This window comes from Stenotrophomonas sp. 2201_Sma (assembly GCF_056486685.1).
Map to the genome: position 1 here is coordinate 4,293,720 of NZ_CM151329.1, position 56,483 is coordinate 4,350,202.

Here is a 56,483-nt window from a genome sequence, read left to right on the forward strand (position 1 = left end):
ACGGCGCCTGTATCCGGAGGCGAAGGTGCTGGCACGTGCGCGCAACCGCCAGCACGCATGGCGACTGATGGACATGTCGGCCGAGCCGTTCCGCGAAGTGTTCGCTACCAGCCTGGAAATGAGCGGTCGTGTGCTGACCGCGCTGGGGGTGGCACCCGATGTTGCCCAACGCCATGTGCAGCGCTTCCGCGAACACGACGAACAGCTGCTGCGCGACCAGTACCTGGTGTACGACGACGAGGCGGCCGTGATCCAGACCTCGCGCGATGCCCGCAATGACCTGATGCATCTGTTCGAGGCCGACGCGGAAAGCGACGGCGACACGCAGCGCTGACGGCGAAAGGGCTGCCGAGCATCGTCGGCATTCCGCATGATCGGGGTCAGAGCCCTTTCCAACGGAAAGGGTTCTGAGACCCCCGATTCTCAGCCGTTGTCGCGCAGGAACCGGGCCATCGAGGACACGCCCGGTACGCGCGGCTCGAACTCGCCGGCAACGTCGATGAAGCCACGCATCACGGCGATCTCGCGCGGACTGCGGTTCAGGCTGTCCCGCACGTCTGGGTCGGCGCCGGCACGCAGCAGGCGCTGTACCAGCAGCGGCAGGCCGTGCAGCGCCGCCAGGTGCAGCGGGCCGAAACCACGCGGATCGCGCACGTCCAGGCTGACATCCTCTTCCAGCAGACGCTCCACCGCGGCCATCACCACCTGCTCGTCGCAGGCCGTACCCGGCTCGGCGCGCGCCCCCAGCAGCAGCAGCAGCGGTGTGACCGAACCGGCGGCGGCCTGGTCCGGTTCGGCACCGGCCAGCAGCAGCGTGTCCAGCAACGCCAGCAACCGCGGGCGGTCACGTGCGCTGAAGCCGTACAGGGCCGCGCAGTGCAGCGGGCCCAGTTGCTGCGCGTCTCCGGCGTGTACATCGGCACCTGCGGTCAGCAGGCGCGCGACGATGTCCGGCAGGCCCAGCGCGGAGGCCAGCATCAGCACGGTCACTCCCCCCGGCAGCCGGTGTTCGAGCTTGGCACCGGCATCGAGCAGGGCCGACACGATCTCGACCTGGCGCATGCTGACCGCGGCCGACAACGGCGTTGCGCCGCTGGCCGCTGCGTGCTGCGGATCGGCGCCCCGTGCCAGCAGCAGGTCGGTCACCGCCAGGTGGCCACCGCCAGCGGCACGCAGCAGCGCCGTGCAGCCCTGCGCATCCACGGCATCAACGGCGAACCCCAGATCGATCAGGCGACGCACCGCATCGACATCGCCGGCCATCGCCGCAGAGGGCAGGTCGGCATCGCGCAGGGTACGGCGTGGCAGTGGCCACACCCGCCAGTCCAGCCAGTCGGCCAGATCACGACGACCACTCGACAGCGCCACACCCAGGGGGGTCTGGCCATCGGCGGCGCGTGCCTCCGGCGAGGCGCCGTGCTGTACCAGCAGCTTCAGCGCACCTTCCCGGGCCAGCGCGGTCGCCAGGTGCAGGGCGGTCATGCCATGGCTGTCGCGCGCCTCACGGTCGACACCAGTCTTGAGCAGGGCCTGCTGCAGGCGCAGCCAGCCCAGGCGCACCGCCAACGACAGCGGCGGATCGCCTGCCGGCGATGCGGCGAACGGATCAGCACCCCGCTCCAGCAGTTCCAGCGCCAGCTGTTCCAGTCCGCGGGCCGCCTGATCGTGCTGCGCGCAGGCGGCCAGGAAACGGGCCAAGCCGCCGCGGCCGGCCGGCGACAGACCATGCTGCAGCATGACCTGCAGCGCCGGCACCGCATCGACGCCGCGCGACAGCAGCGCGAACATCGGCGTGTCGGCACAGGCATCACGCACATAGGGGTCGGCACCATGGGCCAGCAGCCAATCCACGGCACGCGGCTCCAGCGCCAGCTCCGGATCCAGCAGCAGGCTGCCCAGCTCCTGCGGCTGGCACAGCCTGGCCAGGGCGGCCATGCCGTCGGTGTTGCCGAAGCCCAGTGCTTCACGCAGCAGGGTCAGCGGCGGCCGATCAGGCAGCAGGCCACTGGCGCTGGCGGCCTCACCGCGCTCGGCCAGGCCATCGCTGACCGCCGCAGGCAGCGGATAGGACGGATCAAGCAGCGCGACGATGGCCCAGCGACCGGCTTCGGCCGCGTAGTCGACCGCACGCCGACCGACCGGATCGGCCGCATCGGCGGTGATGCCCAGTTCGACCAGGCGCTTGACCAGCAGGGGCGAAACCGTATCGGCCATGGCCGCCAGCTGCACCGCGTTGCGGCCCTCGCCATCGACAGCCACCAGGTCAGGCTTGTGCGGCAGGAGGTGTTCGATGACGGCGGCGCGACCGGCACGCGCGGCCTCCAGCCACGGCGTGCGACCGAGCGCGTCGCGTGCTTCCAGGTTTGCACCGGCAGCGAGCAGCACGCCGATGATTTCAACGTGGCCGGCCAGGGCCGCTTCGTGCAGTGCGCTGCGACGCTGGCGGTCGCGCGCATCCGCACGCGCCTTGTGCTTGAGCAGCAGCTGCACGCCGGCCGGATCATCGTCTTCGGTGGCGGCTGCGGCGAGCAGGACCGGCGTGCCGTCCGCCGGCTCGGTGCGGGCACCGCGTTCGAGCAGGAAGCGGGCCAGGCGCCAGTTGCCTACCTGGCAGGCCACTGCCAGCGGGGACCAGCCCTCGTGGTTGAGTGCATCCACTTCGGCCGCGGCATCGCGGAGCAGCGCGGCAACGCCGGGGTCGGAGCTTCGAGCCGCGTGGTGCAGCGGCGTGTTGCCCTCGCTGTCGGTAGCGCGAGAATCGGCGCCATTGGCCAGCAGGGTCATCACGGCTTCGGGGCGACCATGCCAGCTGTCGCGGGTGGCCGCCAGCAGCGGCGTCATGCCCCGGTGCGGCGCGTTCACATCGACCCCGCGGGCAATCAGTTCACGCAGCAGGCGCAGGTCCGGCAACACCGCCGCCAGTACCGCCAGGCTGCGCTGATCACGCCAGTTCGGGTCCGGCAACGCGTGCGGGTCCGCGCCGGCCTGCAGCAGCTGCAGCGCCCGGTCGATGCGACCGTGGCGCGCCGCTTCATGCAGCGCAGGCGTCAGTTCCTGCGGGGCCATCGCCTCCAGCGGCGTGGTCTCGCTGGCAGCGGGGAACAGCGGCGCGTGTGTCGCACCGGCATCGGCCAGCGGGCCCGGGTTCACGCGCAGCGACACCAGTGGCGCCGGTGCGACCCGCTGCAGCAGCAGATGCAGCAACGGCGACCCCAGCAGCACGGTCAACGTGGCGGGCCAGCGCGCGCTTTCCGGCAGCAGCCCTGGCCATGCCGGCAACACCACCAGTGCGGCCAGCGCGATCACCAGCGCGGCCACGACAAGGCCACGCCAGGCGGTGAGGTCACGGCCGGCCAACGCTTGCCAGTGCTGCGCCAGGCTGCCATCCAGCCGCTCGACATCATTCCACAGCGGCCACGTACGCCAGGCCGCCAGCAAACCGGCACTGACCAGCACGCTCAGCCCGAGCACCGCCGCCAGGCTGCCGCTGTCGCGCAGTGCCGCCAGCGGCCAGGCCAGCAGCAGGGCCAGCAGTACCGGCGCGGCGGTCCACAGCGCCAGCAGGGCCGGCAGGTCCTGCTGCGCGATCAACTTCGGCGGCAGTACCGCACGGCTGCGCCGCCACCACGAAATGCCCAGGGCATACGCCGGCTGCGCCAGCGCAGCAAGCACCGCCCCCGGCAGGCCGCCGACGGCGGCACCCAGCGCCAGCAGGGCACCCAGGACGAAGGCGATCGACAGGGCGCGCGGACGGGAAAGCTCAGTCATTGTGGCGCGGCATCATGCTGGTCACCGACGGCGGCACCTGCAGGTAGAACCCGCGTTCGCTCATTTCGCTGCGCACCTTGGCCGGATCGGCCTGGGCGAGGCGGCGCTGCGGCTCCAGGGCCACGTCCAGGACGAAGGTGAGCGTGCCCAGCGACGCCACCAGCGGCGCAGGCAGCGCGCTGAAGTCATCGCGTCGGGGAACGTAGACGAAGGTGTCCGGCTTGAGTTGGCTTTTATAGACGTAGGCGTGCATGTCCACGGGACGATAACCCGGGAAGAGCCCTGATTGTGTCGGAAAGCCGACACCGGGGAAAGCCGTCGGCCGACGATGCCGGCAGGATCGACGGCGTTTCCCCGGCGGGGTTCAGCAATGTGGCGGCGGCGTTCAGCCTCGGCCGCCGCCACACGGATGCTTACTTGACCTTGGCGTAGGTGCCCTTCAGGGCGACGCCGGCCACGAACGTGCCCGCCCAGCACTCGTAGTTGCTCGCGCTCCTGAACTCGTTCTTCTTGTAGTAGCTGACGATGTCGACCACCGCATTGGCGCCACGCGAGCGGGCGCCGTCCTGCAGTGCGCGCAGCGCCGACAGCGCCACCCAGCGGCAGGCTTCGGCATCGCTCTTGTTGGCGGCGTTGGTCTTCCGGTTGGTGACGTCTTCACCCAGACGCTGCTGCACGCTGACCGGCTGCCCGGCCAGATAGAAGCGCACGCTGCCATCGATGCCGGCATCGCGGGCTGCCTGCGAGCTGACAAGTTCCTGCAGGGACTGCTCGACTCGGGTGTCACGGGCGGAAGCCGTGGCAGTCACAGCCAGCAGAAGGGTGGCACTGGCGATCATCAGGGTGCGGCGCATCGAAACATCTCCTTGTCCGGGGTGCGTTGGGGGTGGTGCGGATGGGGTGCGGGGGTCATTCGCTCCAACGGCGGAATACCAGCGAGGTATTGATGCCGCCGAAGGCGAAGTTGTTGCTCATCACGTACTCGGCCTGCAGATCGCGGCCGTGCCCGGTGATGAAGTCCAGCTGGCCGCAGCGCGGATCGACCTCGGCCAGGTTGAGGGTCGGCGCGAACCAGCCGGCACGCATCATCTCGATGCTCAGCCAGGCTTCGAACGCTCCGCACGCGCCGAGCATGTGCCCGACGTAGCTCTTCAGCGAGCTGATCGGCACGCGGCTGCCGAACACCTGCGCGGTGGCCTGTGTCTCGGCGATGTCGCCGTGATCGGTGGCGGTGCCGTGGGCGTTGACGTAGTCGATCCGCGCCGCGTCGAGCCCGGCGTCCTCCAGGGCCAGGCGCATGGCCTGGGCCATGGTGTCGGCGCTGGGCTGGGTGACGTGCTGGCCGTCGCTGTTGGTTCCGTAGCCGACCACCTCGGCAAGGATGGACGCACCGCGTGCGAGGGCGTGCTCCATGTCCTCCAGGATCAGCGTGCAGGCGCCCTCGCCCAGTACCAGGCCGTCGCGGCCTGCATCGAAGGGCCGCGGCGTCGACTGCGGCGCATCGTTGCGCACGCTGGTGGCGAACAGGGTGTCGAACACCGCTGCAGCGGTGGCGTCGAGCTGCTCGGCACCGCCGGCCACCATCACCGTCTGCTTGCCGCTGCGGATGGCTTCATACGCCGCTCCGACGCCCTGGCTGCCTGACGTGCAGGCGCTGGAGGTGGTGTAGACACGCCCGGACAGGCCGAAGAACACGCCGATGTTGACCGGCGCGGTATGGCTCATCATTTTCAGGTACGTGGTGGCACTGATGCCATCGGTGGTGAACTCGTTGAGCATGCGGCCGAACTCGCCGGTCGCTTCGTGGCTGCCGGAGGACGAACCGTAGGCCACGCCGGTGCGGCCGCTGCGCAGCACCGGATGCTCATGCAGGCCGGCCTCGCGCAGGGCCATCTCGGTGGCGCGCACCGACATGATCGCGACCTTGCCCATCGAGCGGGTGGTCTTGCGGTTGTAGTTCGGCGGCAGCGTGAAGTCCTGCGCAGGCGCGGCCAGCTTGGTGTTCAGGCCCGCGTAGACATCCCATTCCGGCATGGTGCGCACTGCGTTGCGGCAGCTGCGCAGGTGCGCGTGGATGGTGGGCCAGTCGTGGCCAAGCGGACTGATGGCAGCGGCACCGGTCACCACCACGCGACGATCAGCGGCCATCAGAGCATGCCCCCGTTGACCGAGATCACCTGCCGGGTGATGTAGCCGGCCGGCTCGGACAGCAGGAACGCGACCGTTGCGGCCACCTCATCGGGATGCCCCACGCGGCCGGCCGGAATCAGCTTCAGGGCGTGTTCGACCACTTCATCGTTGAGCATTTCGGTCTCGATCAGGCCCGGGGCCACGCAGTTGACGGTGATCTGGCGGCTCGCCAGCTCCAGCGCCAGCGCCTTGGTGGCACCGATGATGCCAGCCTTGGCCGCGCTGTAGTTGACCTGGCCGCGGTTGCCGGCCAGCCCGGACACCGACGACAGGGCGACGATGCGACCGGGCCGGCGCCGCCGCACCATCGGCATGATGAGCGGATGCAGCACGTTGTAGAAGCCGTCCAGGTTGGTGTGGATGACCTGGTCCCAGTCTTCGGACGACAACGCAGGAAATGCGCCGTCGCGGGCGATGCCGGCATTGCACACCACGCCGTAGTACGCACCGTGCGCCTCGACGTCGGCCTCCAATGCGCCGCGTGCGGCATCCCGGTCGGCCACATCGAACGCCAGCACGCGGGCCTGCCGGCCCAGTGCCTGGATTTCGTCCACCACTGCCTTTGCCTCGTCCACGCGGCTGCGGCAGTGCACGGCTACGTCGAACCCATCGCGGGCGACGCGCAGCGCGATGGCCCGGCCGATGCCCCGGCTGGCGCCGGTGACCAGCACGCTCCGATTCCCTGTCATGCCTGTCCACTCTCCAGATAGGCCATCGCGTCGGCAGGTTCGTACACCGACACGTTGGCGGTCGCCCATTCTTCGTCGCCTGCCAGGATCCGGCAGGCGAACATCCCCAGTCCATTGTCGCCCAACAGCTCGCAGCGCGCCTGTACGCGAAGGCGGCTGCCCACCGGAAAACCGCTGCGCTGGCTGCCATAACGGCGACTGCCCAGCAGGAATCCGAGCTGCGGCCGGTTGCCGGCAGCGCGTGCACGGCAGCCGGCCCAGGCCGCGATGGCCTGCGCCATGTATTCGATGCCGATCCAGGCCGGCACCTGCCCATCCTCGACGAACAGCCCGCTCGCCGGCACGACCAGCTCGGCCTCGATGCCGTCCTCGTCCCAGTGCATGATGCGCTCCAGCAGGCACATGTCCTGCCGGTGGGGCACCACGTCTTCAATGGCATACACCGTATTCATCCACACTCCAGTGCCAGCACGGCGTTGCTGCCGCCGAAGGCGAACGAGTTGCTCAGCACGCGCCGGGGCGGCTGCGCCAGGAAGGTGGCCGGCGCCACCAGCGGCAGCGGCGGCAGAGCGGGATCAGCGATGCCATCCCACCAGTGCGGTGGCAGCTGCTGCCGGCAGTTCTCGGCAAGCACGATCCAGCACAGCGCCGCCTCGATCGCCCCCGACGCACCCAGGGTGTGGCCGGTGAGTGGCTTGGTGGAACTGCAGGGAACGTCATTGCCCAGTACCTGCGCCACCGCCAGGCTTTCCATCGCATCGTTGTGGCCGGTGGCAGTGCCGTGCAGGTTCACGTAGTCGACATCGGCGGGCGACCAGCCGGCACGATGCAGCGCCTGCTGCAGGGCGTCGATGGCGCCAAGGGCCTGCGGATCCGGCGCCGACATGTGATGTGCATCGGCGGACTCGCCCCATCCGGCCAGGCATACCGGGCCAGGTTCGCGGGTCAGCAGGAAGAGCGCAGCGCCCTCGCCGATGTTGATGCCGGCACGATGCTGCGAGAAGGGATTGCAGCGCACTGCCGAGACCGATTCGAGCGCATTGAAGCCTGCCACGGTGAAGCGGCACAGCGAGTCGGCACCCCCGGCGATGACCGCATCGACGGTGCCGGCACGCAGCATTCGCGCGGCCGACATCAGTGCCTTGGCACTGGACGAACAGGCCGTGGACAGGGTCCACGCCGGGCCCTGCGCGCCGCTGCGCTGACGCACGAACTGCGCGGTGGTGCCCATTTCCTGCTGTGCGTAATCGAAACCTTCAGGCCAGCAGCCCTGCTCCGCATGAGTCCGCAGTGCCTGCTCCGATTCGCCGATGCCGGAGGTGCTGGTGCCCAGCACCACCGCCACCCGATCAGCGCCATGGCGTGCAATGGCCGCGCCGACCGCAGGCGCGATCTGCGCCAGCGCGACCTCCAGCAATGCATTGTTGCGCCCGCGCAGGGATACCGGCAGGTCTTCCAGCGTCGGCAGTGGCGTGCGCACTTCACCCAGCGCCAGGGTACGCCCCGGCAGCAGGCGGTCGTTGTCGCTCAGGCCGCCCGGAGCATCGGCGAACATCGCCGATGCCACGGCGCCGCGGCCTTCGCCCAGCGCGCAGACCAGGCCGAGGTCGTTCAGGTAGATCGGTGTATTCATCGCGCCTGCCCGGCCATGTCGATCGATTCGATGCGCAGGGCGTAACCCTCGGCACGGTTCTCCAGCTGGACGCTGCCATCGTCCAGGCGCCGCAGCTGCAGCCAGACCGTACCGCTGCGGGACAGGCTGCGCTGGCGGCCGTCATCGCTGACCTCCCAGCCCGCCGGCAATGCCGCAGCGATCGCCGCGGTCGGCCACAACGCGAACTGCAGGTCATCCAGTACGCGTTCGGCACGCACCTGCGGAGGCAGCCACGGCGCACGCTGCTGGGTCAGTTGCCGGCCATCCCACTGCAGGCGCACGCCGGTCTGGCCCATGGCCTGCACCGCCAGCCGCACCTGCTGTGCGTCGGCTTCGAGCAGCGCATCGAGATCGCGCTCATGGCTGCCGAACCGGAAATGCAGCTGCTGCTGCAGTGCCAGCGGCGCTGGCAGGCTGGCCGGCGACAGCCGCAGCGGTGGCAGCTGCACCTGCGGGCGTGGCATGCGCCCGGCACAGGCGACCAGCAGCAGGCACAGCAGCACTGCAGCGGAAAGGGCCATCAGGCGCCGCACAGTTCCTCCAGCACGCGCATGCGACGGCCGCTGGAGTCGGCCACGTAGGGGTTGTTGGTGTCCCAGGCGTATCCGGCCAGGATGGAACTGATCATGTCGCGCACGTCCGGCTGCGGGTCGGGGTGGTAGATGATCTTCTGGAAGCCGCCCTGGTACCAGCTTTCGACGAAACGACGGAAGGTTTTCACACCGGCACGCAGCGGAACGGAGAACTCGGCCTCCCAGTCCACAGCCTGCCCGGCATAACGGCGCGCCAGGCACTCACTGGCCAGCTGCGCCGATTTGAAGGCAATGGTCACGCCCGAGGAGAACACCGGGTCGAGGAACTCGCCAGCGTTGCCAAGCAGCGCATAGCCCGGGCCCCACAGCGAACGGACATTGGCCGAATAGCCCGTGATGCGGCGTACCGGCAGCACCGCCCATTCGGCATTGGCCAGCAGGCGGGTCAGGTTCGGATCCTCGCCGACGATGGCCTGCAGCTTCTGCAGGTCGTCGCCTTCGTAGCGATCAAAGAACGAGGGCTCGGCCACCACGCCCAGCGAGCAGCAGCCGTTGGAGAACGGGATCGTCCAGTACCAGACGTCGATGTGCTCGGGGTGGGTCGTGATGAGGATCTTGTTGCGGTCGAAGTCCGCTTCGGCCGGAATGTTGTCACGCACGTGGCAGAAGATCGCGCCACGCACCGGGAAATTGGAGGGAGACTCCAGATCCAGCAGGCGTGGCAGCAACCGCGCGAAGCCGGAGGCGTCGAGGATGAAATCGGCCTCGATGCGGTACTCACTGCCATCGGGACGGCGCACGTTGACGGCAGGCTGCTCGCCCGGCTCGACCGACAGCACCTCGTCGCCGAAACGCAGCGTGGTACCCATCCGCTCGGCGCCCCGCGCCAGCACGTTGTCGAAGTCGGCGCGCTGCACCTGGTAGGTGGTGCCCCAGCCGGGCGAGAACTTCTTCCTGAAGTCGAATGCGGTACGCGCCTGGCCATGCACGAAGGCCGCGCCATTTTTGTGCTGGAAGCCGGCTTCGACCACATCCTGCAACAGGCCTGCCGCTTCGATGTACTCCATGCTCTGCGGCAGCAGGCTTTCACCGATCGAGAAACGCGGGAACTGCTGGCGTTCGATCATCAACACCTGGCGACCCTGCCGGCGCAGCATCGCAGCAGCAACGGAACCGGCCGGTCCGGCGCCGATGATCAGGATTTCGGTGCGTTCCACAGCATCCACAGCAGTACTCATCGGGGCGTCCTTGTTGCTCGATAGAGGGAGAGAAGAAGAGCCGAAGGCGGACTCAGGCCGCCGGCAGATCATGCGGCGGCGGCCGGAACAGCGGCGAGATCAGCCAGACCAGCCCGATACCGAACAGCAGGGTCAGGCCGAACGCGCGCAGCGCCGGAGTCTGCGACAGGCCCAGCAGGCCGAACGACAGCCAGGTACTGGCCGCACCCACGCAGACCGCCAGCCATGCACTGGCGTCGCCACGATGCTCGATCAGGAAGATGCCATAGTCGATGCCCATGCCCAGCAGCAGCATCAGCGCCAGCACGTTGAACAGCTGCAGCGGCTGGCCGAACAGGCCCAGCAGGCCCAGGGTCAGCGCACCGGCGATCAGGGTCGGGGCGAACACGCGCCAGGCCTGGCGGCGATAGCGCAGCCACAGCGCGCCGAACACCAATGCGATGCCGACCAGCAGCAGCCCGCCCATCAGCTTGCGGTAGTGGCCCAGCAGCGTGGAGAAATCGGAGGTTCGGTCTACCCAGCGCACGCCGGGCAGGCCTTCGGCGGCACGTTCCAGCGTGGCCAGAGCATCGGCACGCGACAGGTCATCGACCATCACCACGCTGATCATCTGCCCACCGACCTTACCCACCCACAGGTGGCGGAACGGCTGCGAGGCCGGCGAGGCCAGGAAGGCGTCGGCGGTGAGCGGCGCTGCGGCAAACTGCGGTCGCTGCAGCGGCTCGCCCACGGCTTCGGACACAGCCGACAGCACGCCGGGCTCCACCTTCGCGGTCAGCGCAGCATCGGCCTGCTGCCGGGCCGGTGATGGCAGCCAGTCACTGATCGCGCGGTAGCCACCAATGCGCTTGTCATCGGCCAGTACGCGCAAGCGTTCGGTCAACGCCTCTTCGCGCTGCAACAGCTGGGCGGCATCGCTGCCCTGCACCAGGTAGAACTGTGCCGGGCTGGGCATGCCCAGCAGCTGGCTCAGGCGGATCTGCTGGGCCATCAGCGCCGGTGGAGACGACTGCAGGCTGCGCAGGTCGTCGTTGCTCTGCAGGCGCGCGATGCCCACCGCGGACAACGCCAGCGCGGCCACCACGAAGATCGCCACCGGGCGCCGGCCGTGCAGGCGCGGGAAACGTTCCAGCGTATTGCCCAGCCAGTGCGAGAAGCGGGTCTGGCGGATCTCGCCACCGTCGAGCCACGGGAACCAGAAGATCACCGTGAGGAACGCTGCTGCCAGGCCCACCACCGAGAACAGCGCCATCTGGCGAAGGCCCGGGAACGGGGCCAGGCCCAACGCGAGGTAGGCCAGCGCACTGGTCAACAGCGCCAGCCACAGGCCGGGCAGCAGATGCCGCAGCTGCTTCCAGCGACGGTCGGCCGGTTCGGCCTGGCGCGACGCAAACCAGTGGATGCCGTAGTCCTCCGCTACACCCACCAGCGATGCACCGAACACCAGGGTCAGCACGTGCACTTTGCCGAACACCAGCACGGTCACCGCCAGCGCCACGCCGCAACCGATCAGCAGCGACGCGGCCACCAGCAGGATCGGCCGCAGCGAACGGAACGCCAGCCACACCAGCAGCAGTACCGCGGCCAGTGAGCCCCAACCGATCGTGTTGATCTCGCGGTTGGCCTGCACCGCAGCGGCTTCGGCGTGCAGCGGCACGCCGGCATGCAGGATTTCCAGCTCGGGCGCTGCGGCCCTGGCCGCCTTCCCGGCCCGCTCCAGCAGGCCATCAAGATGGCGCTCGCCATCGAGCTGGAACGCCGAACCCGGCGTATCGAACTGCAGCGCCGCCCAATGCTTGCCCTCGGCTTCAAGCAGGCCATCATCACCCAGCCGCAAGCCCGAACCCTGCGCCTGCTGTTGCCACCACTGCGGCCACAATGACAGCGGATCCTGCCGCCATTCGGTGAGCCGCGGCGCACCCATCGGCCCGTACAGCGCGGCGAGTGCCTGTTCGGCCAGCGCACCGGTTTCCGTGCTCTGCAGCTGGTCACGCTGGGCCGGGGTCAGCAGGCGGTCGCGATACGGCGCGTAGAACGCACGCGCCTCGTCGAACCAGCCTTCAATGGACCCACTGGGCACCAGCAAAGCGCTCTCGGCATCTCCAGCCATGGCCGCAGCGAACGCGGCCTGCGCCCGCTTGGCGGCGGCGCCATCCTGGCTGCCGAGCAGCACCACCACCTGCCGCGAACTGCCATCGGCGATGCGCCGGGTGACATCGCTCAACAGGCGGTCATGTGCATCCTGCGGCAACAGCGCGAGGATGTCGGTATCGATCCGCGGTTCCTGGCTCCACAGGCGCCACTGCTGCACGCCCAGTACCAGCAGCAACACCAGCCAGGCGATGCCCAGCCAATGCCACCAACGCCGCAACCGGTCCGGTGCGTTCAACGCCACGGCGTCACTCAAAGCGGCGCGCCTCGTCGGGGTTCAGCGTGGCGGGGGCTTCACTCAACGCGCTGAACTGGATCTGCGTGCGGTCCTTGTTCGCCTCGACGATCTCGACCTGGCGCACATAGCGGTCACCCTGCAGCGTCAGCGACTCGAAGGCCTTGGCCAGCATCGCCGACTTCGGTGTCAAACGCAGGCGCCAGCCCTGCCCTTCACGGCTGGCCGCCACGTTGAACTGGCCGGAGAGTGCCTGCACGTCGCCACTCATCAGCGCGAACATGATCGCATTCACCGAGCGCATCGCCGGCTGCTGCCGTGCATCGAGTTCAACGCGGGTGCTGCCATCGCGCTGGCGGCTGAGGATGCGGTCGGCGGTGACCACCACCTCGGAGGGGAACGGCGTGAGCGTGGTCCAGATCACACCGTGCTGGCGCGCGACCACGAACCGGCCGTGCGAGCGCAGCGGATTCCTGAAGCCACTGACCTGCTTTTCCTGGCTGAACTGGCCACGCAGCACCTCCGGACGCGCCACCGCCTGGGTGATCGCGTCGACGGCAGGATCGGCCGCCTGTACACGCGGTGCGGCCACCAGCAGCAGCGCGCACAGCAGCACGCCTGGAAGACGGGCGAGCATGTTCATGGCGCGGGCACTCCCAGACGTTCCCACAGTACCGGCGGGCATTGGTACAGCATCTCCTTGCTGGCGGCATCCACCGCGACCTGGATGGTCATGGCCCGGGTGGCCACCTGGCCGCTCTCCGCATCCAGGATCTCGTAGTCGATCTTCAGCCGGTTCTCCCATTCGACGATGCGTGCACGCACCAGCAGCCGCTGGTTGAACAGCAGCGGCCGCACGTATTTCACGCGCGCATCGACCACCGGCCACAGGTAGCCCGATGCGAGCATCTGCGGGTAGTCGTAGTCGTGGCGCTGCAGCAGCGCACACCGGGCAATCTCCAGATACTTGAAGTAGTTGCCATGCCAGACCACGTTCATCGGATCGCAGTCGTGGAAGGCGGGGCGCAGCTCGATTTCACAGACCAGGTCATTCACCGGAATACAGTTCCCAACGTTGCGCGCGGATCTCCACCAGCAGCTCCCGCAGTTCGCGATCCAGCGCGCGGTCTTCCTCGACCAGCGCGATGCGCTGCCCCAGGTCCACATACATGTCGGCCAGACTGCCATGCAGCTGCGCGTTCAGGCCAACCCGCTCGCGCAGTGCCAGGCCCTGGCGGGCGGCGATCAGCATCGCCGCCACCACCTGTTCAGTCAGTTCGATCACACGCAGGCAGTCGCGCGCGGCGATGGTGCCCATGCTGACCTTGTCCTGGTTGTGGCATTCGGTCGAGCGCGAGAACACACTGGCCGGAAGGGTCTGCTTCAACGCTTCGGCGGTCCACGCCGAGACGCTGATCTGCAGTGCCTTCAGCCCGTGGTTGATTGCTGCCCGCGGGCCGGTAGCCGCCGACAGATTGGCGGGCAGGCCGTGGTTGTAGCGCGCATCCACCACCAGCGCCAGCTGCCGGTCGAGCAGGTCGGCAAGGTTGGCCACGGTGTTCTTCAGCGTGTCCATTGCCAGTGCGATATGGCCGCCGTAGAAGTGGCCGCCGTGCAGGATGCGCTCGCCGTCGGCATCGATCAGCGGGTTGTCGTTGGCGCTGTTCAGCTCGGTTTCAATCAGCTGCCGCAGGAAGGGCAGGCTGTCTTCCAGCACGCCGATCACGTGCGGGGCGCACCGCAGCGAGTAACGATCCTGCAGGCGCTGTTCGTTGCGCGGCGGCCGTTCGCTGTGCAGGTCGCGGCGCAGCCGTGCGGCGATGCGGGCCTGGCCCGGATGCGGCTTGGCCGCGAACAGGGTCTCGTCGAAATGGTGCGCGTTGCCGTCGCTGGCCAGCACGTTGAATGCGGTCAGGCGGGTGGCCAGGCGCGCCAGGTAGTCGGCACGCTGCCAGGCCAGGCAGGCCAGGCCGGTCATCACCGCAGTGCCGTTCATGATCGCAAGGCCTTCCTTCGGCCGCAGCTTCAGCGGGACCATGCCGATGCTCGCCAGTACTCCGGCAGCCGGTTGCACGCGGCCATCGTGCAGGACCTCGCGCTCGCCGCACAGCACCGCCGCCACGTATGACAGCGGCGTCAGGTCACCGCTGGCGCCGACCGATCCCTCCGCCGGGATCATCGGCAGCACGTCATGCCGCAACAGTGTGGCCAGGCCTTCCAGCAGGGCTACGCTGACACCGGACATGCCACGCACCAGCGACGCCAGACGGGCAGCCAGCACTGCGCGGGTCTCGGCCGGGTCCAGGTAACGGCCCAGTCCGCAGCCATGGTAGGTGTACAGGTGGTGCGGCAACTCGGCCACCAGCGCCGGCGGGATGTTCACCGTGCACGAATCGCCGTAGCCGGTCGTCACGCCGTAGATCACCCCGTCCTCGCGCAGCAGGCGGTCGAGAAAATCGGCACCGCGCTGGATATGGGCACGGAAGGCCGGGGCCTCGCTCAGTGCGGCCTCGCACTGGCGATGGGCCAGCGCCACCACGTCTTCGATGGTCAACGGTGCGTCGCCAAAGCGGCACACGGGTACGGCGTCAGTCGTCATGCGGAGCCTGATCCCAGAAGGGGAAGAAATTGAACCAGTCCAGCGGGGACTGGATGACCTGCAGTTCGAGCCACTGCGCGAAACGCTGCGCCTGCCCTGCCAGCGCCGCGTCCCGCGAGCCACGCGGCAGCACGATGCGATCGGCGAACTGCTCGAAGGCGACCCGGTACCCCTGGCCTTCATGCAGGCAGGCCATGGTGTACACCGGGCAGCCCAGTGCCGCCGCCAGCACGTAGGCACCGATGGGGAACGGGGCACGGTGGCCGAGAAAATCCGCGGTGACGCTGCGTCCACCCTGCACTGGCGTGCGGTCGCCGACGATGGCCACGAAGCCACCGGCAGCCACGCGCTCGGACAGCATCATCGCCGTGGCCGGCCCCATCGCGGTGACCTGCACCAGTTCCACCGTTGCCAGCGGGTCCAACCGCTGCAGCAGGCGATTGAAGCGCTGCGCGTGCGCGGTGTGCACCAGCACGGTGATGCGGAACCCCGGCACCTGTTCGGCCAGCACCTGGCACAACTCCAGGCAGCCGATGTGGGCGGTCAGGATCAGTCCGCCTTCGCGGCGTGCGATCCTGTCCAGCACCAGATCGCGCCGCAGCTGGATGCGCTCGGGCGGATAGCGTCCGCCCAGGCCGAGGATCTTGTCCAGCAGGGTGTCGGCGAACGCGAAGAAATGGCGCAGGCTGTCGCGCCGCGTCGGCTCGCGGCCCAGCGCGCCACTGTGTGCCTGCAAGCGCTGTAGATACTGCAGTGATGCCTGCCGGGCCACGCGGTTACCCAGCCAGTGGCAGAGCACCACCGGCCACACGCACAGGCGGAACGGCCAGCGCCCGAACCACCGATGCACCCAGCACAGGAACAACACGCCGGCCACCGATGTGGATTCACCGATGTCGGCCCAGTGCGGCGCACCTTGGGGGGCGGCCATCTCAGCCCTGCCCCTGCAGGCGGCGCCAGAGCAGGCGCGGTGCGCGCCGGAGCATGCCGAAGAACAGGCGCGCATGCATGCGGCTGATGCGTACGTTGTCGCGCCACACATCGAAATGCGAGACACCGTCTGCCGGATAGGTCACTCGCGTCGCCAGATGTTCCACCGGCACCTGCCGCCAGTACAGCCGCACCATCACTTCGGTATCGAAATCCATGCGCCGGCCGATGGTCTCTTCGCCCATCAGGCGCAGCACCGGAGGCAGTGGATAGACACGGAAACCGCACATGGTGTCGCGCAGATGCAGCGACAGCGTGTTGATCCAGACCCAGACATGCGTTGCGTAGCGACCGTACAGGCGGGCCTTGGGCACACTGGCATCGTAGGCGGGAATGCCGCCGATCACCGCGTCCTGCCGCGCACGCGCGGCCGCGATGAAGCGCGGCAGGTCGCCGGTGTCATGCTGGCCGTCGGCATCGATCTGCAGCACGTGGCTGCAGCCCCGCCTTGCGGCCTCGGCGAAGCCCGCCAGCATCGCCCCACCCTTGCCCTGGTTGACCGGCAGACGCAGCAGATCGACCCCTTCACGCTGTGCCAGCGCCTGCAGCACCGAAGCACATGATGCATGCGAGCCATCGTCCACAAGCAGGCAGGGCAGGCCAGCGCGCTGCACGCCATCGACCACCGCGGCGACAGCATGTTCGTGGTCGTAGACGGGAATCACCACCAGTGGCGCGAACGCGGCACCGGCATCGGCCGGATCACTGCGCATCGGCGAAGACCATCCTGCCACTGGCGTGTACGCCATGCACGGAGGCATAGCGGAAGACCAGCACGTTACGTGCGGTATCCCAGTCCAGATGCAGCGTCAGCTCGTCGCCCGGACGCGCCACATGCTGGAACTTCACCGCATCCATGCGCACGAACCCCTCCGGCATCGCAAAGGCCTGCCGGGCAAAGCGCACCGCCCAGTCCACCTGGGCCACGCCGGGCAGGATCGCGGCCTGCGGGAAATGTCCCTGGAACGGGCGCAGCGCCGGGTCCAGGGTCATGCGCAGGGTAGCGCTGGCCGCCTCGCGCCGATCCCATACCGGCACCGGCATCGACGGCTAGAACAGGGCCACCAGCGCGGCCTGGGTCACCTTGCCTTGCGCATTCACCGGCAGCGTGGGTACCAGCCGCCAGCGGCGCGGACGGGTCACGGCGTCATGGCTCTGTGCCAGGCGCGCGCCCAGCCGCTGGCCCAGCGCGCGGCGCGCGGCATCATCGGCATCGAGCAGTGCCGCATCGGCCGGCACCACCACGGCCGCCAGCTGCTCGCGCTGGCCGGGCAGCACCAGCACGCGCACGTCATCGACGTCCGCGTCGTCGCGCAACGCACGTTCCAGCGCATCGAGCGAAACGCGGCGCTCTTCGATCTTGACGATGCGGTCTGCGCGCCCGAGCAGGCGGAAGCACCCCTCGGCCAGCGCTTCCACCCGATCCTGCGTGCACCACCAGTCGCGGCTCTGCAGATGGGGTGAAGCCACCGCCAGGCAGCCTCCCTCGATTCTCCACTGCACCCCCGGAAGCGGCTGCCAGGGCGGAAGATCGGTATCCCAGCGACGCCAGGCGATGCCGCCGGTCTCGCTGCTGCCGTAGACCTCGGTCGGTGCGACTGCCATCCATTGCCGCACCTGCCGCGCTGCCTCTTCCGGCAGCGGGCCGCCAGAGGAGAACACAGCGCGCAGGTGGCCCTGCAGGCTGGCCCAATCCAGCTGCGCAGGCAGGCGCTTGAGGTGCGCCGGGGTCGCCACCAGCACCGTCTGCGTGCCCGCCAGCGCAGCGACCAGATCCTCATGGAAGAACCGCCGCGGATGGATCAGGCGACCGGCGGCCAGCGGCCACAGCACGCGGAACAGCAGGCCGTAGATGTGCTGGTGCGACACCGTGCCATGCACCTGCGCGCCTTCCAGCTGTGCGCCGAACGCGGCCTGCAACGCATCGACCTCGCGCGCCAGCTGGTCCAGGCGCTTGTCGATCGCAGTGGGTTCGCCGGTGCTGCCCGACGTGAACACGCACAGCTCGCAGGCATGCTCGTCCAACGCATCCAGCTCGACCTGCGCACCGGCGGCCGCCATCATCAGTGGCCGGTAATCACGGGAAACGTCACCGGCAAAACCGCTCACCTGCGGCTGCAGGGCCTGCAGCGTGGCGGGCAGGTTGTCGGCGGCCAGGAACACCCGCTTGCCGGCGTGCCAGGCACCGAACAGCGCCTCGGCGAACGACACGGCATCATCGAAGTACAGCGCCCAGTCACGGCCGTCAGTGGCGGCAAACGCCGTACGCCAGGCCACTACGCGCTGACGGAATTGCTGATGGTCGACCACTTCGCCATCGCGGATGCCGACAGCACGCTGCGGCCGCGCATCCCGCAGCAGCCGGTCCAGGGCAATCCACTCAGCCATGGGCGTGCGCCGCCTTCACCCGTCGCCGCACCAGCCATTCGCCTGCGAACAATACGCCCATCATCACGTACGCCAACAATCCGTTGTAGAGCATCCAGACCCGATCCGATGCGTACAGCGCGGTGAGCAGGGCCAGACTGCCGTTGAGAACGAAGAAGCCGCACCACACCTGGGTGACGCGGCGGGTATAGGCCACCGCGAACGGTGGCAGGTCCGGCTCCTGCAGCCGCGCCAGGCGCTCCACCAGCGGCGGCCCGAACCGCAGGCTGATGGCGAACACGCACAGCATCACCACGTTCACCAGCGCCGGGTACAGCTTCAGCGGCAGCGCCTGGTTGAGCACGGTGGCCAGCACCGCCAGCAGTCCGGTACCGGCTGCAGCAGCCCACCACAGCGGCTGGCGCGTGCTCAGGGCACGCAGCAATGCCAGGGTGAACAGCAGCAGTGCCAGCCAGCGCGGCTCGAAGCGGCCCATCGCCAGGTAGACGAGCAGCGGGTAGGCCAGCGAAATCGCCGCCACCACGACCGTACGCGCGCGTGCCAAGGCGGAGCCGCCCGCGCTGCGGTCAGGCTGCTGCCTGGTCCGGCAGCAGCCGGTGCACGACATCCACGATGTCCTGCACGGTGCGCACGGCCTTGAACGCTTCCGGCTGCAGGTTGCGGCCGAGCAGCGGCTTGAGCTGCACGATCAGGTCGACCGCATCGATGCTGTCGATGTCCAGGTCGTCATAGAGACGGGCCTCGGGGGTGATCCGGGCCGGTTCGATCTCGAAGCTGTCGGTCAGGATGTTGACGATGCGTTCGAACAGTTCATTCTTGGTCATGGCAGCTCCTGGCGCCGTTACGACTGGCGGGCGGCGACGAACTCGCCGAGCGCGCGCACGCTGGAGAAATGGCGCCGGGTCTCTTCCGAGTCGGACGACAGGCTCACACCGTACTTCTTCTGCAGCGCCAGGCCCAGTTCCAGAGCGTCGATCGAATCCAGGCCCAGGCCCTCGACGAACAGCGGCGCGGTCGGATCGATGTCCTCCGGCGTGATGTCCTCCAGTGAAAGCGAGGAAATGATCAATTCCTTGATCTCGTGCTCAAGTGCTTGCACGGGTCGAATCTCCAGACAGGTCGAAATAACGAGAAAGGTGCTCGGTGACGCGGCGTGCTGCCAAGGCATCCCCCCTTGGCGCGTCGTCTTCGGCCAGGAATGGCGCGATCGGGATATCTTCGCCGATCTGCAGCCGAACGTGAAAGCGACGTGAGGGCACACGATACCATTTCTGCCCTTTGCTCAGGGTTGGCGGGGTACAGGTGATCCGCACCGGCGTGATGTCCAGCCGGCCGCGGACGGCGATATTGGCGGCCCCACGCTGAAGCCTCGGCGACTGGCCGGGCACGCTGCGGGTCCCTTCCGGGAAGATGACCAGGCTGCCGCCGGCCCGTACCGCGGCCACGCAGTCATCGACCAGGCCGGCCCCGTCGTCATTGGAAATGTAGCCGGCGGCCCGGACCGGGCCCCGCATGAACGGGTTGCGGGCCACCGCCCGTTTGACCACGCAGTCGGCATTGGGCAGCAGCGAGACCAGGCAGACCACGTCGATCAGGGTGGGGTGGTTGGCCAGGACCAGCAGGCCGTCGCGCTGCAGGCGCTCGCGCCCTTCGATCTCATAGGTCATCACCCCGAGCCCGCGCATCAGCCGCAGGTGGCTGGCGAACGCCACCTGCACCACGCGGCGGGCGCGACGGCGGCGGGCCACCGGATCACGCATCAGCAGCAGGACCGGCATCACCACGGCGCCCAGCAGCAGTCCGCCGATGCCGAACGCAGCAAAACTCAGGCCGGTGCCCACCACCCGCCAGGCAAGATCGAGGCGGCGCAGCGCCTCAGCCACGGCGGCTCCAGCGCCAGCGCTGGCCATTGGCAACGTGTTCCAGCGCCGGCGCGCCCGCGAGCAGGAAACGGTGCAGGTCCAACGCGTGCGGCAACAGGCCGGGCGCGGCGGTAACCGGGGCCGGCGCGCCATCCCACTGCAGCGACAGCGTCGGCAGCGCCTGTGTCGGCGCCACCACACGCCAGCACCAAGCGAAGAACGGGTCGGGTTCGTCGGCGAACGTCGCGTAAACTTCGGGCAACGGCGACTCGTAGACCACCACCCGCACTTCGCGGGCGCCATCGGCCAGCAGACCGGCGGCCTCCAGGCAGGCGGCCTCCACCGTCGCCTGGCCGGCAGCCAGCGCCAGATAGTTGCCGCGATGGCCACGAGCGATCGAGTACAGCGCAGCGATCGCGTTATGGACCGACAGGCCGAATCCGGTGGGCGACAGGGGCTGCTCGTTCACCAGCGCCCCGAGCAGGTCCATCGAGCGCGCCACATCACCATGGCGGCTGGCGAACACCAGCGGCACCTGGCTGTCGGCCCCTTGGCCATCCTCGCACCAGCAGGCCGTCTGGATCGCCATCCGCCCCAGGCGCTCGATGCGGCGACGCTGCATCGCCGGCACCTCCGACAGCGCCGGCGTGCCTTCGCCCTGTGGCAGGAAGGGCGCGTCAGCCCAGCTCAGCCACTGGCTGCGCTCACTCAGGCCAGGTGCCCAGGCAGCCCAGTCGACGATGGAGAATTCGATCATCTAGCGATGGTGCTTCATCAGGAGGACGATGGCACGAGCCATTACGGCGACGCGCGGCGGCCCCCCGTCCCTGCAGCCGTGCGTCCGTCCAGGACGTCGCCGGCTGCCCCCTGGCGGCCGGAAAGGAGCGCACGCTAGCACGTCCTGCGCAGGGTGTGCAGGTTTCACATTGCACAACACGGGGCCGTCACCAATGGCCCCGCACGCCATTGCTCAGTGGTAACCGGCTCCGGCCTGCACTTTGCCGCGGAATACCCGGTACGACCACGCCGTATAGCCGAGGATGACCGGCAGCAGAATGACCAGCCCGACCAGGGTGAAGCCGAGCGAGGACGCCGGTGCTGCTGCCTGCCACAACGTCATCGAGGGCGGCAGCAGGTACGGCCACATGCCCAGCACCAGGCCCAGGAAGCCGAGAATGAACAGCGCCAGGCTGAGCAGGAACGGCGGCAGGTCGCGGCGTGGATGCGTGGCGCTGCGCCACAACGCAGCGGCCACCGCCAGGGTCAGCAACGGCACCGGTGACAGCCACCAGAAGTTGCCGTCACTGAACCAGCGCGCCATCAACCGCGAGTCCAGGAACGGCAGCCAGCTGCTGACCAGGCCCATCGCTGCGATCACCGCCACCACCAGCGGCCGTGTCAGCTGCCGCGCCAGCGCCTGCACGCGCCCTTCCGTCTTCAGGATCAGCCAGGTGCTGCCCAGCAATGCGTAACCGGCGACCAGCGCCGCGCCGGTGAGCATCGCAAACGGGCTGAACCAGGCAAACGCACCGCCGTGGTAGACCCCGTCCACCAGGGGCAGCCCCTGCACCAGCGCGCCCAGGATCACGCCCTGGGCGAACGTGGCCAGCAGCGAGCCAAGCGCGAACGCCACGCTCCACAGCCGCCGCGAGCGATGCGCCTTGAAGCGGAATTCGAAGGCCACGCCGCGGAACACCAGTGCCACCACCAGCAGCAGCACCGGCAGATACAGCGCCGACAACAGCACTGCATAGGCCTTGGGGAACGCCGCCAGCAGGCCGGCGCCGCCCAGCACCAGCCACGTCTCGTTGCCGTCCCAGATGGGCGCAGCCGTGTTCATCATCAGGTCGAGCTGCTCCTCGTCCTCGGCGAACGGCGCAAGGATGCCGATGCCCAGCACGAACCCGTCCAGCACCACGTACATCAGTACGCCGAAGCCGATCACCGCGAACCACGCCACCGGCAGCCAGGTCACCAGGTCCATGTCAGCGCTCCTCCAGCGGTTCGTCGGCGGCGGACAGCGGCCGTGCCGGGGTGTGGCTGCCGTGGTCCAGCGAGGGCCCCTGGTCGTGAGGCTGCGGTCCATGGCGCAGGATCTTCACCAGGTACCAGATGCCCCAGCCGAAGACGAAGGCGTAGCCGACGACGTAGACCCCCAGCGACAGCGCGGTCATCCATGCGCTCTGCGGGCCGACCGCATCGGCAGTACGCAGCACGCCGTAGACCACCCACGGCTGCCGCCCCATCTCGGTGACGAACCAGCCGGAGAGCAGCGCGATGAAGCCGCTCGGCAACATCCAGTTCCAGCCGCGCAGCAGCCACGGCGAATCCAGCAGCTTCCTCCGCCACAGCTGGAACGCCGACACCCATGCCAGCAGCAGCATCAGCGTGCCCAGTCCAACCATGATGCGGAAGGCGAAGAACACCGGCGTCACCGGTGGCCGTTCACTGGCCGGTACCGAAGTCAGCGGATCGAAGGTGCCGTCCAGCGAATGGGTCAGGATCACGCTGCCCAGCTTCGGAATGGCGACTTCGAAGTCGTTGCGCTCTTCCTTTTCGTTGGGCAGCGCGAATACCACCAGCGGCACGCCCTCGCCTTCGCCGGAATCATGCCAGTGCGCTTCCACCGCCGCGATCTTCATCGGCTGGTGCTTGAGGGTGTTCAGGCCATGCATGTCGCCGACGAAGATCTGCACCGGCACGGTCAGCGCGGCAAACGCCACGGCCGCGATCAGCATGCGCCGGCCCGCCTCCACGTGCGTTCCCCTGCGCAGGTACCACGCACCCACGCCGCCGATCACGAAGCAGGTGGTGATGAACGAGCCCAACGCCATGTGGGCCAGGCGGTACGGGAACGACGGGTTGAACACCACCTGCCACCAGTCCACCGGATGCACGATGCCATTGACCATCTCGTAGCCGGCCGGGGTGTGCAGCCAGCTGTTGGACGACAGGATCCAGAACGTGGAGAACAGCGTGCCCAGCGCCACCATGCAGGTGGACAGGAAATGCAGGCGCGGCGAAACCCGGCCCCAGCCGAACATCATCACGCCCAGGAAGCTGGCTTCCAGGAAGAACGCGGTCAGTACCTCGTAGGTCAGCAGCGGGCCGATGACGGTACCGGCCACCTCGCTCAGGCGCGGCCAGTGGGTGCCGAACTGGAAGGCCATGACGATGCCGCTGACCACGCCCATGCCGAACGATACGGCGAAGATCTTCTGCCAGAAGAAGTACAGCTCCCGCCAGACCGGGAGACGGGTACGCAGCCAGCGCCATTCGACGAAGGCCAGCCAGCTGGCCGTGCCAATGGTGAAGGCCGGGAACAGCACATGGAAACTGATGACGAATCCGAACTGGATCCGGGACAACAACAACGCGTCCAAGGGACGCCTCCTGCCTGCGACCGGTGGGATACCGGACCACTTTAGGAATATTTCGTTACGCCGGGATGCGACCGGGTGACGCGCTGCTTCACTCTGTCGCAGGGGAAGCCGCCGGGCATGGCCGCGCCCCATGACCTGCCGGCGCCGATCCGCCGGGCATGGCCCGGCGCTACCCATTGATCCGCCGATCCGCCGGGCATGGCCCGGCGCTACCCATTGATCCGCCCATCCGCCGGGCATGGCCCGGCGCTACCCATTGATCCGCCCATCCGCCGGGCATGGCCCGGCGCTAGCCATTGATCCGCCGATCCGCCGGGCATGGCCCGGTGCTACCCATTGATCCGCCGATCCGCCGGGCATGGCCCGGTGCTACCCATTGATCCGCCGATCCGCCGGGCATGGCCCGGCGCTACCCATTGATCCGCCGATCCGCCGGGCATGGCCCGGCGCTACCCATTGATCCGCCGATCCGCCGGGCATGGCCCGGCGCTACCCATTGATCCGCCCATCCGCCGGGCATGGCCCGGCGCTAGCCATTGATCCGCCGATCCGCCGGGCATGGCCCGGTGCTACCCATTGATCCGCCGATCCGCCGGGCATGGCCCGGCGCTACCTATTGATCCCCAGGTAGCGCCGGGCCATGCCCGGCGAGAGCCTCAAGGCCAGAAGTACCAGGCACCGGCCGCCAGCAGCGCGCCCACCAGCAGCACCTGCACCACCACATAGCCCACGCCACTGTCGCGCGACTCACTGGCAATACGCGTCTGCAACGCCTCGCTCACGTCCGGGGTCTGTTCCTGCCGTGCCTGTTCACGCAACGCCTGCGCCAGCGCGCGCTCGTCGGCATCGCGGGGATCGGTCGGTGGGTTCACAGCAGTTCTCCGGCGGTGGCATGCCGCGTCAGTTCCTGCTTCAGGAGCAGACGCGCGCGGTGCAGGTGGCTTTTGATGGTACCGCGCGCAAGACCGGTCACCTGCTCGATCTCTGCCAGGTCGAAATCCTCCAGGTAATGCAGGCCGACGATCAGGCGCTGCGGCGGGCTCAACCGCTCCAGCGCCGCACCCAGCTGGCGGCCGGCCTGCAGCGCCTGGCTGAGTTCGGCCGGGCCCGGTCCCTCGTCACCGATGCCCATATCCTCCGGTACCTCCACCGCCACCATCCACTGCGCTTCCAGGCGCCGGCGACGCAGGTGCTGCAATGCGGTGGTGTAGGCCACCCGTGAGATCCAGGTCCGCAGCGAGGATTCGAAGCGGAACCGGTGCAGTTGCCGGAACACCGCCAGGAAGGTCTCCTGCAGCAGGTCAGCGACCTGATCGCGGTCACCCACCATGCGCCCGATCACATGCGCGCACGTGCGCTGATGGGCCTGCACCAGCTGCGCGAACGCCGGTTGCGAGCCATCGATGATGGCCCGCACCAGCGCCGCATCATCTTCGATGACCGCGGCCGCCGCGGCGTCCTGCCGGCGGCGGCCGCGCAGGGCGGACAGGGCTTCGCCCAGCAGGCTCATGCGCACCGCTCCCCCGGGGCGTGTGGCATGCCGGCGCTCAGCTCTTGCGCACGGCGGGGCGGGTGAAGTGCCAGGCCAGCAGCTGGCCCAGACCAGCACTGCCCACCAGAGCGGCGGCGGCGCCAAAGGTGAGGTCGCGGGCGCCCAGGACTTCCAGCAGGCCCATGGCCAGAGCCAGGCACACCAGGCTGATGCCCCAGCGCAGCGCGCCCTGGCGGCGGCGCTCTTCCTCCAGCACGGCCAGGGAGCGGATCACCTCCTCGGGCACGTGCGGTGCGACCAGCTTGCTGCGCGCGCGCGCATCGGCGATGGCGTGGATGGCGTAGGCGATGCAGATGAAGAGGGTGATCGGGATGAGTTCCTGCATGGTCGTGCTCCTGTGCGGTGAATGATGCGGGTTCAGGAGAATGGATGCGCGATGGGGGGCACCGGTTGCACCGCTTTGCCGATCCCGCTGCCATGACCTGTGGCCCCCTCCTGCGGCGCGAACGGCTGCTACCCTTGCCCGGTTTCCTTTTCTGGTGCCGTCCGCCCATGTCCCGAGTGCTGCCCCTGTCCCTCCTGCTGTCGGCCGTGCTGGCCGCACCGGCCGCCCATGCCGCGCCGACGCCGATCACCATCGAACAGGCCATGGCGGATCCGGACTGGATCGGTCCGCCGGTCGAGAAGGCCTGGTGGTCGTGGAACAGCCAGCAGGTCGAGTACCAGCTCAAGCGCAACGGCAGCCCGGTGCGCGACACCTTCCGCCAGCCCGTGGCCGGTGGTGTTGCGGCCCAGGTGGCAGACGACCAGCGCGGCACCCTGGACGTGGCCGATCCGGTCTACGACCGCACCCGCACCCGCAGCGCCTTCGTCCGCAACGGCGACGTGTTCGTGCGCGACCTGCGCAGCGGCGCGCTCACCCAGCTCACGCGCAGCAACGAGCGCGCCAGCGGGGTGAACTTCGCTGCCGACAACGGCGTGATCTGGCGGGTGGGCCAGAACTGGTTCCACTGGACCGCTGCCGGCGGCGTGCAGCAGGTTGCCAGCCTGAAGGCCGACAAGGACCCCAACAGCGCGCCCAAGGACGACCTGCTGCGCGACCAGCAGCTGCGTACCCTGGAAACCCTGCGTCGCGACCGCGAGCAGCGCGAGGCATTGAAGGACCAGGACCAGCGCTGGCGCCAGGCCGACCCGACCCGCGCGCCGGGCCCGGTATACCTGGGCGCCGACGTGGAGATCGCCGACAGCGTGCTGTCGCCGGACCTGGGCCACCTGATCGTGGTGACCACGCCGAAGGACTTCGACGAGGGCCGCACCAGCAAGATGCCGCTGTACGTGACCGAATCCGGTTACGAGGAAACCGAGGACACCCGCACCCGCGTCGGTCGCAATGGCAACGAGCCGCACACCCTGTGGTACGTGGACGTGCGCAGCGGCAAGGCGCAGAAGCTGTCGCTGTCCGGCCTGCCGGGCATCGCCACCGACCCGCTGGCCGACCTGCGCCGCAAGGCCGGCAAGGAGGCGCTGAAGGGCGAACGCAGCGTGCAGGTGATGAGCGACTTCATGGGCGGCGGCATGCGCTGGAGCGCCGATGGCCAGCAGGCGGCGGTGATGCTGCGCGCCAACGACAACAAGGACCGCTGGATCGTCAGCATCGGCAGCGACGGCCGCGTGCAGAACCGCCACCGGCTGACCGACAACGCGTGGATCAACTGGGGCTTCAACGATTTCGGCTGGATGGCCGATGGCCGCACGCTGTGGCTGCTGTCCGAGGAATCGGGCTTCTCGCACCTGTACACCCAGGCCGGCACTGCCCGGCCGCAGGCGCTGACCAGCGGCAAGTGGGAGACCTCCGCGCCCGTGCTGTCGGCCGACGGCAAGGGCTTCTACTTCCTGTGCAACCCGCAGGCCCCGCACGATTACGAAGTCTGCGCGGTCGACACCGGCAGCCGTCAGGTCCGCGAGTTGACCAGCCTCAACGGCGTGGAAGACTTCTCGCTGTCGCCGGATGGCCAGCAGCTGCTGGTGCGCTACTCCGGTGCCTACCTGCCACCGCAGCTGGCGGTGCTGCCCAGCGCGGGCGGCCAGGCCCGCGTGCTGACCGATACCCGCAGCGCCGACTTCAAGGCGCGCCAGTGGATCCAGCCGAAGCTGGTGGCGGTACCGTCCAGGCATGGCGCCGGCGTGGTCTGGGCCAAGTACTACGAACCCGAGCACAAGGAGCCGGGCAGGAAGTACCCGATCGTGATGTTCGTGCACGGTGCCGGCTACCTGCAGAACGTGCACCAGCGCTACCCGGCCTACTTCCGCGAGCAGATGTTCCACAACCTGCTGGTGCAGAAGGGCTACATCGTGCTGGACATGGACTACCGCGGCAGCGAGGGCTACGGCCGCGACTGGCGCACGGCCGTCTACCGCAACATGGGCCACCCGGAACTGGAAGACTACAAGGACGGCCTGGACTGGCTGGTGGACACCCAGCAGGGCGACCGTGACCACGCCGGCATCTACGGTGGCTCCTACGGCGGCTTCATGACCTTCATGGCGCTGTTCCGCGCACCGGGCACCTTCAAGGCCGGTGCCGCGCTGCGCCCGGTGGTGGACTGGCACAACTACAACCACGCCTATACCAGCAACATCCTCAACACGCCGGACATCGATCCGGAGGCGTACCGGGTGTCCTCGCCGATCGAGTACGCGCAGAACCTGCAGGACAACCTGCTGATCGCGCACGGCATGATGGATGACAACGTGTTCTTCCAGGACTCGGTGAACCTGACCCAGCGCCTGATCGAGCTGCACAAGGACAACTGGTCGATCGCCCCGTACCCGCTGGAGCGCCACGGCTACGTCCGCGCCGACTCCTGGCTGGATCAGTACAAGCGCATCCTCAAGCTGTTCGAGCAGAACCTGAAGTGAGCAGTGCCGCGGCCACGATCCACATCGTGGCCGCGGTCATCGTCGACGACCACGGCCGGGCGCTGGTGGTACGCAAGCACGGCGCCGACCGCTTCATCCAGCCCGGAGGCAAGCCCGAACCGGGCGAAACGCCACTGCAGACGCTGGCCCGCGAACTGGACGAGGAGCTGGGTGTGCGCCTGCTCGCCGGCCCGACCGTGGCGCTGGGCCATTTCCAGGACTGGGCGGTGAACGAGCCTGGTCATCGCGTACAGGCCGAGGCCTGGTGGGTGCAGGTACAGGGCACGCCGCAGGCACGCGCGGAAATCGCCGAGCTGGCGTGGGTGCCGCTGCGCCCGCCCCATGGCCTGCGCTTGGCACCCTTGAGCGAACACCATATCCTGCCGGCCGTTGCCACCCGGGTGGCGACCCGCTGAAGACGCCACTGCAGCCAAGGACATCGGATGTCGCTTCAACCGCCCCGGCACCGCCCTGCCACGCCGCTCAACCCGGAGGATTTCGTGCGGCCGCTCGGCCTGGCGTCGCTGCTGATCTGCGCAGCGTTCGTGGTGGCCATGGCGATTCAGGCGCTGGTGGTCTGGCAGCTGTCCGGCGGCCCGTTCTGGCGGTGGATGCTGCTGTCGGCCACTGAACAGCAGTTCCCGCCAAGCGTGCTGTGGATCCTGCGCAAACCGGTGGACGCTACCCTGTGGCTGATGCTGTCAGCGATCCCCGCCGTGCTTTCCAGCTGGGGATTCGCCCGGCGACGTCGCTGGGGCCTCTGGAGCTACGTGGCATTGCTGTGGCTCTCGGCCCTGGCAAACTTCGCCGTCGCCGGGTGGCTGGACAGCGTCGTCGCCGACGTCATCGGGCGTATCGTCGATCCAGGCACACTGCGCGAAGCGCGAACCCAGCACATCCTCATGTCGCTGACCTTGTTCGGCGGCGCCTTCGCCCTGCTCGTCGCGCAGGGCTGGCTGGCCTGGCGCCTGCTGCGGCCGGATATCCGCTCCTGCTTCCACTGACCTGCCCTCACCCGCGGCGTGCGGCAGGCCCTGCGGTAAAGTACGCGTCATGAACGAATTCGAGCGCGTGCGCGCCTACCTGACCGACCTGCAGGACCGCATCTGTGCGGCGATCGAAGCGGCCGACGGCCAGGCCCGCTTCCAGGAAGACCTGTGGCAGCGCGCTGAAGGCGGGGGGGGCCGTACCCGCGTGCTGCGCGACGGCGCGGTGTTCGAACAGGCCGGAATCGGCTTCTCGGATGTCTCCGGCAGCCGCTTGCCGCCGTCGGCCTCGGCCAACCGCCCGGAGCTGGCCGGCGCCTCCTGGCGCGCCACCGGCGTATCGCTGGTGTTCCACCCGCTCAACCCCTATGTGCCCACCACCCATGCCAACGTGCGCTTCTTCCAGGCGCAGCGCGACGGCGAAGTGGTGGCCAGCTGGTTCGGGGGTGGTTTCGATCTGACCCCCTTCTATCCCTTCGACGAGGACGTGCGCCATTGGCATCAGGTCGCCCACGACCTGTGCGCGCCGTTCGGTGAAGAGCGCTACAGCGCGCACAAGCGCTGGTGCGACGAGTACTTCTTCCTGCGCCACCGCAACGAAACGCGCGGCATCGGCGGCCTGTTCTTCGACGATCTGCACGGCGATTTCGAACGCGACTTCGACTACCTGCGGGCGGTCGGCGACGGCTTCCTCGACGCCTATCTGCCGATCGTGCAGCAGCGCAAGGACATCGCCCATGGCGAGCGCGAGCGCGAATTCCAGCTGTACCGGCGGGGCCGCTATGTGGAATTCAACCTGGTCTACGACCGCGGCACGCTGTTCGGCCTGCAGAGCGGCGGCCGCAGCGAAAGCATCCTGATGAGCCTGCCGCCGCGGGTGCGCTGGGAATACGGCTTCACCCCCGAGGCGGGCAGTCCGGAAGCCCGGCTGGCCGATTACCTGGTCCCGCGCGACTGGCTCTAAGGCATCTCGCGGGGCGGCGTGGCCGTCCCCGCACACATGCCGCCGGCCCTACGCGTCCGTGTGCCGGGCGATGATCGTGATGTGGCCGGTGGTTTCCAGCAGCGCCACCTGCACATCATCGATGCGCAGGCAGCCCTGCTGGCGCATGGCGGCATCGAAATCGGCCCGGCTGATCAGTTCGCGGCGCAGAACATCCCGCAACAGGGTGCCGTCACGGGCGATCACCACCGGTTCCCCCTCGATCAGGCGCTCCAGGCGGCGGTTGCGGGTGGTCACCCAGCCCACGCCGTAGTTGAGCAGGATCAGGGTCGCGGCGAGCAGCAGGCCACCGCCCAGGGACGTGTCCTGGCCCAGCAGCGCGTTCTGCACCGCGTTGCCCAGCAGCACGATCAGCAGCACGTCGAACGGGGTGATCTGCCCCAGCGCGCGCTTGCCGCTGAGGCGCACCAGGCCCAGCACAACGGTGTAGACCACCACCGCGCGCAGGATGAACTCCCACCACGGCATCGCCAGTGCGAACAGATCGTGCATTGCGGGCTCCCCTGCTGGGCGGTGGCCCAGCCTAGCAGCCGGCAACCTGCCGGCGGCGCAAATAAAAAGCCCCGCTGACCAGGGGGAGGTCAACGGGGCCGGGGAACGGGCACTTGGGGAGGAGTCCCCGTTCCGAGATCTGCTCCAGGGGATGGGAGAGATCCACAACAGGCATTGCGCCTGTCGAGAGCTATAGAACCACTCCGAACACTAACGGTTCGTGAAGGGAGCCAATTTAATGAACCGCAATGGGGCGAGTATTCATGGCCGAGTCAGAAACTGTGGCCAGATGAACAAATTCACGTCCCTTCAGGTCTGAAAGCGACTCAGTGTGCCTCGTCCCAGTTCTTACCTACGCCGGTGTCGACCACCAAAGGAACGCGCAACTGTGCCGATTGCGACATACGCTGCACCACATTTTCCCGCAGCTCCTCGACAAACGCAGTCTCGGTTTCGAACACCAGTTCATCGTGCACCTGCAGGATCATCCGCGCCGGGGCCCCGCTGTCGCGCAGCCAGCGGTCAACATCCACCATCGCGCGCTTGATGATGTCGGCAGCGGTGCCCTGCATCGGCGCGTTGATCGCGGCGCGTTCAGCACCGGCACGCAGGCCCTGGTTGCGTGCATGGATATCGTTCAGATACAGGCGGCGGCCGAACAGCGTCTCCACATAGCCCTGGTCACGGGCCTGCTGGCGCATCCGCTCCATGAAGTCACGCACGCCCGGGTAACGGCTGAAGTACAACGCCACATAATCCTGCGCCTGGCCCCGGTCGATGCCCAGGTTGCGGGCCAGGCCGAAGGCGCTCATGCCGTACATCAGGCCGAAATTGATCGCCTTGGCCGCGCGGCGCTCGTTCGGCGTCACCTCGTCCAGGGTGCGGCCGAACACTTCTGCGGCGGTGGCGCGGTGCACGTCGGCGCCCTGCTCGAAGGCGCGCACCAGGCCCGGGTCTTCGGACAGGTGGGCCATGATCCGCAGTTCGATCTGTGAATAGTCGGCGGCCAGCAGCTGGCAGCCTTCCGGTGCGACGAAGGCGCGGCGGATGCGGCGGCCATCTTCGGTGCGGATCGGGATGTTCTGCAGGTTCGGGTCGGAGGAGGACAGGCGGCCGGTGGCAGCGCCGGACTGGTGGTAGCTGGTGTGCACCCTGCCGGTATCCGGGTTGACCATCTCCGGCAGCTTGTCGGTATAGGTGCTGCGCAGCTTGGCCAGGCCACGGTAATCGAGGATCACCCGCGGCAGCTCATGCTGGTCGGCGATCGCCTCCAGCGCCTCTTCATTGGTGCTGGGCTGGCCCTTCGGCGTCTTCACCACCGCCGGCAGCTTCAGCTCGTCGAACAGCACGGCCTGCAGCTGCTTCGGCGAATCCAGGTTGAAACTGCGCCCGGCCAGCTCGGTGGCCTTCTGCTGCGCGGCCAGCATGCGCGAAGACAGGTCCTGGCTCTGCCGGCGCAGCTCGTCGGCATCGATGCGTACACCGTTGGCCTCGATGCTGGCCAGTACCGGCACCAGGGGCATCTCGATGTCGCGGTACACGCTGTCCAGGGCCGGTTCGGCCAGCAGCTGCGGTTGCAGCGCGCGGTGCAGGCGCAGGGTGATGTCGGCGTCCTCGGCCGCATAGCGGCTGGCCTCGTCGATGCCCACCTGCGAGAACGGAATCTGCTTGGCGCCCTTGCCGGCCACGTCCTCGAACTTGATGGTGGTGTAGCCCAGGTAACGCAGGGCCAGCGAATCCATGTCGTGGCGGGTGGCGGTGGAATTGAGCACGAAGCTCTCAAGCATGGTGTCGTCGTGGTAACCCTGCACCTCGACACCGTGGCGCCGCAGCACATGCAGGTCGTACTTGCCGTGCTGGCCCAGCTTCTTCCTTGCCGGGTCCTGCAGTACCGGGCGCAACGCGTCCAGCACCTGCTGCAGCGGCAGCTGCGCCGGTGCGCCGGGGTAGTCATGGCCCACCGGGATGTAGGCCGCCCTGCCCGGCTCGACCGCCAGGCTGACACCGACCAGGCGCGCGCGCATCGCATCCAGCGCGTCGGTCTCGGTATCGAAGCTGATCAGGTCGGCCTGCTGCAGCCGCTCCACCCAGGCCTGCAGCTGTTCACTGGTGAGCACGGTCTCGTATTCACCCGGCGCGGCCAGTGCCGGATCCAGCGTGCCCTCGGCCGGTGCCTCCGCACTGCCACGGGCGAAGCCGGCCGCCGTGCCACGCAGGTTCGGTGCCGCCTCGCTGGCCACGGCCGGTGCCGGCAGCGGCGCCCCCAGTTCCTTCAGGGCCTGGGTGAAACCGTAGCGCGCGTACAGCTCGGTCAGCGCCGGCACGTCCTGTTCGCGCAGCGCCAGCGTGGTCGGGGTGGCCTCCAGTGCGACGTCGGTGCGGATCGTCACCAGTTCGCGGTTCAGCGGCAGGCGCTCCAGCGCCGCACGCAGGTTCTCGCCGATCTTGCCCTTCATGGCCGGCGCGGCGGCCATCACGCCCTCCAGGTGCTGGTACTCCGCCAGCCACTTGGCGGCGGTCTTCGGCCCGCACTTCTCCACGCCCGGCACGTTGTCGACGCTGTCGCCCATCAGCGCCAGCAGGTCGACGATCTGGTCGGCGCGCACACCGAACTTCTCCATCACCGCCGCGTCCGAATCCATGCGGCTGCCGGTCATGGTGTTGACCAGCTCGATGCCCGGCCGCACCAGCTGGGCGAAGTCCTTGTCGCCGGTGGAGATCGTCACCTTCAGGTCCTGCGCCTGGCCCTGCAGGGCCAGCGTGCCGATCACATCGTCGGCTTCCACGCCCGGAACGCGCAGGATGCTGATGCCCAGCGCTTCGACGATGCGGCACATCGGCTCGACCTGGCTGCGCAGCTCGTCGGGCATCGGGGGACGGTTGGCCTTGTACTGGTCGTACAGGTCATCACGGAAGGTCTTGCCGGGCGCATCGACGACGAACGCGACGTAGGCCGGCCGCTCCTTCAGCGTCGAGCGCAGCATGTTGACCACGCCGAACAGCGCGCCGGTGGGCTCGCCCTGTGCATTGGACAGGGGCGGCAGCGCGTGGAACGCGCGGTACAGGTAACTGGACCCGTCGATCAGGACTAATCTGCTCATGCAGCGATTCTACGCGCCTGTCCCTGCACAGCGGCGACACGGCGCATGCCCGACGATGGGGCATAATCGAATCTCTTTCCAGGCAAAGGACCACCGCCCATGAAGACTCTGATGCTGGCCTCCCTGCTCCTGCTTGCCGGCTGCGCCAGCATGGGTGGCGCCGGGGCGCCCCCGGTCGACGTCAAGGGCGCCGAGGTCTCCAGCCGCACCATGAGCAACGGCGACACCATCGAGGAGTACCGCGTGGCCGGGCAGCTGCGCATGGTCAAGGTGACGCCGTCGCGGGGTGCCCCGTTCTACATGTACGACAAGAACGGCGATGGCCGCATGGACACCGACAAGGACGGCGTCTCGCCGGTGTACTGGAAGCTCTACAGCTGGTGATCCGACCCCAGCGAGCCCGGCTGCACAAAAGATGACGCCGGCGCGCATCCTGCGGCCGGCGTCGGTGTCCCCTCCCCGGGAACACGTGCCTCAGCGGATGACCAGCACCGGAAGCGTGCTGCGTGCCAGCACCTCGGCGGTCTGGCTGCCCAGCAGCACGCGGGTCACGCCACGACGGCCATGCGAGGTCATCACGATCAGGTCGCTGTTGCGCTCGGCGGCGGTCTCGATGATGCCGTCGGCCGCGTAGCGGTCCAGTACGTGCACCGGGTTGGCGGTAATGCCCTGTTCGGCGGCCTTGGCCAGCGCCGGCTGCAGCACCTTCTGCGCGCCTTCCTCGCGGTCGGCCTTGTACTCGGGGCTGTTCATGTAGCCCACGCTCCAGCCCATGGCGTCGTACATGCCGACGGCCCACGGCTCGGAAACGGTGACGATATCGACCTCGGCGTTGAGGTCCTTGGCCAGCTCCAGGCCCTTGGCCAGGCCCTTGTCGGCCAGCTCGGACCCGTCGGTGGCGATCAGGATGCGCGTGTACATGGTGGGGCTCCGTGGCAATCCGCCGGATGGGAACGCCACCATTGCACACCCGATGTGCACGTGGCGCTTTGAGCAGGATCAATTGCGTCCGCCGACGGCAGACGGCAAGCTGCACCTGCCACCCCGGCGCGTCGACGGAAGACACCCCATGCAGGATCGCAAGGCCGCTCGCTGGACCGCCCTCAGAATCATTCTGTGGAGCCTCATTGCAGCCTTCGTGCTGTTCTACGGCGGCTATCACCTGGGCAAGGATCTGGCCCTGCGTGACAACGCCCGCCAGGCAGCGGGCCGGTAACACGCTGCTGCAGCGCCGGCCCATGCCGGCGCCACATGGCCTGCCCTCAGGCGATCTGCACCACGCGTGCGTTCTGGCACAGCGGGTAGCTGGCCACGAACCCGGCGATCGCATCACGCATCGCCTCGAACGACTGGCCGTACATGTACAGCGCGGTCTCGGTCGGGCCCTGCCACCAGCTGCAGATCTCACCCAGGCCATCGATGCGTTCGGACAGCTGTTCGAACACATGGTTGGAATCGCATTGTTCGTAGACCTCGTCCGGCAGGTTCTGGCCATCCAGATAGATGCCCAGGCCTTCGGTGATGCCGAAACCGCGGTCGCCGTCCCCGGCGCCCTGCACCTTCGATCCCTTCGGCGCACCCAGCTGCTCCAGCAGATCGATCAACTTCGGCACACCTGCCGCGTCATGAAGCGCCACCTCGATGTCGCCGTACTCGACCTCGCCGTCATCGGAGAGGGCGGTCCCGCCGCCGGTGATTTCGCCCACTTCGGCGGCCTGCAGCAGCGCGTCGAGCGGATCCTCGAACAGCTCGTGGCGATGCTCAGGCTGCAGCCTGGCGTTCAAGGTCACGGTGACATGCAGCGTGGGCTCGGTCATGGGGGCATTCCTGGAAGAGATGCCGCCTATTGTAGAGCCGAGCCCATGCTCGGCTGCTTTTCCCACCAGAAGCAGCCGAGCATGGGCTCGGCTCTACAGGTATCCCAGCGACCCCTCGACGGGAATCAGATCACCGTCAGGTTGGCGTAGGCCATCACCAGCCACTTGCTGCCGGCGTCGGCGAACTCGACCTGCACGCGGGCGTGGGCGCCGTTGCCTTCGTAATCGGTCACCATGCCTTCGCCGAACTTGGGATGGCTGACCAGCGCGCCGAGCTTGATCGGCGGCAGCTCGATGGCGGCATGCCCCATCACCCGGCTGCTGCCCAGCGACGCGGGACGCGAGACCTGCACCTTCGGCCGCACTTCATGCAGCAGCCCGCGTGGAATCTCACGCAGGAATCGCGAAGGCAGGCTGTAGTTGTCCTGGCCATGGATGCGGCGTGATTCGGCGTAGCACAGCACCAGCTTCTGCCGCGCCCGGGTGATGCCCACATACGCCAGGCGCCGCTCTTCCTCCAGCCGGCCGCTTTCTTCCAGCGAACGCGCGCTCGGGAACAGGCCATCCTCCATGCCGGCCAGGAACACCAGGGGGAATTCCAGGCCCTTCGCCGAATGCAGGGTCATCAGCTGCACGCCGTCCTCGCCGGCCTGCGCCTGGCCCTCGCCGGCCTCCAGCGCAGCGTAGGCCAGGAACGCCACCAGCTCGTCCATGTCCTCGCCCACTTCCTCGATGTCATCGGCCCGCCGCACGAAGCGCGAGGCGACCGAGACCAGTTCGTCGAGGTTGTCGGTGCGCGATTCGGAGTCGAGCGAATTGCGGCTTTCCTTGCTCCAGTGCTCGCGCAGCTGCGAGCGCGAGAGCACGTGGTCCACGCGCTCGGCCAGGGTCATGTCCCGGGTCTGCGCCTGCAGTTCGTTAACCAGCACCAGGAAGCCCGCCAGTGCGTTGCGCGCACGCGCGGCCAGCGCATTGCCCTGGGTGACCAGCATGGTGGCTTCCCACAGCGAAATGCCCTGCGCTCGTGCTTCGCGCCGCACTTCGTCGAGGGTGCGCTCACCGATGCCGCGGGTCGGCGTGTTCACCGCGCGCTCGAAGGCGGCATCGTCATTGCGGTTGGAGAGCAGGCGCAGGTAGGCCAGCGCGTCCTTGATCTCGGCGCGTTCGAAGAAGCGCATGCCGCCGTACACGCGGTACGGCACCTGCTCGCTCAGCAGGGCTTCTTCCAGCGCGCGCGACTGCGCATTGCTGCGGTAGAGCACGGCCACTTCGGTGTAGCTGCCACCATCGCGCACCCACTGGCGGGCACGTTCGACGATGTAGCGGGCCTCGTCCATCTCGTTGTACGCCGCGTACAGGTCGATCGGCTCGCCATCACCGCTGTCGGTCCACAGCTGCTTGCCGATGCGATCGGGGTTGTGCGCGATCACCGCGTTGGCAGCACCGAGGATGTTGGCCGTGGAACGGTAGTTCTGTTCCAGGCGGATGGTCTGCGCGCCCGGGAAATCACGCAGGAAGCCCTGCACGTTCTCCACCTTGGCACCGCGCCAGCCGTAGATGGCCTGGTCGTCGTCGCCGACCACGAACACATGACCGGACTCCCCGGCCAGCACGCGCACGAAGGCGTACTGGATGGCATTGGTGTCCTGGAACTCGTCCACCAGGATCTCGCGGAAGCGGGCGCGGTAGTGCGCCAGCAGGCCGGGATTGTCACGCAGCAGCTCATGCGCGCGCAGCAGCAGTTCGGCGAAGTCGACCAGGCCGGCACGGTCGCAGCGCGCCTGGTACTCGATGTAGGCCTGGCGCATGGTTTCCAGCCACGCATCGTGCGGCTCGGGCTGGATGTGCTGCGGGCGGCGGCCTTCATCCTTCTGTTCGTTGATCCACCACGCGATCTGCTTGGGCGGATGCTTGCTGTCGTCGATCTCCAGTGCCTGCACCACGCGCTTGACCAGCCGCAGCTGGTCGTCCGAATCCATCACCTGGAAACCTTCGGGCAGCTTCGCGTCCTGCCAGTGCAGGCGCAGCAGGCGGTTGGCCAGGCCGTGGAAGGTACCGATCCACATGCCACGGCTGCCATGCGGCAGCTGTGCGTCGATGCGGTGGCGCATCTCGCCGGCGGCCTTGTTGGTGAAGGTCACCGCGAAGATGCCATGGGTCGGCACGCCTTCGACTTCATGCAGCCAGGCGATGCGGTGGGTAAGTACGCGGGTCTTGCCGGAACCGGCACCGGCCAGCACCAGGTGGTGGCCGGGGGGAGCGGAGACGGCTTCGCGCTGGGCCGGGTTCAGGCCATCAAGCAGGTGGGAGACATCCATGCCCCCATTTTACGGCATCGCCGTCGCGGCTCCTGCGACCACCTGGGTGGCCAGTGCCTGCGCCTGCTGGCGCAGTTCAGGCACCGCCAGGCTTTCCCACAGGCTGCCGATGCGCAGGCTGCCAAGTACGCCCAGCCGCGCCTGCGGCTGGCCGCCGGCGCTGCGCACGCGGTCGCCGGGCACCGTGCTGTCCAGGCCCAGCCCGTGCGGCCCGGGACGGGCCAGGCCATCGGCCTGAAGCTGCTGCAGCAACGGATTGCGCAATGCGGTGGCGCGGGTCTCCACACCGGTGGCGTTGATCACACCATTGATCGTCCACTGCTGCGGATGTCCGGCCGCATCGTGGCCCGACAGCTGCAGCGCATCGCCCTCACGCCAGACCCGATCCAGGCGTGCGCGGTGCACGCGCAGCTGACCGCTGGCCTGCAATGCGCGCAACTGTGCATCGACCTCTTCGGCGATGCGATGGCGATGTACATCCCAGTAGCGCACCACATGGCGCAGGAACCGCCGCTGGTCGGCCTCGTCGAGGCTGCACCACAGCGCCTGTCCATGCGGACGGAGGCGGTCCATCACGCCCTGCCAGGGCAGGCCATCCGCCTCGGCCCGGCGCACCTGCCGGCGCAGCGTGCGCAGGCGCTGGCGCAGCGTCATCGGCAGCAGGGGGGCGGGGTCGAAATCCGGCAGGCCCGCGTGCGCATGCGGCAGCGGCAGCAGGCCGTGACGGGAAATCACATGCAGCGGGCCGGTGTGACCGGCCGCGACCAGCGCCAGCACCGTATCAGCCATGCTCAGACCGGAACCGACGATGGCCAGCGCGTGCGCGCCTGCCAACGCGCGCACGCCGTCGTAGTCCCAGGCTTCGACCACGGTGTCGGCAGGCAGTCCATCGGCACCGGCCACCGGCAGCGGACGCATGCTGTTGCCGGTGGCGAGCACCCCCTGCGCGGCGTGCCATGTGTGGCCATCGCCCAGCTGCAGGCGGTAACCGGAGTCATCCGGAGCGAGGCCCCGCACCGGCTGCGCGATCACCTGCAGCTGCGCCGGGCTGGCCGCAACCGCCTCCTGCAGACGCTGCTGCAGGTACGCGGCGAAATGATGGCGGCCGACATAACGCTCGCCCAGCACCTCGCGCGTCTCGCCCGGGTAGGCGTTGACGGCCATCAGGTAATCGAGGAAGTCAGCCGGCTGCTCGGCGAACGCACTCATTTTCGCCGCCGGCACATTCAGCAGGTGCTCCGGCCACGGCGTGGCATAGGCGATGCCCTGGGCCAGCTGCGAGGCGGGTTCGAAGATGGCCAGCGCCAGTGGCGACCGGGCCTGGCGCAGCACCTGGATCGCCACCAGCACCCCGGCCGCACCACCACCGATGATCGCCAGGTCCAGTTCGCCATTACACGGTGAATCAGTCATGTGCCGATTGTAGGCCATCGGCCATGACGGACCGGAGTGCCGCCGCGTGCGCAATGATCGAGACCGCTCGAGCTCCGGCGCACCGGTTCACATCAACGCGTCGGCCAGGCGTGCGATGCCTTCGCGGCTGCGGCGCCAGGCAGGACGCTTGCGCCACTGCTGCAGATCGAGCTGGCGCGACTGGCGCAGGTAATCGTCTTCGATGGCACACAGCTGCGTCACCAGCACGCGGTCGTAGCAGACCAGACCGATCTCGGCATTCAGCGCGAACGAGCGGATATCCATGTTGATCGAGCCGAGCACCGCAATGTCTTCATCCACGCTCATGTGCTTGGCGTGCAGGAACTGCGGCTCGTACAGGGCAATGCGCACGCCACAGCGCAGCAGCTCGTCGTAGTAGGCCTCCTGCGCCCAGGCGGTCAGCCGCTGGTTGTTGCTGGCCGACAGGATCAGCTGCACCTGCACCCCGGACAGCGCGGCGATGCGCAGCGCGCTCAGGGTCGCTTCGTCCGGCACGAAGTACGGGGTGACCATCACCAGCCGCCGGCGGGCCAGATGGATCAGTGCGGCGACGGCATCACGCGCGTTGCTGTACGGATAGGCCGGCCCGCTGGGCAGCAGCTGGGTGGCAACATCGTCGCTGCACTCGGGTACGTCGGCAATGACGTCCAGGCGCTGGCCGGTCTCGATGTACCAGTCGCTGGCGAACACGGCTTCCAGGTGTGCCACCGCCGGGCCGCGCACACGCGCCACCAGCTCGCGGTTGGGATGGCCTGGCACGAACTCCGGCCGTGCCAGGTTCTGCGAACCGATGTAGCCCACTTCGTTGTCGATCACCGCAATCTTGCGATGGTTGCGCAGGTCCATGCGGCCGCTGCGGCGCCAGCGCAGCCCGCCGGGCAGCATCGCCCGCACTTCGATATCGCGCGCCTGCAGGCGCTTGCGGTAGGCGCGCAGGCCACGCTTGGCGCCCACCGCGTCCAGCAGCACCCTGCACTGCACGCCGCGGGCGGCGGCACGCTGCAGCGCCTCGACGATGGCCTCGCCCACCGAATCGTCGAACATCAGGTAGTACAGCAGGTGCACGCGGTCTTCGGCCTGGTCGATGTCGGCGATGAGCGTGTGCAGCGATTCGTCGTAATCGGTGAGCAGATCGACGGCGTTGCCGTGCACCGGCATGAAATCGCCCTGTCGCTGCACCAGCGGCACGATTTCCGCACTGGCCGTATCCGGTTCCGGCTTCCAGCGCAGGCGGCGCTGCAGCGCCTGCTCTTCGCGGATGACCTGCGAGGCCTCGGCCTGGCGGCGGATGCGCTCGCGCGACAGCCACGGGTGGCCGAACAGCAGATACAGCGGCAAGCCCAGCAGCGGCACGAAACCGACCAGCAGCAGCCAGCTGCGGGCCGCGCCCGGCGTGGTGCGGGTCGGAATCCAGCACAGCGCGACCAGCCGGATCAGCCAGTCGATCAGCAGCAGATACGATCCCAGCAACCACTCAACCAGCATCGCGTCGTCCGTCGGCAGGTGATGGGCCATTCTGCCCAGCAGGGTGTGTAGAGTCGAGCTTGCTCGACTGCCTCAGCGCAGCCGGGCACGGGCTCGGCTCTACAAGGGAGGGCGGGCTTCAATGCCGCACCGGCACCTCGCTCAGCTGGCGAACCGATTCGGCGTGGCGGCGGCCGTTGAGCGCCATGCAGGCAATGGCCTGCGCCGCCCGCTCCAGCTGTGCATCCGGCAGCGGCGAGGAGATACCCTTGCTCAGCGCCAGATGGTGGTCGCACAGCAGCAGCGCCATGCCTTCGATGCCTTCCAGCATGCGCTGCAGGCGCAGCCAGCCCAGTTCCAGGTCCTGCCGGTGTGATGGGGTGTTCATGCAGCCTCCTTCAACGGATCTGGCCACCGGTGAAGGTGGCGGACGATGCGTGGTTGCAATACCGGGAACGGTAGCCACCAAACCGGCGGGCACGAGGCCCCCACGCACCGTCCGCCATAGAGGCAGATGGGTCGCCCGCCGTCGGAGGAGCTTCTCCGGCAACGGCGGGCGAGTTTACTGGCTACCGATTCGACGGGATTGCAAGCCCGGCCGCTGCATCTGCAGCGGCTCGCCATCATGGACACAGCGAAGCCAGTGATTCCAATTGATTTGGATCGCGCGAACTGCCGGAACCGGTAGGAAGAATCACTTATCGCATTCGGCCCATGATTCCGCGCACTGCGCCATAGGCGACAGCCTGCGCAAGGAGTACGGCCGTGCCGGCCAAGGGTCGGCACCCACCAGACCAGACGACAGGCATGAAAAAACCCGCCACAAGGGCGGGTTTCTTCGCGGGGACCAGCAATCCGTGCGGATTACTTGATCTTGCCTTCCTTGTACAGGACGTGCTTGCGCACGACCGGATCGTACTTCAGGAATTCCATCTTCCCCGGGGTGTTCTTCTTGTTCTTGTCCGTGGTGTAGAAGTGGCCGGTACCGGCCGAGGAAATCATACGGACCTTATCGCGCTTGCCTGCCATGATGCTTTACTCCTCAGACCTTTTCGCCGCGCGCACGCAGCTCAGCCAGAACGGAATCGATGCCGTTCTTGTCGATGGTGCGCAGTGCATGCGCGGAAACACGAAGCTTGACCCAGCGGTTCTCGCTGGCCACCCAGAAACGGCGCTCGTGCAGATTCGGCAGGAAACGACGACGGGTCTTGTTGTTGGCGTGCGAGACGTTGTTACCCGTCTGCACTCGCTTGCCGGAAACCTGGCATACGCGGGACATTGCGCACCTCGATAGTAGTTGTTGTCAGCCCGTAGCCCGGGAGACGGCGGCCTCGGTGGTTGCCCACCACACGTCAAGAGAATCAAAGGGTTACGCTGGCGTTGGGCGGCCGGGGACGTGCTCCCGGGGGCGCCGCCCGGTAGAAAACCGGACACAGCGAGCCGCGCATGATGGCACCCCTTTACCAAAGTTGCAACCCTCAATTCCCGCGCTCTACCGCGATGCCATTTGCGATGACCGCATTGGCATTGGCATTGGCATTGGCATTGGCGTCGGCGTCGGCGTCGGCGTCGGCCCCAGCGTTCAGGTATGCAGCGTCTAACGTGTCCCACACCTGCCTGAGATGCTCAGCATATGAGGCTCTATAGTTCGCCGTCTCGACAACTCGCTCCAAACGATCCAGCCGCCTCAGTTTGAACCGCTCATGGTTATCTAACCAAAACCGTTTGAATCTAGCCGGATCCAATCCTTGCTCCAATGACTCTCGAGTTGGAACAGCACCTATTCCCTCATCATCGAAATAGTCACGAGAGAAGTTCGAAAGGCAGTAATCAGCGAAAACCATCATGGTTTCATCTTGATCTGAACTAAAGCAAAGTCCGAAAAGATAGGTATTCATGATCTCAGCTATACCCTGCTTGTCGGAATCACCCTTTACATCGTAAAAGCCACAGCCCACCCCACTACCAGTCGGCGGCAATGAATTTGACAGCTGGTAAGAGATGAACCCTGCGACGCCACCCCATTTGACGAGGGGCGCGGTGACGAAGTCCTCATTTGACGACTCCTTCCAGCATTCAATGAATACATTGGCCCCAGAATCAATGTATCTTTCTTTGAAAATCTGGAATGCCTTCTGCGATATTAATCTCACGCCATCAATTACAAAAATATTCTCCTGTTTCGCGCGGCCGGACTGCATTGCAGGCTTGGCGTATATGTGCTCGCGCGCCAGCGCAAGATGAATATTCCTCAACTGATTTCCTCTATCGGCGCAGCAAAGAAGACGAAGCAGCATGACGTCATGGATCCCTTGCAACCCACGCCCAACTGCGCCGAGCCTATTTATCAATGACGCATCTCCGTTGCCAACTACAAGCTCCTGCAGCTGCGCGGCGGAATGCTGAAACTTCGGAGATGCGTGATCCAGGCCATCAAATATAGAGTTAGTAATTATTGCAAGCGAATAGATACAATTTGAACGATCTGAAGGAGACCCAACCGAACTAAATTTCGGCAGATTTTCAACGATGAAATCAATCATCTGCTCTTTAGCATCACGACTAAATTGATTAGCTGACGAGGCAAAGGCCGCAAGTAATTTCACTTGGGCTGAAAATTTTTCGTGAAGTACAGATTTTTCAATCTCAACGGACACCTCTGACCCCAAGGCAACCTGGTTCAGAATACTTTCGTAGACGACCTCAGTTGTAAGCGGATCAGGAACAACGAACCTAACAATCAGATCAAGGTAGTTGGCTAGATTTCTCCTTCCAGGGGAATTAAAGCATGCCAGCGAAATTAGCTGACCCCTAGTCGCCTTATCTTTATCAATACCTATGACGCCTACGTCAAACAACTGCTTTACCAAGTATTCAGAGTCCCTGCACAGGCCAGCAGCGTATTCGGAGAACTTGGCGCTATTTGCATAGAAGCCACCAGAAGACTCCACTGAGAATATTCCAGTTCGACCCTCGCCCTCGTTGGAATATATCTCCCTAAACACTCCCGGAAAGTTTAGATGCAGCACAAGAAGATTAATAAGATCCGTTCTGTTAAAGTCCGTCTGATGCAACTCAATCCTCTCAATGCCCAACAGCAGCATCGCGTTAATAAGTCGCTTAATTTTCCTTATATTACCCACCATGCCAACATAATTCCCACCCGTACTGCCTTCCAGCAAATCCGCGAGATTGCTGAGAATTGACTGGAGACCTAGAACTCTCGCAGATCCGATTGATTTATCGTCTGAGGATAGCGCAGACCTCCACCCTCCACGCAGATATTCCGCTAGATCGCGGAGGTCCGCGAAAAGAGAGACTTTGGCGTTGATGAATTTTTCTAAATATTCTCGAGTCGACTGATCTCCAGACCTTTTGATTATTCTCTCAGTATCATAGACAAGGACATATGTTATGTTTGAGGCGAGCCGTGACCTGTGAATCATGAATAGAACCCGATTCATTACCTCGAACTCAACCCGATCGAGGTCATCCAGTACAATTATCGCCCTCCGACCATTCCTACGAAGGACTTCGTCAACATCAGCGACAATTTCATCAACCGTACTGGCATTGCTATCGATGGAGAGACGAACTCCAGGAATCGAAAAGCCGGGCTCAGCTTTAATCATTCGGGCGTATTTAGATGCTAACGGACGTAACTCAGGGGCAAAATGATCAATCCTGATTCGCCCGGATAGCTCTCGAATAAATGACCTAACTAAGTCGCCCTCACCTAAATATTTAATTGGCTCAAATCGAAATACAATTATTTCTTCATTCTTATCCCATTCGATTTGCGCGAAGTTCACAAAGCTGCTTTTCCCCACTCCCCAGGGGCCATCAATGCCGAACACCAACCCGCCAATCGCACTTTCTTTTGCTACCAGGTCAGCAAAACTCTTTGCTTGGTCGCTAGATTTCAATTGATCATTGTTGACGCTTTTCAGCTCATCATCTGGCAGGAACGAAACTCGCTCGTGGCAACTCAACTTAGCTCGACCTGTGGCCCGGACTGTTGCACTTCCGAGCCCGATCGTAGTCAGCAAATAGAAAGATACGCCCCAGGCCACATCTAAGTTCTCAATCCGATTTCCTAGCTGAAAGCTGGCCGCGATTTGCAGGGCAACGTATGCCCCTACAGCGGCTGAAATAAGCAGATCCAATCGACCGCTCTTCAGAATTCGCTTCAATTCCAGCCAGGTAAGTCGCTCATACAGATAGGTCGGAACAACGATTATTGAGCCGAAAACTAATAGGACCACCAGATGAAGGTTGTCCTCAAAAAGATGCTCATACATTGAGCTGCCTGCGATGTGCCCGACGCAGGTGACAGATGCAAGCAAGAATCCTGCTATTGCAGATCCGATCAGCAACTCAATCTCCGCGATCTTCACGGTTGCCACGCTCTGTTTCATCGGCTCTAGCACGAATTTGGAAAGTAGAACTATGGCGCCTCATCATTAAAGAGGCAATGATGCGATTCCCTTCCATCGGCCATCTTTGTCAGTAGAGAGCCTAGCTCCTCAGACAGTCCGTACATCAGATTAAGTTTGGGTATGCGCTCTACTTTCCGAGCACCTCCACCACCCAATCAATGAACACCCGCAGCCGCTGGCTCATGTGCCGGTTCGGCGGGAACATCACGTGCATCGGCATCGGCGGCAGCTGCCAGTCCTCCAGTACTGGCAGCAGCTCACCACGCGCAACGTGCGGTTCGGCCATGTAGCGGGGCAGCGCCACCACGCCCAGCCCCGCCAACGCCGCCGCCAGATAGGCGTTGCCATCATCGAAACCGACCGTGTAGCGGCCCTGCACCTCGATGCGCTCATCGCCACGCTGTGCACTGAATACCCTGGCGCGGCCACTGCGCGGGCTGAGGAAGCCGACCATGTGATGGTCGGGCCCTTCCAGCGCACGCGGATCGGCCGGCACACCGAAACGCTGCACGTACACCGGGCTGGCGTGGAAACCGATCGGCAACGCCCCCAGCGGCCGCGCCACCAGTGCCGGATCGGTCGGGGTGCCGCCACGGATCACGCAGTCGACGTTGTCGGCGATGACATCGACCTCGCGATCACTCACGCCGATATCCAGCTGGATCTCCGGGTAGCGCGCCTGGAAATCCGGCAGCGCCGGTACCAGCCGCAGCCGTGCGTAGGGCCCGGGCACATCCACGCGCAGGCGCCCGCGCGGCTGGGTGGCCGCCTCGCCCAGCCCGCCCTCCACCTCGTCCAGTTCGGCCAGCAGCCGGGCGATGCGCGGGTAATAGGCCGCACCGTCGGCGGTGACGCTGACCCGCCGCGTGGTGCGGTTGAGCAGGCGCAGCCGCAGGTGCGCCTCCAGTTGCTGCACCAGCTGGGTGGCCGTGGTGCGGCTGATCTGCAGGGTGTGCGCGGCGCGGGTGAAGCTGCCGGTTTCCACCACCCGGGCAAAGGCCCGCATCGCCTCGAAACGGTCCATGGCTGGCCGCAATTGTTTGGAATTGGCAATCAATCTAGGCCGATCATCGCGGTTTATCCAGACAGCGCCGACGGGGAGGATGGTGTTCTCTCCCACGGGATCTTCCCCATGTCACAGCGTGATGTCGTTTTCCCCGCCGGGCGCCAGGCCCTCTATGAGCGCAACCGCTACTCGCCGGCGATCCGGTCCGATGGCTTCCTGTTCGTTTCCGGCCAGGTCGGCAGCCGCGAGGACGGTTCGCCCGAGCCGGATTTCGAGGCGCAGGTGCGCCGTGCCTTCGAGAATCTCAATGCGGTGTTGACTGCCGCAGGCTGCACATTTGATGACGTGATCGACGTGACCGTGTTCCTGGTCGATCCCGAGAAGAACTTCGAGAAGGCCTGGGCGATCGTGCCCGAGTACTGGGGCGAGGCGCCGCACCCCACCCTGACCGGTATCGGCGTGACCTGGCTGTACGGCTTCCAGTTCGAGATCAAGGTGATCGCGAAGCTGCCGTGACCCGGGTAGTGCCGGCCGCTGGCCGGCAATGCGATGGGATCAGAGCCCTTTCCAGAGAAAAGGGATCTGACCCCAGCGGCGAAAAGCGTGTCGACCAAGGTCGACACCTACCAGAGCACATGTGCGCGACGCACCCGAACGGCGGGTTGGGTCAGAGCCCTTTCCGGAGGAAAGGGATCCGACCCCGCGCCCGCCCAGCTGAACGGGAGATTCCGACGAATTCCCGAAGTGGCCATTGATATTGTATCCGGCGAAAACCGCTTGCTAGCCTCCCCTCCATGCGCCGGATCGCCCGCCACCTACGCTCGTACCTGCTGATGCTGCTGATGGCGGCATTCGTGGTCGTGCCGGTGGCCGACGCGCTGGCGTGCGCGGTGGAACCGCATGCCAGCGTGGCACATGTGGAGTCGGCGGCCGATGACACCGCAGGCGACAGTGACAGCAAGCACACCGGTGCCTGCACGCATAACCACTGCCACCATTCCACCTCCAGCCTGCCGGCGAACACCTTCGCCGCCTTCGATGCGCCGCTGCCGGCGCGCTGGATGACGGCCGGCGATGCGACGGCCTACGCCGTCGCCCAGGATGAACTGACGCGTCCCCCCCGGGCGTGAGCTGAGCGCGTCCCGCTGCTGCGGGCTCCCGTTTCACTCACAACCGGAATCCCCCTATGTCGATCCTGACACCACGGTCGCCGCGTGCGGCCGGGCTGGTCGTCGCCGTGTTGCTGGGCCTGGCCCCGGCGGCATCGGTGATGGCGCAAGCTGCTCCTTCCTACGACACCCTGCTTGAACGACTGGACCAGCTGCCCGGCGCCCGTGTGGGCTCGGCGCTGGCCGAGGCTGCCGACGCCCGCGCCGACCAGGCCCGTGCGCTGCCCAATCCTTCCCTTTCCTGGTCGGCCGAGAACGCGTGGGGCACCGGCTCCTACGGCGGCATGGGCAAGGCCGACAGTGTGCTCAGCCTGTCCCAGCCGCTGGAGGTCTGGGGCCAGCGCGGCGCGCGCGTACGTGCCGCCCGTGCCGAGGCCCAGGCCGCCAATCTGCGTGGCGCGCAAAGCCGCAGTGATGTTGCCGGCCAGCTGGCCGCGGCCTACGCACAGGCAGAGAGCGCATTGCGCCGCTACACCCTGGCCGAAGAGGCGCTGGCCCTGACCAGCGACGATGCCAAGGCCGTCAATGCCATGGTCAGGCAAGGGCGTGAACCGCAACTGCGTGCGGTGCAGGCGCAGAGCGAGGTGGCCAATGCCAGCGCCGCGCTGGACGAGGCGCAGGCCTTCCGCGACGCCGCGCTGGCGCGCCTGGCCGGCGCGGCGCTGCTGGATTCGCCGGTGCAGTCGATCGACAGCAGCCTGCTCGACCGCGCACCTCCGCTGCCACGCGGCGCCACCGATGCCGCACTCGCGGTGCGTATCGCCGAAGCCGAAGCCGATGCGGCCGGCCGGCTGGTGGACGTCGAGCGCAAGCGGGCGCTGCCCGACCTGAGCCTGACCGCCGGACAGACCCGCTTCCGCGAAGGCGGCGAACGCGCTTACACGCTCGGCGTCAGCCTGACCGTGCCGTTGTTCGACCGCAACCGGGGCGGCATCCGTGCCGCCAGTGCCGACCAGCGCGCGGCCGAAGCCCGCCTGGACCAGCAACGCCGCGACAGCGAGGCCGGACGGCTGTCGGCCATTGCCGGGCTGAAGGCTGCCAGCAGCCGCACCCGCGCCGCCGATGAAAGCGTGGTGGCGGCCGAGGAAGCCTATCGGCTGGCCCGCGTCGGCTTCGATGCCGGACGCATCTCGCAGCTGGAACTGCGCAGCACGCGCAGCGCGCTCATTGCCGCCCGCGGCACCGCGGTGGATGCACGCCTGTCGCGCGTCGCCGCGGAAATCGATCTTGCCCGCCTCGAGGGGCGCGCACCCTTTATGGAGGCCCCATGACACTGTCCCGTTCCTTTCCCCTGCTTGGCGGCGTCGTGCTGGCCGTTCTCCTCGCCGGCTGCGCCGGCAACGCACAGACACCGGAAACAGCCGATGCCACTGCAGCCAAAGCCGGCAGCGATGACGGCCACGGGCACGCAGCCGACAGCCCGGACGCCAAGGCCGAGGCTACCAAGGCACCGGCCGACGCCGACGAAGGCGTGGTGCAGCTGACGCCGGAACAGATCAAGGCGTCCGGTATCGAAGTGGTGGCCGTCGGACGCGGTGGTGGCGGCTCCACCCGCCTGTCGGGCCGTGTCGAACCATCGGTGGGCGCACGTGCCTCGGTGGCGTCCACCGTGAGCGGTCGCGTCGAACGTGTGCTGGTGGCACCAGGCACAGCGGTGAAGCAGAACCAGGCCCTGGCGATCGTGGTCAGCGGCGAAGCCGCCGTGTTCCGCGCCAACGCTCTGGCCGCATCGGCCGAAGCCGAGGCAGCACGCCTGGCCTACGGCCGCGACAAGGCGCTGGTCGAACAGGGCGTGGTCGCCCGCCAGGAGCTGGAAGCATCGCGCGCCCGTTCGCTGGCCGCACAGGCGCAGGCGACTGCCGCACAGGCGCAGGCCGCGGCCAACGGTGCGCCCGATGCCAGTGGCCGCGTGCGCATCACCAGCCCGGTGAGCGGCATCGTCGGCAACGTCCAGGTCACTCCAGGTGGCGTGGTCGCCGCAGGCAGCGCGGTGGCCGATGTCGCCGATCCGGCGATGAACGAGCTGGTGTTCACCGCACCGCCTGCGCTGGCCGCGCAGGTCACCCCGGGCATGACGCTGGAGGTCACGGTGCCGGGCGGCAGCTTCACCGCCACGGTCACCGGTTCTGCGGCTGACGTGCGCCAGCAGGGCGGCGTGGCAGTCATCCGCGCGACGCCGGTGGAGGCGGCCTTGCCGCCGGCCGGTTCGCCGGTCTCGGCCAGGGTGGTCACCGAAAGCCGGGAGGGTGCACTGAGCGTGCCAGCCGATGCCGTGCAGAACGTCGACGGCAGCAGCGCCGTGTTCGTCGCCGTGGAAGGCGGTTTCAAGGCACAGCCGGTGCTGGCCGGCCGTCGTGCCGGTGATCGCATCGAGATCCTGGGTGGACTGAGCGGCAACGAGCGCATCGTCGGCACCAATGCCTTCCTGCTCAAGGCCGAACTGGCCAAGGGCGAAGCCGAGCACGGCCACTGAGGAGGCGACCATGTTCAAGCTCATCATTGAATCAGCGGTGCGCTTCCGCTGGCTGGTGGTGTTCCTGGCGGCGCTGATCGCGGCCTGGGGCCTGTTCCAGCTGGGCAAGCTGCCGATCGACGCCGTGCCGGACATCACCAACCGCCAGGTGCAGATCAACACGGTGGCACCTGCGCTGACACCGGAACAGATCGAGCGGCAGGTGACCTACCCGCTGGAAACCGCGCTGGCCGGCATTCCCGGCCTGACCACCACCCGTTCGCTGTCGCGCAACGGCTTCTCCCAGGTCACCGCGATCTTCACCGACGCGACCGACATCTACTTCGCCCGCCAGCAGGTGGCCGAGCGCATGCGTGAAGCGGCGGAAGATCTGCCCGATGGCGCATCGCCGCTGCTGTCGCCGGTCACCACCGGCCTGGGCGAGGTGCTGATGTGGACGGTGGACTTCACCCCGTTCGATCCCGCCCGGCTGGCCAGACCGGGGGATGCGGGCTGGCAGGCCGGCGAGGTCTACCGGACGCCGGAGGGCAGCCTGCTGCGCACGCCGGAAGAACGCGCCACCTACCTGCGTACGGTGCAGGACTGGATCATCGCGCCGCAGATGCGCTCCAGCCCGGGATTGGCCGGCGTCGATACGGTCGGCGGGTACGTGAAGGAGTACGGCGTGCACCCGGACACTGCCAGGCTGGCTGCGCATGGCCTGGGCCTGGCCGACCTGGTCACGGCACTGCAGCGCGCCAACGTGCAGGCGGGTGCCGGTTTCGTGCAGCGTGCCGGCGAAGGCCTGGTGGTACGTGCGGACGGCCTGGCACTGACCACTGATGATCTGGCGCAGGCCCCCGTTGCGACCCGCAACGGCGTGGTGGTGCGCGTGGCCGACGTGGCCGATGTCGATCTCAGCCGTGCACCGCGCCTGGGCGCGGCCAGCCGCAATGGTCACGAGGCCGTGCTCGGTACCGCCCTGATGATCGCCGGTGGCAACAGCCGCACCGTCGCGCAGGCGGCAGCGGCGCGCCTGGAGCAGGTCAACAGGTCGTTGCCGGCCGACATCGTGGCCGTGCCGGTGCTGGACCGCAGCGTGCTGGTGAACTCCACCATCAGAACCGTGGCAAAGAACCTCACCGAAGGTGCGCTGCTGGTGGTGGTGGTGCTGTTCCTGCTGCTGGGCAACCTGCGCGCGGCAACCATCACCGCGCTGGTGATTCCGCTGTCGTTCCTGTTCGCCGTGATCGGCATGAACCGCTTCGGCATCAGCGGCAATCTGATGAGCCTGGGTGCGCTGGATTTCGGCATCCTGGTGGACGGTGCAGTGATCGTGATCGAGTCGACGCTGCTGATGCTGGGCCAGCGCCGCGCCGAACTGGGCCGTGCGCTGACCGCGATGGAACGTCTGCGCGTGGCGGCGGAGTCGGCGCGGAAGATGGCGCGTCCAGCGGCGTTCGGCCAGTTGATCATCCTGCTGGTGTTTGCGCCGATCCTGACCCTGGAAGGCGTGGAAGGAAAAACGTTTCATCCGATGGCCGCCACGTTCATGCTGGCTCTGGTGGGTGCCTTCCTGTTCTCCTTCACCTTCGTGCCGGCCATGGCTGCGCTGCTGGTGCGCGAGCCGAAGCTGAAGGAAAGCGGGGCGCACGCCGATGACGGCGAACACGAAACACGCCTGATCCGCGTGCTGCGCGCACGCATCGAACCGGTGATCCGCAAGGCGGTGGACCACCCGCGCTCGGTGCTGGCCGGCGCGGTGATGATGGTGGTGGTGGGCATCGGTTCGTTCTCGCTGCTGGGCCGCGAATTCATGCCGACGCTGGATGAGGGCAATGTGGCGATGCAGGCGTTGCGCGTACCGTCGACCTCGCTGGAGCAGTCGCTGGCGATGCAGCTGGCGCTGGAAAAGGCGATTGCCGGGCAACCGGAAGTGGAAACCGTGTTTTCGCGCACCGGTACCGCTGAAGCCGCGATCGACCCGATGCCGACCAACATCTCCGACAGCGTGATCGTGCTGAAGCCGCGCAAGGAGTGGCCCGATCCGACGCTGGACAAGGAGGCGCTGGTGGCGCGCTTCGAGGCGCTGGCCGGGCAGCAGCTGGGCAACAGCTTCGAGTTCAGCCAGCCGATCGAGCTGCGCTTCAACGAGCTGATCTCCGGCGTGCGCACCGACCTGGCGGTGATGATCTTCGGCGATGACTTCAGCCAGCTGCAGAAGGTGGCCGACCAGGTCGCGTTGAAGCTGCGTGCGGTGGACGGTGCGGCTGACGTGCGGGTGGAGCAGATTTCCGGCCTGCCGACCCTGAACGTGAAGATCGACCCTGTCGCCGCCGCGCAGTACGGGCTGACCGCTGCGGACGTAAGCGATGCACTGGCCACCGGCATCGGTGGCACGGCGGCCGGCAAGATCTTCGAGGGCGACCGACGCTTCGACGTGGTGGTGCGGCTGGACGATGCCGCGCGCAACGATCCGGACCAGCTGTCATCGCTGCCGATTGCCACACCGGCCGGACTGGTCATTCCGCTGTCCTCGGTGGCCCGCATCACGGTCAGCGAGGGACCGAACCAGATCAGCCGCAACAATGGCAGCCGCCGGGTGGTGGTGCAGGCCAATGTGCGCGGCCGCGACCTGGGCGGCTTCGTCGGCGAAGCGCAGGCAGCGGTGGCCGACGTGGCGCTGCCGCCGGGCGCCTATCTCACCTGGGGTGGCCAGTTCGAGAACCTGCAGCGCGCGGAAAAGCGCCTGGCAACGGTGGTACCGGTCGTGTTCCTGCTGATCGGCAGCCTGCTGTTCATGGCCCTGCGCAGTGGCAAGGAAGCCGTGCTGGTGTTCAGCTGCGTGCCGCTGGCGCTGGTCGGCGGCATTCTCGCCCTGCTGCTGCGTGGCATGCCCTTCTCGGTATCGGCGGCGGTCGGCTTCATCGCCGTGTCCGGCGTGGCCACGCTGAACGGCCTGGTGTTGATGCAGGCCATCCGCGAGCGGCTCGATGCCGGTGACCTGCCCCTGCAGGCGGCAATCAACGGTGCCGCCAGCCGGATCCGCGCGGTGCTGACCACGGCACTGGTGGCGATCGTCGGCTTCATTCCGATGGCGATCGCCAGTGGCTCCGGTGCGGAGGTGCAGAAACCGCTGGCGACGGTGGTGATCGGTGGCCTGATCACGGCGACCGCGCTGACCCTGCTGGTGCTGCCGACCTTCGCTGCGCGCGTGGCCAGGCCTCGGCCGGCCAACGTGGCCGGCACGTCGCACTGAGGCCCTTCTGGCCCGGCAGGGATGTACCTGCCGGGTCGATCACCTGCAAGGAGACGTTGCATGACCACACCGCAGGACCGCACCCGCCACCTGGTCCAGGCCGGCGCCTTCCTGATCGAACTGGCCGACAACGCCGGGCTGCCGATGGATATCCGGGCCGAAGCGCATCGCCTGCTGCGTCACTACCCTACGGTCAGCGAGATCCGGATGATGGCGCAGCTGGAGAACAATACGGCGATCTTCAAGGTGCCGTTGATCGCCGACGCCTTCGAGCGCGAATGGGTGGATCGCTACACGCGCGGTGCGCATCGATGAAGACGCGGCGGGGCCGGGGTTCCTGGAGGAAACCCGGCCCCGTCTGCCGCGCTTCGCGCTCGCCGGGCGTGGCCCGGCGCTACCACCGCGCATTCCGGTAGCGCCGGGCCATGCCCGGCGGCATTTCGGATCAGGCCTGCTTGCGCTGCGCGATATAGGCCTGGATCTGCTGTTCCAGTACCGGCAGCGGCACCGACCCCTGCTTGAGCACGGCGTCATGGAAACCCTTGACGTCGAACTTGTCGCCCAGCTCCTTCTCGGCCTGCGCGCGCAGGCGCACGATGGCGATCTCGCCGAGCTTGTAGCTCAACGCCTGGCCCGGCCAGGAGATGTAGCGATCCACTTCGGTGGTCACTTCGTGCTCGCTCAGCGCGGTATGGTCACGCAGGTAGGCGATGGCCTGTTCCCGGGTCCAGCCCTTGCTGTGCACCCCGGTATCGATCACCAGGCGTGCCGCGCGCCACATCTCGTAGGTGAGGCGACCGAAATCCTCGTAGGGGGTTTCATAGATGCCCATCTCCACGCCCAGCTTCTCGCTGTACAGGCCCCAGCCTTCGCCGTAGGCGGAGATGTAGGCGTTGCGGCGGAACTCGGGCTGTTCGCCCTGTTCGGCGGCGAGCGCGCCCTGCAGGGCATGACCGGGATCGGACTCGTGCAGGGTCAACGCTGGCAGGTTGTACAGCGGCCGCGCCGGCAGATTGTAGGTGTTGAGCCAATAGGTGCCCATGCCACCGCGGCCTGCGGTCCAGAACGGCGCGATGTCCGGCGGCACCGGCACGATGGTGAAGCGCGCGCGCGGCAGCGTCATGTACTTGCCGATGACACCGTCGATGCGCTTTGAGATCCACGCCGCCCGATACAGCAGCTCGTTCGGGGTCTTGGCGTAGAACTGCGGATCGGTGCGCAGGAAGGTCAGGAATTCGCCGAAACTGCCCTTGAAGCCGACCTGCTGGATGATGTCGTTCATCTCCTTCTGGATGCGCGCGACTTCGCCCAGGCCGATGCGATGGATCTCATCCGGCGACAGGTCCAGCGTGGTGTATTCGTGGATCTGCTGCCTGTAGAACGCCTTGCCCTCCGGCATCGCTTCGGCCGCCAGGGTGGTACGCGCCTGCGGCACGTACTCGTTGACGAAGAAGGTACGCAGCTGCTGGAACGCTGGCACCACCTTGCCGCTGATCGCCGCACGGGCCTGCGCCTGCAGCTGCGCCTGCTCGGCCGCCGGAATGCTGGCCGGCAGCTTCTTGAACGGCGCGTACAGCGGCGACTCGGTGGGGTCCTTCAGCTCGGCGACGGTGGCGATGGAGACCTCGCGCCCGTCAAGCACCGCGCGGGGCACGCTGAAACCCCGCTTGAGTCCGGCGCGCATGTTCTCGGTCTGCTGGCCGAAATAGCGCGGCACATCGTCCAGGCGTGCGATGTAGTTGCGGAAGTCCTGTGCGGTCTTCATCTCGCGCCGGGCCATGAACGAGAGATTGGACCAGAACGAGGAATCGGAGTTGAACGGCATCTCGTAGGCCCGCAGACGCACCTCCTCGGCGAGGTTGAACACCTGGTCGCGGTAGATCGCGTAGTTCACCTGGTTGTCGGCGCTGAGTGTCGTCGGGTCGATCTTCTTCAGCTCGGCCAGGGTCTGGTCCCAGACCTTCAGGCGGGCCTGTTGCGCGGCCGCGCCCACATCGGGCAGCCGCGTGGCGTTGGCCGGCGCGTCGCCATCCTCGCTGGCTTCACCGCCCCCGGCCTGGCGCCACTTCCATTCCTTTTCGTACAGCGCGCGGAAGGCGGCATCGGCCGCCGATTCGGTGGTCGCAGGGGCGGACGCCGCGAGCGCGGGCGGAGCCGCCACGACGGCAGCCGGAGCGGACAGGGCGATGAGCAGGGCAACGGCAAGACGGGTTTTCACGAGCACAGGTTCCCGGGAAGGCAGACGCCGATCATGGCACCGCCGGACAGCCGGGGCATGGTTCAAAAGTCCTGCCTGCGCTGCAGGACCGGTAACGCGGGGACCGCACACCTTCGCCGGGCATGGCCCGGCGCTAACGGCGTTCGATCCCGTCCAGGTGCCGCCTCAACGGTTGGATCGGTAGCGCGGGGCCATGCCCCGCGAGCGCGCAGCGTGCAGAACGGACACCTCTCCGGCGCTACCTCAATGGCTGGCTTTGTCCCGCTTCCAGCCGCGGTGCCGGATATCCAGGTGCAGGCTGTACAGCGCGGTGAACGCCGGGAACAGGTTCTGCAGCACGCCCACCGAATCCTGCTTGGCCGAGAACAGGAAGTAGCTCAGCGTCATCAGGCTGCCGATCACGCTCATGTACCAGAACAGGCGCGGGATGACCGGCTTGCCGGCACGCCGGGAAGCGATGAACTGGACCAGCCAGCGACCGCCGAACATCAGCGCGCCGGTATAGCCGATCAGCTTCCAGCCCGTCACATGCAGGCCGGTCCAGAACAACCAGGTCAGCGGCTGGTCGAGCCAGTGCAGCGCCATCATCGTTCTTCCACCGCGGTACGCCTGCTGCGGGTGATCAGCCAGGCAACGCCCCGCAGGTCGCGGATGCCGACCAGCGCACGGCCGAGGTTGTTGTACTTGGAGACGCCAGCGGTACGGTGACGATGGTTGACCGGCACGCTGGTGGTCTTCCAACCGGCACGCTGCATCAGCGCCGGCAGATAGCGGTGCATGTGGTCGAAATACGGCAGGTCGAGGAAGGCTTCGCGCTCGAACAGCTTGATGCCGCAGCCGGTGTCGGGCGTATCGTCGCGCAGCATGCGCGCCCGGATGCGGTTGGCCCAGCGACTGGCCCAGCGCTTGCTGCCGCTGTCCTGGCGGTTGACGCGCCAGCCGGCAAACAACTTCACCTGCCCGTCGGCAGCATCGCGGGCCGCCAGCAGCTTGGGGATGTCGGCCGGATCGTTCTGGCCATCACCATCCAGGGTGGCGATCCACGGCGCACGGGCATGCTTGACACCGGTGCGCACCGCCGTGCTCTGCCCGCTCTGCTCGACGTGGTGCAGCACCCGCAGCTCCGGCGTGGTGGCTTTCAGGCCCTGCAGCACCGCCAGGCTGTCATCGCGGGAGTGATCGTCGACATAGACGATCTCGAACGGCAACCGGCCCCGCAGTGCCGCGACGATTT

The 56,483-nt window shown here is 67.1% G+C and carries 55 protein-coding genes (2 of these 55 cut by a window edge); 13 read left to right on the forward strand and 42 right to left on the reverse strand.

Annotation, left to right across the window (positions count from 1 at the left end; all coding sequences use genetic code 11):
• Positions 1–334: the 3' end of a monovalent cation:proton antiporter-2 (CPA2) family protein gene (locus ACZLIF_RS19715; RefSeq protein ID WP_065181433.1), read on the forward strand. Its footprint begins 1,454 nt before the window's first position; the window shows 334 of its 1,788 coding nt (coding positions 1,455–1,788); the start codon falls outside the window, past its left edge; it ends in the stop codon at positions 332–334.
• A gap of 89 nt (positions 335–423) precedes the next feature.
• On the opposite strand, the gene ACZLIF_RS19720 is transcribed toward ACZLIF_RS19715, so the two are convergent.
• The 27 genes from ACZLIF_RS19720 to ACZLIF_RS19850 form a co-directional block, all read right to left on the reverse strand.
• On the reverse strand, positions 424–3,768 hold the full coding sequence (locus ACZLIF_RS19720) for an ankyrin repeat domain-containing protein (protein WP_128989955.1): 3,345 nt from the start codon (positions 3,766–3,768) through the stop codon (positions 424–426).
• On the reverse strand, positions 3,761–4,021 hold the full coding sequence (locus ACZLIF_RS19725; protein ID WP_053518100.1) for a YcgL domain-containing protein: 261 nt from the start codon (positions 4,019–4,021) through the stop codon (positions 3,761–3,763). Before ACZLIF_RS19725 ends, ACZLIF_RS19720 begins: the two co-directional genes overlap by 8 nt.
• A 160-nt stretch (positions 4,022–4,181) precedes the next feature.
• Positions 4,182–4,622 (reverse strand): hypothetical protein, encoded by a 441-nt coding sequence (locus ACZLIF_RS19730; RefSeq protein ID WP_053518098.1) that lies wholly within the window; start codon positions 4,620–4,622, stop codon positions 4,182–4,184.
• 55 nt (positions 4,623–4,677) lie between these two features.
• Positions 4,678–5,916 (reverse strand): beta-ketoacyl-ACP synthase, encoded by a 1,239-nt coding sequence (locus ACZLIF_RS19735; RefSeq protein WP_065174278.1) that lies wholly within the window; start codon positions 5,914–5,916, stop codon positions 4,678–4,680.
• Complete coding sequence (fabG, locus tag ACZLIF_RS19740) at positions 5,916–6,647, reverse strand: 3-oxoacyl-ACP reductase FabG (protein WP_478462218.1); 732 nt, start codon at positions 6,645–6,647, stop codon at positions 5,916–5,918. The genes ACZLIF_RS19735 and fabG overlap by 1 nt, the downstream gene beginning before the upstream one ends.
• On the reverse strand, positions 6,644–7,099 hold the full coding sequence (locus tag ACZLIF_RS19745; RefSeq protein ID WP_053518092.1) for a hotdog family protein: 456 nt from the start codon (positions 7,097–7,099) through the stop codon (positions 6,644–6,646). The genes fabG and ACZLIF_RS19745 overlap by 4 nt, the downstream gene beginning before the upstream one ends.
• The gene (locus ACZLIF_RS19750; RefSeq protein WP_128989957.1) at positions 7,096–8,280 is read right to left on the reverse strand and encodes a beta-ketoacyl-[acyl-carrier-protein] synthase family protein; all 1,185 of its coding nucleotides are present in this window, start codon (positions 8,278–8,280) and stop codon (positions 7,096–7,098) included. Before ACZLIF_RS19750 ends, ACZLIF_RS19745 begins: the two co-directional genes overlap by 4 nt.
• Positions 8,277–8,822 (reverse strand): DUF3261 domain-containing protein, encoded by a 546-nt coding sequence (locus ACZLIF_RS19755; RefSeq protein WP_227255475.1) that lies wholly within the window; start codon positions 8,820–8,822, stop codon positions 8,277–8,279. Before ACZLIF_RS19755 ends, ACZLIF_RS19750 begins: the two co-directional genes overlap by 4 nt.
• Positions 8,822–10,072, reverse strand: a complete 1,251-nt coding sequence (locus tag ACZLIF_RS19760; RefSeq protein WP_128989959.1) for an NAD(P)/FAD-dependent oxidoreductase — start codon at positions 10,070–10,072, stop codon at positions 8,822–8,824. Before ACZLIF_RS19760 ends, ACZLIF_RS19755 begins: the two co-directional genes overlap by 1 nt.
• Positions 10,073–10,124: 52 nt before the next feature.
• Positions 10,125–12,479: an MMPL family transporter gene (locus ACZLIF_RS19765; RefSeq protein WP_128989961.1), complete on the reverse strand. Its 2,355-nt coding sequence runs from the start codon at positions 12,477–12,479 to the stop codon at positions 10,125–10,127.
• The gene (locus ACZLIF_RS19770; protein ID WP_065174273.1) at positions 12,472–13,101 is read right to left on the reverse strand and encodes an outer membrane lipoprotein carrier protein LolA; all 630 of its coding nucleotides are present in this window, start codon (positions 13,099–13,101) and stop codon (positions 12,472–12,474) included. The genes ACZLIF_RS19765 and ACZLIF_RS19770 overlap by 8 nt, the downstream gene beginning before the upstream one ends.
• Positions 13,098–13,514: an acyl-CoA thioesterase gene (locus ACZLIF_RS19775; RefSeq protein ID WP_414488004.1), complete on the reverse strand. Its 417-nt coding sequence runs from the start codon at positions 13,512–13,514 to the stop codon at positions 13,098–13,100. The genes ACZLIF_RS19770 and ACZLIF_RS19775 overlap by 4 nt, the downstream gene beginning before the upstream one ends.
• Positions 13,507–15,057 carry an HAL/PAL/TAL family ammonia-lyase gene (locus tag ACZLIF_RS19780; protein ID WP_065181425.1) on the reverse strand — a complete coding sequence of 517 codons (1,551 nt, stop codon included), beginning with the start codon at positions 15,055–15,057 and terminating at the stop codon, positions 13,507–13,509. The genes ACZLIF_RS19775 and ACZLIF_RS19780 overlap by 8 nt, the downstream gene beginning before the upstream one ends.
• Positions 15,047–15,988: an LpxL/LpxP family acyltransferase gene (locus ACZLIF_RS19785; RefSeq protein ID WP_053518078.1), complete on the reverse strand. Its 942-nt coding sequence runs from the start codon at positions 15,986–15,988 to the stop codon at positions 15,047–15,049. Before ACZLIF_RS19785 ends, ACZLIF_RS19780 begins: the two co-directional genes overlap by 11 nt.
• Position 15,989: 1 nt before the next feature.
• Entirely contained in the window at positions 15,990–16,760 is a 771-nt protein-coding gene (locus ACZLIF_RS19790) for a glycosyltransferase family 2 protein (protein WP_478462219.1), read from the reverse strand.
• Positions 16,750–17,091, reverse strand: coding sequence for an ApeI family dehydratase (locus ACZLIF_RS19795; RefSeq protein WP_241685996.1), 342 nt, complete (start codon positions 17,089–17,091; stop codon positions 16,750–16,752). The genes ACZLIF_RS19790 and ACZLIF_RS19795 overlap by 11 nt, the downstream gene beginning before the upstream one ends.
• A gap of 6 nt (positions 17,092–17,097) precedes the next feature.
• Positions 17,098–18,435, reverse strand: coding sequence for an AMP-binding protein (locus ACZLIF_RS19800; protein ID WP_241685997.1), 1,338 nt, complete (start codon positions 18,433–18,435; stop codon positions 17,098–17,100).
• On the reverse strand, positions 18,428–18,979 hold the full coding sequence (locus ACZLIF_RS19805) for a COG4648 family protein (protein ID WP_053518075.1): 552 nt from the start codon (positions 18,977–18,979) through the stop codon (positions 18,428–18,430). The genes ACZLIF_RS19800 and ACZLIF_RS19805 overlap by 8 nt, the downstream gene beginning before the upstream one ends.
• 22 nt (positions 18,980–19,001) lie before the next feature.
• Positions 19,002–19,259 carry an acyl carrier protein gene (locus ACZLIF_RS19810; protein WP_053518073.1) on the reverse strand — a complete coding sequence of 86 codons (258 nt, stop codon included), beginning with the start codon at positions 19,257–19,259 and terminating at the stop codon, positions 19,002–19,004.
• A gap of 17 nt (positions 19,260–19,276) precedes the next feature.
• A complete protein-coding gene (locus tag ACZLIF_RS19815; protein ID WP_053518072.1) occupies positions 19,277–19,534 on the reverse strand; it encodes a phosphopantetheine-binding protein in 258 nt (85 codons plus the stop codon).
• Positions 19,521–20,318, reverse strand: coding sequence for a lysophospholipid acyltransferase family protein (locus tag ACZLIF_RS19820; protein ID WP_053518128.1), 798 nt, complete (start codon positions 20,316–20,318; stop codon positions 19,521–19,523). The genes ACZLIF_RS19815 and ACZLIF_RS19820 overlap by 14 nt, the downstream gene beginning before the upstream one ends.
• Positions 20,311–21,054 (reverse strand): beta-ketoacyl synthase chain length factor, encoded by a 744-nt coding sequence (locus ACZLIF_RS19825; protein ID WP_053518071.1) that lies wholly within the window; start codon positions 21,052–21,054, stop codon positions 20,311–20,313. Before ACZLIF_RS19825 ends, ACZLIF_RS19820 begins: the two co-directional genes overlap by 8 nt.
• A gap of 213 nt (positions 21,055–21,267) precedes the next feature.
• Positions 21,268–22,281: a cytochrome d ubiquinol oxidase subunit II gene (cydB, locus tag ACZLIF_RS19830; RefSeq protein WP_065174269.1), complete on the reverse strand. Its 1,014-nt coding sequence runs from the start codon at positions 22,279–22,281 to the stop codon at positions 21,268–21,270.
• Between the two features lies 1 nt (position 22,282).
• Entirely contained in the window at positions 22,283–23,680 is a 1,398-nt protein-coding gene (locus ACZLIF_RS19835; RefSeq protein WP_128989963.1) for a cytochrome ubiquinol oxidase subunit I, read from the reverse strand.
• A gap of 656 nt (positions 23,681–24,336) precedes the next feature.
• The gene (locus tag ACZLIF_RS19840; protein WP_053519921.1) at positions 24,337–24,552 is read right to left on the reverse strand and encodes a hypothetical protein; all 216 of its coding nucleotides are present in this window, start codon (positions 24,550–24,552) and stop codon (positions 24,337–24,339) included.
• Complete coding sequence (locus ACZLIF_RS19845; protein WP_128987637.1) at positions 24,549–25,190, reverse strand: RNA polymerase sigma factor; 642 nt, start codon at positions 25,188–25,190, stop codon at positions 24,549–24,551. Before ACZLIF_RS19845 ends, ACZLIF_RS19840 begins: the two co-directional genes overlap by 4 nt.
• Positions 25,191–25,227: 37 nt before the next feature.
• On the reverse strand, positions 25,228–25,557 hold the full coding sequence (locus ACZLIF_RS19850) for a hypothetical protein (RefSeq protein WP_053519923.1): 330 nt from the start codon (positions 25,555–25,557) through the stop codon (positions 25,228–25,230).
• 167 nt (positions 25,558–25,724) lie between these two features.
• Between ACZLIF_RS19850 and ACZLIF_RS19855 the strand changes: the two genes are divergently transcribed.
• The 4 genes from ACZLIF_RS19855 to hemF are packed head-to-tail and all read left to right on the forward strand — an operon-like array spanning position 25,725 to position 30,041.
• On the forward strand, positions 25,725–28,091 hold the full coding sequence (locus tag ACZLIF_RS19855; protein ID WP_128987636.1) for a S9 family peptidase: 2,367 nt from the start codon (positions 25,725–25,727) through the stop codon (positions 28,089–28,091).
• Entirely contained in the window at positions 28,088–28,507 is a 420-nt protein-coding gene (locus tag ACZLIF_RS19860; RefSeq protein ID WP_111187186.1) for an NUDIX hydrolase, read from the forward strand. Before ACZLIF_RS19855 ends, ACZLIF_RS19860 begins: the two co-directional genes overlap by 4 nt.
• 27 nt (positions 28,508–28,534) lie before the next feature.
• Positions 28,535–29,095 carry a hypothetical protein gene (locus ACZLIF_RS19865; RefSeq protein WP_128987635.1) on the forward strand — a complete coding sequence of 187 codons (561 nt, stop codon included), beginning with the start codon at positions 28,535–28,537 and terminating at the stop codon, positions 29,093–29,095.
• A gap of 49 nt (positions 29,096–29,144) precedes the next feature.
• Complete coding sequence (gene hemF / locus ACZLIF_RS19870) at positions 29,145–30,041, forward strand: oxygen-dependent coproporphyrinogen oxidase (RefSeq protein WP_053519927.1); 897 nt, start codon at positions 29,145–29,147, stop codon at positions 30,039–30,041.
• Between the two features lie 48 nt (positions 30,042–30,089).
• On the opposite strand, the gene ACZLIF_RS19875 is transcribed toward hemF, so the two are convergent.
• Together ACZLIF_RS19875 and polA are read right to left on the reverse strand one after the other, a co-directional pair.
• Positions 30,090–30,572, reverse strand: coding sequence for a DUF421 domain-containing protein (locus ACZLIF_RS19875; protein ID WP_053519928.1), 483 nt, complete (start codon positions 30,570–30,572; stop codon positions 30,090–30,092).
• 326 nt (positions 30,573–30,898) lie between these two features.
• Positions 30,899–33,673 (reverse strand): DNA polymerase I, encoded by a 2,775-nt coding sequence (gene polA, locus ACZLIF_RS19880; protein WP_128987634.1) that lies wholly within the window; start codon positions 33,671–33,673, stop codon positions 30,899–30,901.
• 99 nt (positions 33,674–33,772) lie between these two features.
• Here polA and ACZLIF_RS19885 point away from each other — a divergent pair, with 99 nt between their 5' ends.
• Positions 33,773–34,057 carry a DUF2782 domain-containing protein gene (locus ACZLIF_RS19885; protein ID WP_053519930.1) on the forward strand — a complete coding sequence of 95 codons (285 nt, stop codon included), beginning with the start codon at positions 33,773–33,775 and terminating at the stop codon, positions 34,055–34,057.
• Positions 34,058–34,147: 90 nt separating this feature from the next.
• Here the strand turns inward: ACZLIF_RS19885 and ACZLIF_RS19890 are convergent, their stop codons facing one another.
• A complete protein-coding gene (locus ACZLIF_RS19890; protein ID WP_053519931.1) occupies positions 34,148–34,594 on the reverse strand; it encodes a universal stress protein in 447 nt (148 codons plus the stop codon).
• Between ACZLIF_RS19890 and ACZLIF_RS19895 the strand changes: the two genes are divergently transcribed.
• The gene (locus tag ACZLIF_RS19895; protein ID WP_128987633.1) at positions 34,593–34,889 is read left to right on the forward strand and encodes a hypothetical protein; all 297 of its coding nucleotides are present in this window, start codon (positions 34,593–34,595) and stop codon (positions 34,887–34,889) included. The genes ACZLIF_RS19890 and ACZLIF_RS19895 overlap by 2 nt on opposite strands.
• A 46-nt stretch (positions 34,890–34,935) precedes the next feature.
• Here ACZLIF_RS19895 and ACZLIF_RS19900 read toward each other — a convergent pair whose 3' ends face one another.
• The 9 genes from ACZLIF_RS19900 to ACZLIF_RS19940 all read right to left on the reverse strand — a co-directional run bounded on the left by ACZLIF_RS19900 (position 34,936) and on the right by ACZLIF_RS19940 (position 46,169).
• Complete coding sequence (locus ACZLIF_RS19900) at positions 34,936–35,490, reverse strand: hypothetical protein (RefSeq protein WP_128987632.1); 555 nt, start codon at positions 35,488–35,490, stop codon at positions 34,936–34,938.
• 125 nt (positions 35,491–35,615) lie between these two features.
• Entirely contained in the window at positions 35,616–37,808 is a 2,193-nt protein-coding gene (uvrD, locus tag ACZLIF_RS19905) for a DNA helicase II (RefSeq protein WP_074900176.1), read from the reverse strand.
• A gap of 9 nt (positions 37,809–37,817) precedes the next feature.
• Entirely contained in the window at positions 37,818–39,239 is a 1,422-nt protein-coding gene (locus ACZLIF_RS19910) for an FAD/NAD(P)-binding protein (protein ID WP_128987630.1), read from the reverse strand.
• A 69-nt stretch (positions 39,240–39,308) separates the two neighbouring features.
• Positions 39,309–40,727, reverse strand: coding sequence for a cardiolipin synthase (gene cls, locus ACZLIF_RS19915; RefSeq protein WP_053519935.1), 1,419 nt, complete (start codon positions 40,725–40,727; stop codon positions 39,309–39,311).
• A gap of 118 nt (positions 40,728–40,845) precedes the next feature.
• On the reverse strand, positions 40,846–41,094 hold the full coding sequence (locus ACZLIF_RS19920; RefSeq protein WP_128987629.1) for a hypothetical protein: 249 nt from the start codon (positions 41,092–41,094) through the stop codon (positions 40,846–40,848).
• A gap of 476 nt (positions 41,095–41,570) precedes the next feature.
• Entirely contained in the window at positions 41,571–41,738 is a 168-nt protein-coding gene (gene rpmG / locus ACZLIF_RS19925; RefSeq protein WP_169411268.1) for a 50S ribosomal protein L33, read from the reverse strand.
• Positions 41,739–41,748: 10 nt separating this feature from the next.
• Positions 41,749–41,985: a 50S ribosomal protein L28 gene (gene rpmB, locus ACZLIF_RS19930; protein ID WP_005411638.1), complete on the reverse strand. Its 237-nt coding sequence runs from the start codon at positions 41,983–41,985 to the stop codon at positions 41,749–41,751.
• Between the two features lie 199 nt (positions 41,986–42,184).
• Positions 42,185–45,112: a KAP family P-loop NTPase fold protein gene (locus tag ACZLIF_RS19935; RefSeq protein WP_164972330.1), complete on the reverse strand. Its 2,928-nt coding sequence runs from the start codon at positions 45,110–45,112 to the stop codon at positions 42,185–42,187.
• Between the two features lie 160 nt (positions 45,113–45,272).
• Positions 45,273–46,169: a LysR family transcriptional regulator gene (locus ACZLIF_RS19940; protein WP_128987627.1), complete on the reverse strand. Its 897-nt coding sequence runs from the start codon at positions 46,167–46,169 to the stop codon at positions 45,273–45,275.
• Positions 46,170–46,277: 108 nt separating this feature from the next.
• Between ACZLIF_RS19940 and ACZLIF_RS19945 the strand changes: the two genes are divergently transcribed.
• The 6 genes from ACZLIF_RS19945 to ACZLIF_RS19970 all read left to right on the forward strand — a co-directional run bounded on the left by ACZLIF_RS19945 (position 46,278) and on the right by ACZLIF_RS19970 (position 53,346).
• Positions 46,278–46,667 (forward strand): RidA family protein, encoded by a 390-nt coding sequence (locus ACZLIF_RS19945; RefSeq protein WP_128987626.1) that lies wholly within the window; start codon positions 46,278–46,280, stop codon positions 46,665–46,667.
• A 278-nt stretch (positions 46,668–46,945) separates the two neighbouring features.
• Positions 46,946–47,281, forward strand: coding sequence for a hypothetical protein (locus ACZLIF_RS19950; protein ID WP_053517722.1), 336 nt, complete (start codon positions 46,946–46,948; stop codon positions 47,279–47,281).
• 56 nt (positions 47,282–47,337) lie between these two features.
• Positions 47,338–48,591, forward strand: a complete 1,254-nt coding sequence (locus ACZLIF_RS19955) for a TolC family protein (RefSeq protein WP_128987625.1) — start codon at positions 47,338–47,340, stop codon at positions 48,589–48,591.
• Positions 48,588–49,793 (forward strand): efflux RND transporter periplasmic adaptor subunit, encoded by a 1,206-nt coding sequence (locus tag ACZLIF_RS19960; protein WP_128987624.1) that lies wholly within the window; start codon positions 48,588–48,590, stop codon positions 49,791–49,793. The genes ACZLIF_RS19955 and ACZLIF_RS19960 overlap by 4 nt, the downstream gene beginning before the upstream one ends.
• A gap of 10 nt (positions 49,794–49,803) precedes the next feature.
• Positions 49,804–53,031, forward strand: a complete 3,228-nt coding sequence (locus ACZLIF_RS19965; protein ID WP_128987623.1) for an efflux RND transporter permease subunit — start codon at positions 49,804–49,806, stop codon at positions 53,029–53,031.
• Between the two features lie 60 nt (positions 53,032–53,091).
• Positions 53,092–53,346, forward strand: a complete 255-nt coding sequence (locus tag ACZLIF_RS19970) for a BPSL0761 family protein (RefSeq protein WP_128987622.1) — start codon at positions 53,092–53,094, stop codon at positions 53,344–53,346.
• A 130-nt stretch (positions 53,347–53,476) separates the two neighbouring features.
• Here the strand turns inward: ACZLIF_RS19970 and ACZLIF_RS19975 are convergent, their stop codons facing one another.
• From ACZLIF_RS19975 to ACZLIF_RS19985, 3 genes are all read right to left on the reverse strand, one after another.
• Complete coding sequence (locus tag ACZLIF_RS19975; RefSeq protein ID WP_128987621.1) at positions 53,477–55,249, reverse strand: DUF885 domain-containing protein; 1,773 nt, start codon at positions 55,247–55,249, stop codon at positions 53,477–53,479.
• Positions 55,250–55,492: 243 nt separating this feature from the next.
• A complete protein-coding gene (locus ACZLIF_RS19980) occupies positions 55,493–55,834 on the reverse strand; it encodes a lipid-A-disaccharide synthase N-terminal domain-containing protein (RefSeq protein WP_053517717.1) in 342 nt (113 codons plus the stop codon).
• On the reverse strand, positions 55,834–56,483 hold the 3' portion of the coding sequence (locus ACZLIF_RS19985) for a glycosyltransferase family 2 protein (RefSeq protein WP_065174256.1). It continues 73 nt past the right edge of the window; the window shows 650 of its 723 coding nt (coding positions 74–723); the start codon falls outside the window, past its right edge — the gene reads right to left on this strand; the stop codon is at positions 55,834–55,836. The genes ACZLIF_RS19980 and ACZLIF_RS19985 overlap by 1 nt, the downstream gene beginning before the upstream one ends.

Bases quoted from the DNA above. Each gene is read 5' to 3' on its own strand.
- ACZLIF_RS19720 (WP_128989955.1), bottom strand. From the start codon at position 3,768: ATGACTGAGCTTTCCCGTCCGCGCGCCCTGTCGATCGCCTTCGTCCTG.
- ACZLIF_RS19725 (WP_053518100.1), bottom strand. From the start codon at position 4,021: ATGCACGCCTACGTCTATAAAAGCCAACTCAAGCCGGACACCTTCGTC.
- ACZLIF_RS19730 (WP_053518098.1), bottom strand. From the start codon at position 4,622: ATGCGCCGCACCCTGATGATCGCCAGTGCCACCCTTCTGCTGGCTGTG.
- ACZLIF_RS19735 (WP_065174278.1), bottom strand. From the start codon at position 5,916: ATGGCCGCTGATCGTCGCGTGGTGGTGACCGGTGCCGCTGCCATCAGT.
- fabG (WP_478462218.1), bottom strand. From the start codon at position 6,647: ATGACAGGGAATCGGAGCGTGCTGGTCACCGGCGCCAGCCGGGGCATC.
- ACZLIF_RS19745 (WP_053518092.1), bottom strand. From the start codon at position 7,099: ATGAATACGGTGTATGCCATTGAAGACGTGGTGCCCCACCGGCAGGAC.
- ACZLIF_RS19750 (WP_128989957.1), bottom strand. From the start codon at position 8,280: ATGAATACACCGATCTACCTGAACGACCTCGGCCTGGTCTGCGCGCTG.
- ACZLIF_RS19755 (WP_227255475.1), bottom strand. From the start codon at position 8,822: ATGGCCCTTTCCGCTGCAGTGCTGCTGTGCCTGCTGCTGGTCGCCTGT.
- ACZLIF_RS19760 (WP_128989959.1), bottom strand. From the start codon at position 10,072: ATGAGTACTGCTGTGGATGCTGTGGAACGCACCGAAATCCTGATCATC.
- ACZLIF_RS19770 (WP_065174273.1), bottom strand. From the start codon at position 13,101: ATGAACATGCTCGCCCGTCTTCCAGGCGTGCTGCTGTGCGCGCTGCTG.
- ACZLIF_RS19780 (WP_065181425.1), bottom strand. From the start codon at position 15,057: ATGACGACTGACGCCGTACCCGTGTGCCGCTTTGGCGACGCACCGTTG.
- ACZLIF_RS19785 (WP_053518078.1), bottom strand. From the start codon at position 15,988: ATGGCCGCCCCCCAAGGTGCGCCGCACTGGGCCGACATCGGTGAATCC.
- ACZLIF_RS19790 (WP_478462219.1), bottom strand. From the start codon at position 16,760: ATGCGCAGTGATCCGGCCGATGCCGGTGCCGCGTTCGCGCCACTGGTG.
- ACZLIF_RS19795 (WP_241685996.1), bottom strand. From the start codon at position 17,091: ATGCCGGTGCCGGTATGGGATCGGCGCGAGGCGGCCAGCGCTACCCTG.
- ACZLIF_RS19800 (WP_241685997.1), bottom strand. From the start codon at position 18,435: ATGGCTGAGTGGATTGCCCTGGACCGGCTGCTGCGGGATGCGCGGCCG.
- ACZLIF_RS19810 (WP_053518073.1), bottom strand. From the start codon at position 19,259: ATGACCAAGAATGAACTGTTCGAACGCATCGTCAACATCCTGACCGAC.
- ACZLIF_RS19825 (WP_053518071.1), bottom strand. From the start codon at position 21,054: ATGATCGAATTCTCCATCGTCGACTGGGCTGCCTGGGCACCTGGCCTG.
- cydB (WP_065174269.1), bottom strand. From the start codon at position 22,281: ATGGACCTGGTGACCTGGCTGCCGGTGGCGTGGTTCGCGGTGATCGGC.
- ACZLIF_RS19845 (WP_128987637.1), bottom strand. From the start codon at position 25,190: ATGAGCCTGCTGGGCGAAGCCCTGTCCGCCCTGCGCGGCCGCCGCCGG.
- ACZLIF_RS19850 (WP_053519923.1), bottom strand. From the start codon at position 25,557: ATGCAGGAACTCATCCCGATCACCCTCTTCATCTGCATCGCCTACGCC.
- ACZLIF_RS19855 (WP_128987636.1), top strand. From the start codon at position 25,725: ATGTCCCGAGTGCTGCCCCTGTCCCTCCTGCTGTCGGCCGTGCTGGCC.
- ACZLIF_RS19865 (WP_128987635.1), top strand. From the start codon at position 28,535: ATGTCGCTTCAACCGCCCCGGCACCGCCCTGCCACGCCGCTCAACCCG.
- hemF (WP_053519927.1), top strand. From the start codon at position 29,145: ATGAACGAATTCGAGCGCGTGCGCGCCTACCTGACCGACCTGCAGGAC.
- ACZLIF_RS19875 (WP_053519928.1), bottom strand. From the start codon at position 30,572: ATGCACGATCTGTTCGCACTGGCGATGCCGTGGTGGGAGTTCATCCTG.
- polA (WP_128987634.1), bottom strand. From the start codon at position 33,673: ATGAGCAGATTAGTCCTGATCGACGGGTCCAGTTACCTGTACCGCGCG.
- ACZLIF_RS19885 (WP_053519930.1), top strand. From the start codon at position 33,773: ATGAAGACTCTGATGCTGGCCTCCCTGCTCCTGCTTGCCGGCTGCGCC.
- ACZLIF_RS19895 (WP_128987633.1), top strand. From the start codon at position 34,593: ATGGTGGGGCTCCGTGGCAATCCGCCGGATGGGAACGCCACCATTGCA.
- ACZLIF_RS19890 (WP_053519931.1), bottom strand. From the start codon at position 34,594: ATGTACACGCGCATCCTGATCGCCACCGACGGGTCCGAGCTGGCCGAC.
- ACZLIF_RS19900 (WP_128987632.1), bottom strand. From the start codon at position 35,490: ATGACCGAGCCCACGCTGCATGTCACCGTGACCTTGAACGCCAGGCTG.
- uvrD (WP_074900176.1), bottom strand. From the start codon at position 37,808: ATGGATGTCTCCCACCTGCTTGATGGCCTGAACCCGGCCCAGCGCGAA.
- ACZLIF_RS19910 (WP_128987630.1), bottom strand. From the start codon at position 39,239: ATGGCCTACAATCGGCACATGACTGATTCACCGTGTAATGGCGAACTG.
- cls (WP_053519935.1), bottom strand. From the start codon at position 40,727: ATGCTGGTTGAGTGGTTGCTGGGATCGTATCTGCTGCTGATCGACTGG.
- ACZLIF_RS19920 (WP_128987629.1), bottom strand. From the start codon at position 41,094: ATGAACACCCCATCACACCGGCAGGACCTGGAACTGGGCTGGCTGCGC.
- rpmB (WP_005411638.1), bottom strand. From the start codon at position 41,985: ATGTCCCGCGTATGCCAGGTTTCCGGCAAGCGAGTGCAGACGGGTAAC.
- ACZLIF_RS19940 (WP_128987627.1), bottom strand. From the start codon at position 46,169: ATGGACCGTTTCGAGGCGATGCGGGCCTTTGCCCGGGTGGTGGAAACC.
- ACZLIF_RS19945 (WP_128987626.1), top strand. From the start codon at position 46,278: ATGTCACAGCGTGATGTCGTTTTCCCCGCCGGGCGCCAGGCCCTCTAT.
- ACZLIF_RS19950 (WP_053517722.1), top strand. From the start codon at position 46,946: ATGCGCCGGATCGCCCGCCACCTACGCTCGTACCTGCTGATGCTGCTG.
- ACZLIF_RS19955 (WP_128987625.1), top strand. From the start codon at position 47,338: ATGTCGATCCTGACACCACGGTCGCCGCGTGCGGCCGGGCTGGTCGTC.
- ACZLIF_RS19960 (WP_128987624.1), top strand. From the start codon at position 48,588: ATGACACTGTCCCGTTCCTTTCCCCTGCTTGGCGGCGTCGTGCTGGCC.
- ACZLIF_RS19965 (WP_128987623.1), top strand. From the start codon at position 49,804: ATGTTCAAGCTCATCATTGAATCAGCGGTGCGCTTCCGCTGGCTGGTG.
- ACZLIF_RS19970 (WP_128987622.1), top strand. From the start codon at position 53,092: ATGACCACACCGCAGGACCGCACCCGCCACCTGGTCCAGGCCGGCGCC.
- ACZLIF_RS19980 (WP_053517717.1), bottom strand. From the start codon at position 55,834: ATGGCGCTGCACTGGCTCGACCAGCCGCTGACCTGGTTGTTCTGGACC.